At 73.7% G+C, this 57,671-nt stretch carries 44 protein-coding genes (2 of these 44 running past the window's edge); 27 read left to right on the top strand and 17 right to left on the bottom strand.

Annotated elements, in window-relative coordinates:
* The 15 genes from IEZ27_RS13825 to IEZ27_RS13755 form a co-directional block, all read left to right on the top strand.
* Positions 1–1,213, top strand: partial view of a non-ribosomal peptide synthetase gene (locus IEZ27_RS13825; protein WP_189647540.1) — the 3' end only. The gene continues 2,630 nt to the left of window position 1, outside the view; 1,213 of the gene's 3,843 nt are visible here — the last part of the coding sequence; its start codon lies off the left edge, out of view; the stop codon is at positions 1,211–1,213.
* Positions 1,214–1,296: 83 nt separating this feature from the next.
* Positions 1,297–4,293, top strand: coding sequence for a non-ribosomal peptide synthetase (locus tag IEZ27_RS13820; RefSeq protein ID WP_189647539.1), 2,997 nt, complete (start codon positions 1,297–1,299; stop codon positions 4,291–4,293).
* Complete coding sequence (locus IEZ27_RS13815; RefSeq protein WP_189647538.1) at positions 4,290–5,285, top strand: hypothetical protein; 996 nt, start codon at positions 4,290–4,292, stop codon at positions 5,283–5,285. Before IEZ27_RS13820 ends, IEZ27_RS13815 begins: the two co-directional genes overlap by 4 nt.
* Positions 5,282–10,462: a non-ribosomal peptide synthetase gene (locus IEZ27_RS13810; RefSeq protein WP_189647537.1), complete on the top strand. Its 5,181-nt coding sequence runs from the start codon at positions 5,282–5,284 to the stop codon at positions 10,460–10,462. Before IEZ27_RS13815 ends, IEZ27_RS13810 begins: the two co-directional genes overlap by 4 nt.
* Positions 10,459–19,854 carry a non-ribosomal peptide synthetase gene (locus tag IEZ27_RS13805; RefSeq protein ID WP_189647536.1) on the top strand — a complete coding sequence of 3,132 codons (9,396 nt, stop codon included), beginning with the start codon at positions 10,459–10,461 and terminating at the stop codon, positions 19,852–19,854. Before IEZ27_RS13810 ends, IEZ27_RS13805 begins: the two co-directional genes overlap by 4 nt.
* Positions 19,847–21,517, top strand: coding sequence for a condensation domain-containing protein (locus tag IEZ27_RS13800; protein WP_189647535.1), 1,671 nt, complete (start codon positions 19,847–19,849; stop codon positions 21,515–21,517). Before IEZ27_RS13805 ends, IEZ27_RS13800 begins: the two co-directional genes overlap by 8 nt.
* Positions 21,517–24,051 (top strand): penicillin acylase family protein, encoded by a 2,535-nt coding sequence (locus IEZ27_RS13795; protein WP_189647534.1) that lies wholly within the window; start codon positions 21,517–21,519, stop codon positions 24,049–24,051. The genes IEZ27_RS13800 and IEZ27_RS13795 overlap by 1 nt, the downstream gene beginning before the upstream one ends.
* Positions 24,048–24,470 (top strand): hypothetical protein, encoded by a 423-nt coding sequence (locus IEZ27_RS13790; protein ID WP_189647533.1) that lies wholly within the window; start codon positions 24,048–24,050, stop codon positions 24,468–24,470. Before IEZ27_RS13795 ends, IEZ27_RS13790 begins: the two co-directional genes overlap by 4 nt.
* The gene (locus tag IEZ27_RS13785; protein WP_125634140.1) at positions 24,463–24,672 is read left to right on the top strand and encodes an MbtH family protein; all 210 of its coding nucleotides are present in this window, start codon (positions 24,463–24,465) and stop codon (positions 24,670–24,672) included. The genes IEZ27_RS13790 and IEZ27_RS13785 overlap by 8 nt, the downstream gene beginning before the upstream one ends.
* Complete coding sequence (locus IEZ27_RS13780; protein ID WP_189647532.1) at positions 24,669–25,883, top strand: MFS transporter; 1,215 nt, start codon at positions 24,669–24,671, stop codon at positions 25,881–25,883. The genes IEZ27_RS13785 and IEZ27_RS13780 overlap by 4 nt, the downstream gene beginning before the upstream one ends.
* A 9-nt stretch (positions 25,884–25,892) precedes the next feature.
* A complete protein-coding gene (locus IEZ27_RS13775) occupies positions 25,893–26,471 on the top strand; it encodes a GNAT family N-acetyltransferase (protein WP_189647531.1) in 579 nt (192 codons plus the stop codon).
* Positions 26,468–27,871, top strand: coding sequence for a lysine N(6)-hydroxylase/L-ornithine N(5)-oxygenase family protein (locus IEZ27_RS13770; protein ID WP_189647530.1), 1,404 nt, complete (start codon positions 26,468–26,470; stop codon positions 27,869–27,871). The genes IEZ27_RS13775 and IEZ27_RS13770 overlap by 4 nt, the downstream gene beginning before the upstream one ends.
* Positions 27,868–28,884: a 3-oxoacyl-ACP synthase III family protein gene (locus tag IEZ27_RS13765; protein ID WP_189647529.1), complete on the top strand. Its 1,017-nt coding sequence runs from the start codon at positions 27,868–27,870 to the stop codon at positions 28,882–28,884. Before IEZ27_RS13770 ends, IEZ27_RS13765 begins: the two co-directional genes overlap by 4 nt.
* An 11-nt stretch (positions 28,885–28,895) precedes the next feature.
* Positions 28,896–30,746 carry an HAD-IIIC family phosphatase gene (locus IEZ27_RS13760; RefSeq protein ID WP_189647528.1) on the top strand — a complete coding sequence of 617 codons (1,851 nt, stop codon included), beginning with the start codon at positions 28,896–28,898 and terminating at the stop codon, positions 30,744–30,746.
* Positions 30,739–31,008 carry an acyl carrier protein gene (locus tag IEZ27_RS13755; RefSeq protein ID WP_189647527.1) on the top strand — a complete coding sequence of 90 codons (270 nt, stop codon included), beginning with the start codon at positions 30,739–30,741 and terminating at the stop codon, positions 31,006–31,008. The genes IEZ27_RS13760 and IEZ27_RS13755 overlap by 8 nt, the downstream gene beginning before the upstream one ends.
* A 31-nt stretch (positions 31,009–31,039) precedes the next feature.
* Here the strand turns inward: IEZ27_RS13755 and IEZ27_RS13750 are convergent, their stop codons facing one another.
* Positions 31,040–31,591, bottom strand: a complete 552-nt coding sequence (locus IEZ27_RS13750) for an NADPH-dependent FMN reductase (RefSeq protein WP_189647526.1) — start codon at positions 31,589–31,591, stop codon at positions 31,040–31,042.
* Positions 31,592–31,704: 113 nt separating this feature from the next.
* On the opposite strand from IEZ27_RS13750, the gene IEZ27_RS13745 reads away from it, so the two are divergent.
* Positions 31,705–32,628, top strand: coding sequence for an AraC family transcriptional regulator (locus IEZ27_RS13745; protein WP_189647525.1), 924 nt, complete (start codon positions 31,705–31,707; stop codon positions 32,626–32,628).
* A gap of 22 nt (positions 32,629–32,650) precedes the next feature.
* Here IEZ27_RS13745 and IEZ27_RS13740 read toward each other — a convergent pair whose 3' ends face one another.
* The 4 genes from IEZ27_RS13740 to IEZ27_RS13725 all read right to left on the bottom strand — a co-directional run bounded on the left by IEZ27_RS13740 (position 32,651) and on the right by IEZ27_RS13725 (position 35,364).
* Positions 32,651–33,166: an AsnC family protein gene (locus IEZ27_RS13740; RefSeq protein ID WP_189647524.1), complete on the bottom strand. Its 516-nt coding sequence runs from the start codon at positions 33,164–33,166 to the stop codon at positions 32,651–32,653.
* A gap of 147 nt (positions 33,167–33,313) precedes the next feature.
* Positions 33,314–34,126 carry a class I SAM-dependent methyltransferase gene (locus tag IEZ27_RS13735; protein WP_189647523.1) on the bottom strand — a complete coding sequence of 271 codons (813 nt, stop codon included), beginning with the start codon at positions 34,124–34,126 and terminating at the stop codon, positions 33,314–33,316.
* Between the two features lie 9 nt (positions 34,127–34,135).
* The gene (locus tag IEZ27_RS13730) at positions 34,136–34,591 is read right to left on the bottom strand and encodes a GbsR/MarR family transcriptional regulator (protein ID WP_125634119.1); all 456 of its coding nucleotides are present in this window, start codon (positions 34,589–34,591) and stop codon (positions 34,136–34,138) included.
* A 32-nt stretch (positions 34,592–34,623) separates the two neighbouring features.
* Positions 34,624–35,364 carry an alpha/beta hydrolase family protein gene (locus IEZ27_RS13725; protein ID WP_189647522.1) on the bottom strand — a complete coding sequence of 247 codons (741 nt, stop codon included), beginning with the start codon at positions 35,362–35,364 and terminating at the stop codon, positions 34,624–34,626.
* Positions 35,365–35,504: 140 nt separating this feature from the next.
* Between IEZ27_RS13725 and IEZ27_RS13720 the strand changes: the two genes are divergently transcribed.
* Positions 35,505–36,098, top strand: coding sequence for a pyridoxamine 5'-phosphate oxidase family protein (locus tag IEZ27_RS13720; RefSeq protein ID WP_189647521.1), 594 nt, complete (start codon positions 35,505–35,507; stop codon positions 36,096–36,098).
* 52 nt (positions 36,099–36,150) lie between these two features.
* Here IEZ27_RS13720 and IEZ27_RS13715 read toward each other — a convergent pair whose 3' ends face one another.
* Positions 36,151–37,128, bottom strand: a complete 978-nt coding sequence (locus IEZ27_RS13715) for a phosphotransferase family protein (protein ID WP_189647520.1) — start codon at positions 37,126–37,128, stop codon at positions 36,151–36,153.
* A gap of 157 nt (positions 37,129–37,285) precedes the next feature.
* On the opposite strand from IEZ27_RS13715, the gene IEZ27_RS13710 reads away from it, so the two are divergent.
* The 4 genes from IEZ27_RS13710 (at position 37,286) to IEZ27_RS13700 (ending at position 41,251) form a co-directional block, all read left to right on the top strand.
* Entirely contained in the window at positions 37,286–38,779 is a 1,494-nt protein-coding gene (locus IEZ27_RS13710) for a nitrilase-related carbon-nitrogen hydrolase (RefSeq protein WP_189647519.1), read from the top strand.
* Positions 38,780–38,856: 77 nt separating this feature from the next.
* Positions 38,857–40,074: a sensor histidine kinase gene (locus tag IEZ27_RS53850; protein ID WP_229823959.1), complete on the top strand. Its 1,218-nt coding sequence runs from the start codon at positions 38,857–38,859 to the stop codon at positions 40,072–40,074.
* A gap of 44 nt (positions 40,075–40,118) precedes the next feature.
* A complete protein-coding gene (locus tag IEZ27_RS53845; RefSeq protein WP_229824012.1) occupies positions 40,119–40,709 on the top strand; it encodes a LuxR C-terminal-related transcriptional regulator in 591 nt (196 codons plus the stop codon).
* A 101-nt stretch (positions 40,710–40,810) separates the two neighbouring features.
* Positions 40,811–41,251 (top strand): ester cyclase, encoded by a 441-nt coding sequence (locus tag IEZ27_RS13700; protein WP_189647518.1) that lies wholly within the window; start codon positions 40,811–40,813, stop codon positions 41,249–41,251.
* 66 nt (positions 41,252–41,317) lie between these two features.
* Here IEZ27_RS13700 and IEZ27_RS13695 read toward each other — a convergent pair whose 3' ends face one another.
* The 3 genes from IEZ27_RS13695 to IEZ27_RS13685 all read right to left on the bottom strand — a co-directional run bounded on the left by IEZ27_RS13695 (position 41,318) and on the right by IEZ27_RS13685 (position 43,522).
* Positions 41,318–41,887: a hypothetical protein gene (locus IEZ27_RS13695; RefSeq protein ID WP_189647517.1), complete on the bottom strand. Its 570-nt coding sequence runs from the start codon at positions 41,885–41,887 to the stop codon at positions 41,318–41,320.
* An 87-nt stretch (positions 41,888–41,974) separates the two neighbouring features.
* On the bottom strand, positions 41,975–42,937 hold the full coding sequence (locus tag IEZ27_RS13690) for an alpha/beta hydrolase family protein (RefSeq protein WP_229823958.1): 963 nt from the start codon (positions 42,935–42,937) through the stop codon (positions 41,975–41,977).
* Positions 42,938–43,063: 126 nt separating this feature from the next.
* Complete coding sequence (locus tag IEZ27_RS13685; protein ID WP_189647516.1) at positions 43,064–43,522, bottom strand: MarR family winged helix-turn-helix transcriptional regulator; 459 nt, start codon at positions 43,520–43,522, stop codon at positions 43,064–43,066.
* Positions 43,523–43,625: 103 nt separating this feature from the next.
* On the opposite strand from IEZ27_RS13685, the gene IEZ27_RS13680 reads away from it, so the two are divergent.
* The 3 genes from IEZ27_RS13680 to IEZ27_RS13670 all read left to right on the top strand — a co-directional run bounded on the left by IEZ27_RS13680 (position 43,626) and on the right by IEZ27_RS13670 (position 46,357).
* Positions 43,626–45,047, top strand: coding sequence for an FAD-binding oxidoreductase (locus tag IEZ27_RS13680; RefSeq protein WP_189647515.1), 1,422 nt, complete (start codon positions 43,626–43,628; stop codon positions 45,045–45,047).
* A gap of 84 nt (positions 45,048–45,131) precedes the next feature.
* On the top strand, positions 45,132–45,716 hold the full coding sequence (locus IEZ27_RS13675; RefSeq protein ID WP_125634103.1) for a hypothetical protein: 585 nt from the start codon (positions 45,132–45,134) through the stop codon (positions 45,714–45,716).
* A gap of 2 nt (positions 45,717–45,718) precedes the next feature.
* On the top strand, positions 45,719–46,357 hold the full coding sequence (locus IEZ27_RS13670; RefSeq protein ID WP_125634101.1) for a helix-turn-helix transcriptional regulator: 639 nt from the start codon (positions 45,719–45,721) through the stop codon (positions 46,355–46,357).
* Here IEZ27_RS13670 and IEZ27_RS13665 read toward each other — a convergent pair.
* The 8 genes from IEZ27_RS13665 to IEZ27_RS13630 are packed head-to-tail and all read right to left on the bottom strand — an operon-like array spanning position 46,348 to position 55,322.
* Positions 46,348–47,334, bottom strand: a complete 987-nt coding sequence (locus IEZ27_RS13665; protein ID WP_189647514.1) for an acetylxylan esterase — start codon at positions 47,332–47,334, stop codon at positions 46,348–46,350. The genes IEZ27_RS13670 and IEZ27_RS13665 overlap by 10 nt on opposite strands.
* Positions 47,335–47,351: 17 nt before the next feature.
* Positions 47,352–48,194 carry an amidohydrolase family protein gene (locus IEZ27_RS13660; RefSeq protein WP_189647513.1) on the bottom strand — a complete coding sequence of 281 codons (843 nt, stop codon included), beginning with the start codon at positions 48,192–48,194 and terminating at the stop codon, positions 47,352–47,354.
* Positions 48,172–50,418 carry a hypothetical protein gene (locus IEZ27_RS13655; protein ID WP_189647512.1) on the bottom strand — a complete coding sequence of 749 codons (2,247 nt, stop codon included), beginning with the start codon at positions 50,416–50,418 and terminating at the stop codon, positions 48,172–48,174. Before IEZ27_RS13655 ends, IEZ27_RS13660 begins: the two co-directional genes overlap by 23 nt.
* On the bottom strand, positions 50,415–51,329 hold the full coding sequence (locus IEZ27_RS13650; RefSeq protein WP_189647511.1) for an N-acetylglucosamine kinase: 915 nt from the start codon (positions 51,327–51,329) through the stop codon (positions 50,415–50,417). The genes IEZ27_RS13655 and IEZ27_RS13650 overlap by 4 nt, the downstream gene beginning before the upstream one ends.
* Entirely contained in the window at positions 51,326–52,237 is a 912-nt protein-coding gene (locus IEZ27_RS13645) for a carbohydrate ABC transporter permease (protein ID WP_189647510.1), read from the bottom strand. The genes IEZ27_RS13650 and IEZ27_RS13645 overlap by 4 nt, the downstream gene beginning before the upstream one ends.
* A 2-nt stretch (positions 52,238–52,239) precedes the next feature.
* On the bottom strand, positions 52,240–53,142 hold the full coding sequence (locus tag IEZ27_RS13640; RefSeq protein ID WP_189647509.1) for a carbohydrate ABC transporter permease: 903 nt from the start codon (positions 53,140–53,142) through the stop codon (positions 52,240–52,242).
* A 6-nt stretch (positions 53,143–53,148) separates the two neighbouring features.
* Positions 53,149–54,549, bottom strand: a complete 1,401-nt coding sequence (gene ngcE, locus IEZ27_RS13635) for an N-acetylglucosamine/diacetylchitobiose ABC transporter substrate-binding protein (RefSeq protein WP_189647508.1) — start codon at positions 54,547–54,549, stop codon at positions 53,149–53,151.
* Between the two features lie 14 nt (positions 54,550–54,563).
* Positions 54,564–55,322 carry a sugar isomerase domain-containing protein gene (locus IEZ27_RS13630; protein WP_125634085.1) on the bottom strand — a complete coding sequence of 253 codons (759 nt, stop codon included), beginning with the start codon at positions 55,320–55,322 and terminating at the stop codon, positions 54,564–54,566.
* Between the two features lie 158 nt (positions 55,323–55,480).
* Here IEZ27_RS13630 and IEZ27_RS13625 point away from each other — a divergent pair, with 158 nt between their 5' ends.
* The 3 genes in view from IEZ27_RS13625 to IEZ27_RS13615 are tightly spaced (each overlapping or abutting the next) and all read left to right on the top strand, a layout consistent with a single transcriptional unit that may run on beyond the window.
* The gene (locus tag IEZ27_RS13625; protein WP_189647507.1) at positions 55,481–56,359 is read left to right on the top strand and encodes a MurR/RpiR family transcriptional regulator; all 879 of its coding nucleotides are present in this window, start codon (positions 55,481–55,483) and stop codon (positions 56,357–56,359) included.
* On the top strand, positions 56,359–57,540 hold the full coding sequence (gene rhmD / locus IEZ27_RS13620; protein ID WP_189647506.1) for an L-rhamnonate dehydratase: 1,182 nt from the start codon (positions 56,359–56,361) through the stop codon (positions 57,538–57,540). The genes IEZ27_RS13625 and rhmD overlap by 1 nt, the downstream gene beginning before the upstream one ends.
* Positions 57,537–57,671, top strand: partial view of a Gfo/Idh/MocA family protein gene (locus tag IEZ27_RS13615; RefSeq protein WP_189647505.1) — the 5' portion only. Its footprint extends 873 nt past the window's final position; the window shows 135 of its 1,008 coding nt (coding positions 1–135); it begins with the start codon at positions 57,537–57,539; the stop codon falls past the right edge of the window. Before rhmD ends, IEZ27_RS13615 begins: the two co-directional genes overlap by 4 nt.

Below are 57,671 nucleotides of genomic sequence, written 5' to 3'. Positions count from 1 at the left end.
CCCCGCCCTGCCGGGCAGCGGGCCGCAGAGCGGGGCGCCGGGGCGAGCGCTGGCCGTGGCGGGGGCGGAGGACCTGGTCGCCGACGCGGCCGTCGAGGACGACCTCACCCCGGCGGGCCTGCCCGTCGCCGACCTGCTGACCCCCAGGCGGATCTTCATCACCGGGGTCACCGGCTTCCTCGGCGCGTTCCTGGCCGACGAGCTGCTGCGCACCGGCGAGGCCGTCCTGCACTGCCTGGTCCGGGCCGCCGACCCGGACCAGGCCTACCAGCGGGTCGAACGCACGATGCGCGAGTACGGCATCTGGGACGAGTCGTACCGCGACCGCATCGTGGCCGAGCCGGGGACGTTGGAGGAGCCGCGGTTCGGGCTGCCGGAGCGGCGGTTCGACGAGCTGGCCGAGCTGGTCGACGTCATCTACCACTGCGGGGCGAAGGTGAACTTCGTCCATCCCTACCTCTCCCTGCGCAGGGCGAACGTGCTCGGCACCAAGGAGGTGCTCAGGCTGGCGTGCCGTACGCGGGTCAAGGCCGTGCACCACATGTCCACGATCGACGTCTTCGGCCACCACACCGACCGGCTGATCGCGGAGGACGACACCGTGGAGCCCGGGGACGTGACCGGCGGCTACGCCCAGACCAAATGGGTCGCCGAGCGGCTGGTCACGACCCTGGGCGAGCGCGGGCTGCCCGTGGTCGTCTACCGGCCGTGGATCGTCCTCGGGCACAGCCGTACGGGCGCGGCCCACACCACGGACTACACGTGCGTGCTGGTCAAGGGCTGCATCCAGCTCGGCGCGGGACCGGAGCAGGACATGGCGCTGAACTTCATGCCCGTGGACTACGCCGCCCGCGCCGTCGTGCACCTGTCGCGGCGGCCCGAGTCCTTCGGCGGCGTCTTCCACCTCGCCAACCCGGCGACGACGGCGCTCGGCGACGTGTGGGAGTGGGTGAAGGCGTTCGGCTACCGGTTCGAGGTGGTCCCGTTCGAGGAGTGGCGGCTCAGGCTGCGCGACGTCGGCGAGGACAACGCGCTCTACCCGGTGCTGCCGCTCATCGGCGACGAGCCGGGCGAGGACGCGCCCCGTATCGGCACCGCGAACACCGACGCCGCGCTGGCCGGCACCGGCATCGCCTGCCCGCCGATCGACCAGGACATGGGACGGCTGGTCCTGGCCTGGCTGGCCCGCGCGGGGTTCATCGAAGAGCCCTAGAAAACGGCGATATGCGCCGAATGTGCAACCGGGTTGAAGCATCTGTCCCAGATGTCCAGGACAGTCGATGGGGGTGCCCCGCGATGGGTGTGACGTTGCTCCACAGGTTGATCGAGCAGCAGGCCGACAAGAGCCCTACGGCCTGCGCGGTGACCTATCTGGGCGCCGATCTCACGTACGCCGAGCTCGACGCCTGGGCCAATCGGCTCGCCCACCGGCTGCGCCGGCACGGCGTCGGCCCGGAGACCAGCGTGGCGGTGATCGCCGAACGCGACGTCCAGACGGTGGTGGCGCTGCTGGCCGTGCTCAAGGCCGGCGGCGCCTACGTGCCGATCGACCCGGGGAACCCGGCGCGCCGCTTCCACTACCTGATGTCCGACTGCGGCGCCTCCGTGCTGGTGGCGCCGGAGTCGCTGAGCGGGGCCGTGCCGCAAGGCGGGTGGACCACGGTGCTGTCGGACCTCGACCAGCTCCAGGACGAGCCCGCCACCCGGCCCGACAGCCCGGTGCTGCCCGACAACGCCGCGTACGTCATCTACACCTCCGGCTCGACCGGCGAGCCCAAGGGCGTGACCGTCACCCACCGGCAGATCACGCACACCACGCTCGCGCAGTGGGAGCTCGGCCGCCCGGAGCCCGCCTGCTTCCTGCTGCTGGTGTCGTTCTCGTTCGACGCCAGCGCGGTCGGGCTCTACTGGACGCTCACCAGGGGCGGGCAGATCGTGGTGCCCTCGGCGGAGGAGCACCGCGACCCGCGCGCCCTGCGCGACCTGATCGCCCGGCACCGGGTCACCCACCTGGACTGCACGCCGTCGCTCTACTCTCTGATCCACGCCGACGACGCCGCTCCCCTGGCGAGCCTGCACTGCGTGATCGTCGGCGGGGAGGCGTGCCCGCGCTCGCTGGTCGAGCGGCATCACGCCCTGCTGCCCGAGTGCCTGCTCGTCAACAACTACGGCCCGACCGAGACGACCGTGTGGACGACGACGTCCACGCTGAGGCCCGAAGGCCCCGAGGCGGTCGTGCCCATCGGGTTCCCGATCGCCGGCGCGGGCATGCGGCTGCTGGACGAGGACCTGGACCCGGTCGGCGACGGCGAGGTCGGCGAGCTGTTCGTGGGCGGGGCGGGCGTCGCGCGCGGCTACCGCGGCCGGCCGGCCCTGACCGGCGAACGGTTCCTGCCCGACCCGTGGGCGGAGGCGCCGGGCGGCCGGATGTACCGGACCGGCGACCGGGTGCGGCGGCTGCCCGACGGGCAACTGGAGTTCTGCGGGCGGGTCGACCACCAGGTCAAGGTCCGCGGGTACCGGGTGGAGCTGGCCGAGGTCGAGCACGCCCTCGCCACGCACCCCGCGGTCCTGGAGGCCGCCGCCGACGTACGGGTCCTCGGCGAGAGCGCGGGCCTGGTCGCGTGGGTCGCGGGCGAGGCCGACCCCGAGGACGTCAGGGCGCACGCGGCGGGGCTGCTGCCGGCGCACATGGTGCCCGGCCGGGTCGTCGTGCTGGACAAGCTGCCGCGCAACGTGGCCGGCAAGATCGACCGCAGCCAGCTCGCCGACCCGCGGCCCGAGCCCGGGGCGGGCCGCGAGATGACCGCCCTGGAGACCGAGGTCGCCCAGCTCGTCACGGAGATCCTGGGCGTCGGCCGGTTCGGCGTCACCCAGAGCTACTTCGACCTCGGCGCCAACTCCCTGCACCTGGCCAGGCTCGCCCTCGGCCTGTGGAGCCGGTTCGGGGTCAGCGTGTCGATCCACCACCTGTTCGAGGTGCCGCACGTGGCCGGCACCGCCCAGATGATCGAGGCGGCCAGGCGCAGCGAGGCTCCCGCCGACGAGCCCGGCGACCTCGGCGAGGTGCTCGCCGAGACGACGCTGGACGAGTCGATCACCGTGACGCCCGGCCTGCCCGAGGCCGCCTGGGACGTCCCCCGGCACGTGCTGCTGACCGGCGCCACCGGCTACCTGGGCGCGTTCCTGCTCAAGGAGCTGGTCGAACGCACCGACGCGACCGTCTGGTGCCTGGTCCGCGCGTCGTCGTCCACCGAAGGCAAGAACCGCCTGCGCGAGGTCATGCGGCGCTACCTCATCTGGGACGACCGCTACGACGACCGCATCGAGGCCCTGGCGGGCGACCTGGCCGAGCCGCTGCTCGGGCTGGGCGAGGAGGGGTTCGTCCGGCTCGCCGGGGTGATCGACTCGATCTACCACTGCGGCGCCCTGGTCAACTTCGTCTACCCCTACAGCGCGCTCAAGCCCGCCAACGTGGACTCCGTCGCCGACGTCCTGCGCCTGGCCGTCACCGAACGGCTCAAGGCGGTGCACTACATCTCCAGCATCGACGTGTTCCTGCACACCGGGCGGGACCGGCCGTACCTGGAGAACGAGCCGCTGGTGCCGCTGGAGGCGCCCGAGGCGTACGCGCGCAGCAAGTGGGCCGGCGACCACCTGGTCCGGATCGCCCGCGAGCGCGGCGTCCCGGCGGCGATCTACCGGCCCGGCATGATGATGAGCCACAGCGGCACCGGCGCCACCCAGACCAGCGACTACCTGCTGCTGCAGATCAAGGGCCTGCTGGAGTTCGGCGTGGTGCCGGACATGGACTACCTGTTCGACGCCATCCCCATCGACTACGCGGCCCGCGCCGTAGCGCACATCTCGCTCCGGCGGGACGCGGTCGGCCGCAACTTCCACCTGTGGAACCTCAACCCCGTGCCCCTGACCGAGGTGTACGGCTGGGTGCGCTCCTTCGGCTACGAGTTCGAGACCGTCCCGCTGGAGACCGCCGTCCAGCACCTGGTCACGCTCGGCCCGGACAACCCGCTCTTCCCGCTGCTGCCGCTGCTGTTCCAGGAACGGGTGCGGTCGGTCCTGCCCGCGTTCACCCCGGAGGTGCTCGGCCGTACCGATCTGCGCGCGGAGTGCGCCAACACGCTGGCGGCGCTGGAGGGCTCGGGCATCGCCTGCCCGCCCATGACGCCCGACCTGGCGCACAAGTGCTTCTCGTACATGGTGGACGTGGGCTTCATGCCCGACCCGGCCGAGCAGCGGGCCCGCCTCGCCGGCCCGCGGAGCCCGCGATGAGCCTGGTGCTGCTCCAGCCGACCCGGCTCCCGCTGCGCGACCGCGACCTGCCCGTCACCCAGGGATCCCCGGCCCCGCTGCTGCTGGCCAGGCGGATGGCGGCCGGGCCGGCCGCGACCGACCTGCTCGACCGGCTGCGGGCGCTGCCGTCGCCGCCGTCCGGGACCGAGCAGCCGGAGGCCGCCGACAAGGCCCGCTCCTACGTCTACGACGACCGGCTGCGCGAGTACGACGCCTACTTCGGCGTGGTCAGGGCCGGCCGGCACACCGACGGCGTGTTCGCCCGCAGCCTGCTCATCGCCTACCGCTCGCTGCTGGAGGAGGGGCTCGGCGCGGGCACCCGCCTGAGCTGGGCCGACTGGTCGTCCCTGTGCTCGGCGCTGCGGACGATGATCTGCCTGTCCACCGGCGTGGACGCCAGGCCCGCCGCGGTGCCCGAGCCGCCGCTGCTGCGCTGGCACCTGGACCCGCTGCGGCGCTGGCGGGTGGGGCACCACGTGTTCTTCGCGCTGACCCAGTGCGTCATCGTGGCCCTGCAGTCCTTCCAGTCCGCGCTGGAGGAGGCGGACATGGCCGCCGCGCGCCGGAACCTGCGGCTGGCCACGCGCCTGCTGCAGGCCAGCGCGGCGGCGTTCGTGTTCACCGCGGAGTTCAGCGCGAACCAGTACCACGGCGGTGTCCGGCAGTCCATGGAGGCGCCGTTCGTGACCGACGGGTTCAGCGGCCTGCTCTCCCCCGACCACCAGTATCTGGTCAGGCTGTTCGCCCGGCTCCGCCCGGCGCTGCGCGGCCTGCCGGCGGAACTGGCCGCCGACCACCGGGCCTTCGCCCGCGCGCTCGGCACCGTCTACGACTCTCACAAGTACGTGTGCCGCAGGTTCGGCGGCGACACCGGGCCGAGCCTGCGTACCAGTGACACGACCGGGCTGCCCGCCGTGTCCGTGCTGCACGCGCTCAAGCTCGCCAGAACCAGGATCGTGGGGCGTACATGAACCTCGGACCATCCTTCGCGCACGTCCTGTGGCAACGGGCGCAGGAAACTCCGGACCGGGTCGCGATCGGCTTCCGGGACGGATCAGGCGATCTCACCTACGGCGATCTGCACCACCGGGCCGCGGTGCTGGCCGCCCGGCTGCGCCGGCGGGCCAGGCGCGGCGACCGCGCCCTGCTGCTGCTGCCACCCGGGCCCGACTACGTGACCGCCTTCTTCGGCTGCCTGTACGCGGGCGTCATCGCCGTCCCGACCTACCCGCCGCTGGACGAACGGCAACTCCCCCGGCTCGTCTCCGTCATGGCCGACGCCGAACCCGGCGTGGTGATCACCCAGGCCGGCCTGATCGACCTCGGCCGCGACGGTCTGGCCAGGCACGGGCTCACCACCTCGGCGTACTGGCTGGCGACCGACGAGGGAACGGACGAGCCGCCCGCCTCGGCCCCGCCCGCCGGGCGCGCGGACGACGTGGCGTTCCTGCAGTACACGTCGGGCTCGACGAGCACGCCCAAGGGCACGATCGTGACCCACGCCAACCTGCTGGACAACTCGGCCGCGATCCGTACACTGTTCGGCCACACCCGCGACAGCGTGGGCGTCATCTGGCTGCCGCCATATCACGACATGGGGCTCATCGGCGGCATCCTCCAGCCCGTCTACGCCGGTTTCCCCGTCGTCCTCATGTCGCCGCTGGACTTCCTCGCCGACCCGAGGGCGTGGCTGGCCGCGATCACCGAGCACCGGGCCACGACCAGCGGCGGCCCCAACTTCGCCTTCGACCTGTGCGTCAGGAAGATCCCGCCGGAGCGCCGCGAGGGGCTGGACCTGTCGAGCTGGTCGGTGGCGTTCTGCGGCGCCGAGCCGGTACGCCGGGACACCATGGACCGCTTCGCCGAGGCGTTCGGCCCGTACGGGTTCGCCCGCGAGGCCGTCTACCCCTGCTACGGCCTGGCCGAGAGCACGCTCATCGCCACCGGCGGCGTCAAGGGCGCGGGCGTGCGCCTGGACGCGGGCGGCGCGGTCTCGTGCGGCACCGCCATCCCCGGGCACGTCGTCCGTACGCTGCCACCCGGCGGGACGACGCCCCTGCCCGACGGGGAGGTCGGCGAGATCTGCGTGCGCGGGCCGAGCGTGGCCCAGGGCTACTGGAACGATCCCGACGGCACCGCGGCGACCTTCCCTCCGGACGCCGGCGGGCAGCGCCTGCTGCGCACCGGCGACCTGGGCTTCCTGCGCGACGGCGAGCTGTACGTGACCGGCCGGCTCAAGGACGTCGTGATCGTCAGGGGCCGCAACCTCCAGGCCGAGGACGTCGAGCACGCCCTGGCCGGCGGCCTTCCCGCGGTCCAGGCGGGTCGGGTGGCGGCGTTCGAGCTGGAGGTGGAGCGGGAGCCGGCCCTGGCCGTGGTGATCGAGCTGACCTCCGGTGACCCGGCCGTCCTCGACGAGCTCGCGGCGGAGGTGCAGCGTACGCTGGTCGCGACCTTCGGCGTACGGGCCGAGCGGCTGGTGTTCACCCGGCGCGGCGCGATCCCCAAGACACCCAGCGGCAAGATCCGCCGCGCGGAATGCCGCCACCGCTACCTCGCAGGCACCCTCACCACCATCCCGGCCGCCCCCACCCCCCTCGACACCGAACGGGTCGAGCGGGCCGCGCGGGCCGAGCTGGCGGCGGAGCTGGCGGCGCTGGCCGCGGTCGTGGTCGGCGTGTCCGGGCCGATCCCTCCGGACCGCCCGCTCACCTCTGCGGGCCTGGACTCGCTGCGCGCGGTCGAGCTGCGCCACGCAGCGCAGGAACGCCTGAAGCTGGAGCTGCCACTACGCGACCTCCTCGCAGGCGCGACCGCGGACGAGCTGGCCACCGCAGTCGCTCGGGACGCCGCGGGTGCCCTGGCCGAACCCGGGGCCCGGCCGCCCGAGGTGGCGGACGGCGGGGCGCTCAGCGAGGGTGAGCGGGGGCTCTGGCTGGCCGCCCGCCTGTCGCACGACCCCGACCACTACGTGCTCTCCATCGCCCTCGACCTGACCCACCCCGTGGACCCCGCCCTGCTCAAGGAGTCCTTCGACCTGCTCAGTGCCCGGCACCCGGCGTTGCGCACCCACTTCCCCGAGGTGCTGGGCCGTCCCGAGCGCGCCCCGCTCCCGTACGGCCTCACGCTGGACGTCCTCGACCTCGGCGACGTGACGCCCGGCGAACTGGACCGGGTGGTCCAGGAACGCGCCAAGGGCGGCCTCGACCCGCTGGCGGGCCCCTTGTGGCGGGCGACGCTCGTCCGGGGGACGGCGGCGCCCGAGGGCGGGGTCCTCGTGCTCTGCGCCCACCACCTCGTCTGCGACGGCTGGTCCCTGGACCTGCTGGCCCGCGAGCTGGGCGAATGCTACGAACTGCTGGCACGCGGGGAACGGCCCACCTGGCCCCCGGCCGGCGACCCGGCGGACGCGGCGGCCGGGCAGGCGCGCCTGCTGTCCGGCGACCACGGCCGCGACCTGGCCGCCTTCTGGCACGACACCCTGCACGACCTGCCCCCCTCCGCCGCCCTGCCCCAGGCCCACCGGCACCCCACCCCCTCGGCCCTCATCCCCACGGCCCCCGCCGCCCAGCACCGCGTACGCCTGGACGGCGAGCTCGCCGGACAGCTGCTCGGCCTCGCCCGCCAGGAGGGCGTCACGCTCTACACCACGATGCTGGCCGGCCTCGCCTGGACCCTGTACCGGTACACCGGCGAGCGCCGGTTCCTGCTCGGCATGCCCGCCTCGGGCCGGCTGGACCCCGGTACGGCCTCGGCCGTCGGGTACTTCGTCAACCCGCTCCCGCTGGTCTGCGAGATCGACCCGGACGACGACTTCCGCGCCCACCTGCGCCGCCTCGCCGACGCCGTGGCGGCGGGACAGGCCGGGCAGGAGTACCCGTACCAGCGGATCCTGGAGGAGTGTGTGCCCGCGGAGCGCGCCGCGGACCTCATCCGGATCATGGTGACGCAGCAGCAGGCGCCGAACGGGCTCGCGCCGTCCCTCCTCGACGGGAGCCCGGAGGCGCGGCGGATGGGCGGGCTGGAGGCGCGGCTGAGGTTCGCCGCGCAGCTCACCGCGCCGTTCGAGCTGACCGTGGAGATCGTCGCGACGCCGCAGGGGCTGACGTGGTCGTTCGTCCACGACACCGGCACGCTGGACGCCGCCGACGTACGGGCCTTCGCGCGGCACTGGGAACGCGCGCTGGCGGCGGCCGTGGCCGCGCCCCGGCTGCGTCCCGACGAGGTCGACCTCCTGGAGACCGGCGAGCGGGACCTGCTCCTGCGCGAGTGGAACGCGGCCGTGGCGGACGTGGACGGGCCGCCGACGGTGCACGAGGCGGTGCTGGCGGCCGGACGTACCGACGCGGTGGCCGTACGGGACGAGCACGGCACGCTCACCTACGGCGAACTGGACCGGCGCAGCGCCGCGCTGGCTGCGGCCCTCGCCGCGCACGGCGCCGGCGGCGAGCGGCCGGTCGCACTGCTGCTCCCGCGCTCGTCCGGGCTGGTGGTGGCCATGATGGCGGCCATGCGCGCGGGCTCGCCGTACCTGCCGCTGGACGTCGAGCATCCCGACGCCAGGCTCGCGGCCATCCTGGACGACGCCCGGCCCGCCGTCGTGCTGACCAGCCCCGACCTGGCCGCCCGTCCCGCCCTGCGGGACCGTACGGTGCTGGTGGAGGACGCCGCCGCGGGCGGGGAGTGCCCCTCCGCCCCCGGCCACCCCGACGGGCTCGCCTACCTGATCTACACCTCCGGTTCCACCGGCACGCCCAAGGGCGTCGCCTGCGCCCACCGCGGCGTGCTCAACCTGGCCGCCGACTTCCGCGCGCGGGCGGGCGTCGAGGCGCGGGACCGGTGCGCGTGGTGGACCAGCCCGGGGTTCGACGTCTCGGTGCACGAGGTGTTCACCGCGCTCACCTCCGGCGCCACCGTCGAGGTGTGCCCGCCGTACGCCCGGCACGACGCCGGCGCGCTGGCCGATTGGCTCGCCGAACGCGAGATCACCGGCGCCTACCTGCCGCCCCACCTGCTGCCCGACCTCGCCGCCCACCTCGAACGGCAGGGCGCCCGGGTACGCCTGCGCTGGCTGCTGGTCGGCGTGGAGCCGATCCCCGAGCCCCTGCTGCGGCGGCTCGTCCGGCTGGTGCCCGGTCTCACCGTCGTCAACGGGTACGGCCCCACCGAGTGCACCGTCTGCGCGACGTTCCACGTGGTGGACCCGGCGGGCGCCGAGCCGGGCAGCACGCCGCTCGGCGGCCCGGTGCGCAACTGCCCGGTCTACGTCCTGGACGGGTTCCTGCGGCCGGTGCCGATCGGGGCGGTCGGCGAGGTCTACGTCGCCGGGCCGGGACTGGCGCGCGGGTACCACGGCAGCCCTGGGCTGACCGCCGAGCGGTTCGTCCCCTCGCCGTTCGCCCCGGGCGAGCGGCTCTACCGGACCGGCGACCTGGCCCGCCACCGGCGCGACGGCGTCCTGCTGTTCGCCGGGCGGGCCGACCGGCAGGCCAAGATCCGCGGCGTGCGGGTGGAACCGGGGGAGATCGAGGCCGCCATGGCCGGGCATCCCGCCGTGCTCGCCGCCGTGATCGCCGCCGTGGTGGAGACGGGCGGCACACGCCTGATCGGGTACGCCCGGGTCGCTCCCGGCCGGGTCGAGGAGCCCGGCCTCGCCGCCGACGTCACCCGGTACCTGCGGGGCCTGCTGCCCGGCCCGATGGTGCCCGCCCGCGTCGTACTCCTCGACGAGTGGCCGACGACGGTCAACGGCAAGATCGACCGGGCCCGGCTGCCGCGTCCCGCCCCGACCGAGTACGCCGCCCCCGCCGGTACGACGGAGACGGCGATCGCCCGGGTGTGGAGCCGCCTGCTCGGGGTGCCCCGCGTGGGCCGTACGGACGACTTCTTCGAGCTGGGCGGCCACTCGCTGGCCGCCATGCGGATCGCGGCCGAGCTGGCCGGGCTGCTGGCGCGGCCGGTGGACGCCCTGCACGTCCTGGACCACCCGACCGTGGCCGAGCTGGCCGTCGTGCTGGACGGGCTCCCCGAGGACCCGGACACCGGCCCGGACGCCGCCCTGACCGGCTCGGCGCTGCTCGACCACGTCGCCGCGCTGCCCGCGGAGGCGCTGGACCTGCTCCGCCTGGAGATGGAGGAGGACCGGTGACCACGCTCACCGACGCCCAGCGCGTGCTGCTCGCCCGGATGAGCGCGGCCCCGGGAGAGCGCGAGGGCCTGTTCCCGGTGACGGCGGCGCAGCGCGGCCTGTGGTTCCTGGACCAGCTCGCGCCCGGCGGGACCGCGTACCACATGCCGGCCCTGCTGCGGCTGCGCGGGCCGCTGGAGGAGGCGGCGCTGGAGCGCGCGTTCCAGGCGGCCGTGGACCGGCACGAGTCGCTGCGCACGACGTTCGCGGCCGTGGACGGCCGGCCCTTGCAGCGGGTACGCAGCCGCCGCGAGCACCGGCTCACCACGCTGGACGCCGCCGGACGTCCGTTCGCCGAGGTGGTGGCGGAGGCGACGGAGGCCGCGTACGAGCCGTTCGACCTGCGGCGCGGGCCGCTGGTCCGTACGGTGTTGTGGCGGCTCGGCCCCGAGGACCACCTGCTGCTGCTCGCGGTCCACCACATCGTGGCCGACGGCTGGTCGGTCGGCGTCCTGCTGCGGGAGCTGGCGGCCGACCTGGCCGGGCACCCGGCGGCGGCGCGTCCGGACGGCGCCGCCGAGCCCGTGGACCTCGCGCTGCGCGAGGCCGCGACGGCCGTCGACGGCGCGGCGGCGGCGTTCTGGGCCGGCGCCCTGGCGGGGGCGGAACCGTGCGGGCTGCCCGGACGGCTGGACGAGCCGCCGGAGCGGGCGTGCGCGACCGTCAGGGAACCGCTGCCCGCGAGCCTGCCGGAGCGGGTCAGGGCGTACGCGCGCTCGGCCCGCGTCACCGAGCACAGCGTCTACCTGGCGGTGCTGGCCGCCGCCTGCCATCGCATGACCGGCCGCCGGGACGTGGTGATCGGCGTGCCCCATGCCCGCCGGGACAACCCGCGTACGCAGCTCTCCGTGGGCTTCCTCGTCACCTCTCTGCCCGTACGCGTCGCCTGGGCGGGCGAGCCGAGCCTGACCGAGCTGACCGCGCTCGCCGCCAGGGCGCTGCGCGCGGCGGTCGCGCACGCCGACGTGCCGCCGGAGCCGGTGACCGGGCAGGCCGGGACCGGCGGGCGCGGGCCGCTGTTCGACCTCATGCTCACCGTCGATCCGCCGCTGCTGCCCGGCGGGCGGCTCGGCCACCTGGCCGCCGAACGGCTCCCGCTCGATCCGCGGGCGGCCAAGTTCCCGCTGGTGGCCGGGTTCGACCTCGGCGATCCGGCGCTGCGCTGCGAGTACGACACCGGCCGCTTCGACGCGGAGGTCGCCGGGGGGCTGGCGCGTACCGTGCGTACCCTGCTGGAGTCCGGGCTCGCCGCGCCGGACGTTCCGCTGGCCGCGTTCGACCTGATGGACGCCCGGGAGACGGGCGGGCGGCTGGCGCTCGGCCCTGGACCGGCCGCCCCGGACGTGCTGGCCGGGGCCGGGCTCGGCGAGGCGGTGGCGCGCGTCGCCGCCCGCGATCCCGGCCGCGTCGCGCTGGTCGAGGGGGAACGGCGGCTCACCTACGGCGAGCTGCTGGAGGACGCCGGACGGCTGGCCGCGGCCGTACGGGCCCGCCTCGGCGGCGACCCGCCGGTGGGCCGTCCCGTCGCCGTCCTCCTGGAACGCGGGCTCGACCAGGCGGTGGCCTGCCTGGCGACGGTCCTCGCGGGCGGCCACCATCTGGCGCTCGACCCGGCGCACCCCGCCGAGCACCACTGGGACGCCGTCGCCCGGAGCGACGCCTGCCTGCTGCTGACCTCGTCCGGGCATCTGGACGCCCTCGGCGCGGCCGGTGTGCCCGCCCTCTGCCTGGACCGCCTTCCCCCCGCGGGCTCCGATTCGTCTGTGCCGGCGGGGCATCCCGGGTTGCCGGCCGCCGTCGTGGGCACGGGCGCGCTGTTCACCCATGACGCCGTCGCGCGGACCGGCGGCTCATGGGCCCGTGGCGTACGCCTGCACACCGCGCCGGTGTCCTCCCCCGCGGCGCTCGCCGAGTTGTGGGGGACGCTGCTCACGGGGTCGCGCGGTGTGATCCTCGGGCCCGACGACCTCACCCCGGAGGCGGTGCGCGAAGCCGTCCGTACGCACGGGATCACCGACGCGCTGCTCACCACCCGGCTGTCCGGCCGCCTCCGGCACGAAACCCCGGACGCGCTGACGCCGATCACGAACCTCCTGGTCAGCCGCACCGCGCTCACCCCCCACACCCTGCACCCGGCCGGGGGGAGGCCGCGCGCCGTCTATGGCCCGGCCGACGGTCCCGCCGTGGCGACGGCGGCCCCGCCTCCCCCGCCCGGCCGTGCCGCCGCCGGTGATGGGGTTCCGTGTGGCCGGGCCGTCGCCGGGGTCGAGGTGTACGTGCTCGACGACCGGATGCGGCCCGTTCCGCCGGGGGCGGTGGGCGAGATCCACCTCGGCGGTCCCGGTCTCCCGCTCGGGTTCCCCGGCAGGCCGGGCCGGACCGCCGAGCGCCTGGTCCCCTCCCCGTACGGCCACGGGCAGCGGCTGCTGCGCACCGGCGAACGCGCCCGCGTCCGCCCGGACGGGACGCTGGTCCCGCTCGGCGTGACACCGGAACGCCTGCTGGAGGAACGGCTGGCGGCACACCCGGGAGCCCGCGACGTCGTGGCCGTGGAACGCGACGGCCTCCTCGTCGCCTACGTGGTCCCCGCCACCTCCCCGCCCGCGGCCGACGAGCTGCGCGAGCTGGCGGGCGAGGACGCCTCGGTCCTGCTGGTGGACCGCGTCCCGCTCGACGGCGACGGCGAGCCCGACCTCGACCTGCTCCCCGTCCCCGAGGCCCCGGCGCGCGCCCCGGCCGCGCCCGCCACCGAGCTGGAACGGCAGGTCGCCCAGGCGTGGGCCGAAGTCCTCGGCCGCGACGCCGCCGGCATCTCCCGTTCCGACGACTTCTTCCGCCTGGGCGGGCACTCCCTGCTGGCCACCCGCCTGGTCGCCAGGCTCGCGCAGCGGTTGTCCCGGCCGGTCCCGGTGCAGTTCGTCTTCGACCATCCCACCCTCGCCGCGTCGGCGCGGGCGCTCGCCGCCGTCCCCGAGCGGGACGCCGTGCCGCCGATCCGGCGGGTGGCCGACCGGGACCTGATCCCGTTGTCGTTCGCGCAGCGGCGGTTGTGGTTCATGCAGCAGTACGACCCGTCCGACTCGCTGTTCAACATCCCGCTGGCGGTCCGGCTCCGCGGCGAGCTGGACGTCGCCGCCCTGCGTGGCGCGCTCGCGCTGGTCACGGCCAGGCACGAGACGCTGCGCACCACGTACGTCACCGAGGACGACCTGCCGAGGCCCCGGGTGCGGACCGCCCCCGGCCCCGCCCTGGAGGTGGCCGGCGCCCCGGACGAGGCCGCCCTCGCGCGCCTGCTCGACCGTGCCGCGCGCACCCCGTTCGACCTGGCGGAGGACCTTCCGCTGCGGGCTCTGCTGGTCAGGACGGCCCCGGCCGAGCACGTGCTGCTGCTGGTCGTGCACCACATCGCGTGCGACGGCTGGTCGGTCGGCGTGCTGGCGACCGAGGTCTCCCTCGCCTACACGGCCCTGACCGCGGGACGGGAGCCCGAGCTGCCCGGCCTGCCCGTCCAGTACGGCGACTTCGCCCTGTGGCAGCGCGACCGTATGTCGGACCGCGCCCTCGCCCCCGAGCTGGAGCACTGGTCGCGTGTCCTGGACGGCGCCCCGAAGGCGCTGGAGCTGCCCGCCGACCGGCCGCGCCCGCCCGTGTTCGCCCATCGGGGCGCGACCCTGCCGGTCGAGCTCGGGCCGGAGCTGAGCGCGGCCGTACGGCGGACCGCCGCGGCGCACGAGGTCACCCCGTTCATGGTCCTGCTGTCCGCGCTGGCCGTGGTGCTGTCCCGGCTGTCCGGCCAGGACGACCTGGTGATCGGCACGCCGGTCGCCGGGCGTTCCCGTCCCGAGGTCGAGGACCTCGTCGGCTGCTTCATCGACGTGGTGCCGCTGCGCCTGGACGTCTCGGGCGACCCGGCGGCCGGCGAGCTGCTGGCCAGGGCGCGGCGGGTGTGCCTGGAGGCGTACGCCCATCAGGACGTGCCCTTCGAGCGGCTGGTCGAGCACCTGAGGCCGGAGCGCGACCTGTCCAGGACGCCGGTCTTCCAGGTGATGCTCGCCCTGCAGAGCGGCGCGACACCGGGCCTCGACCTGCCCGGCGTCACGGCCTCGCACCACCCGCTGGACACCGGCACGGCCCAGCACGACCTGACGTTCTGGTTGCGCGACGCGCCGTCGGGGATCGGCGGTTTCCTGGAGTTCGACACCGACCTGTTCACCGGGGACACCGCCGCCCGGTACGCGGGCCGCCTGGCCGCCGTACTGGACTGGCTGACCGGCGCGACGCCCGAGCCGGAGGCGCTGACGCCGGACGAGCGCGCGCTGCTGCTGGCCGCCGGAACCGGCCCGAACCGTCCGATCCCCACCGGAACCGTCGCCGACGCGGTACTGGCGTCCGCGCCACCCGACCGGCTCGCCCTGGTCGACGGCGTGGACGGGGACGCGGGGCGTGGGCTGACCCATGGCCGGATGGGTGAGCTGGCCCGCCGGACGGCCGCCGTGCTGGCCGCCCGGGGCGTGCGCCGCGGTGACGCCGTGGGCGTGCTGCTGCCCAGGTCTCCGCTGATGGTGCCGGTGCTGCTGGGTGTGTGGCTGGCGGGGGCGGCGTACGTGCCGCTCGACCCGGAGTTCCCCCGGCGGCGGCTGGAGTTCATGATCGCCGACTCCGGGGTGCGTGTGCTCGTCGCGGAGTCACCGGACGCGGCGCCCGTGCCCGGCCTCGACGTCGTGACGCCGGACGACCCGGCCGCCGGGCTCCCCGTCCCGGCGACGGGCGCCGGCGGGCGGGACCGCGCGTACGTGATGTACACCTCGGGCTCGACCGGCCGTCCCAAGGGGGTGGTGGTGCCGCACGCGGCCGTGCTGAACCTGCTGGCCTCCGTCTGCTCCGACCCCGGGCTCGGCCCGGACGACGTGCTGGTCGCGGTGACGACGTTGTCGTTCGACATCTCGGTGCTGGAGCTGTTCGCGCCGCTGCTGGCCGGGGCCCGCGTCGTGGTCGCCACGGCGGCGCAGGCGGCGGACCCGGTCCTGCTGGGCGGGCTGATCGGGGCGTGCGGCGCGACCGTCGTACAGGCCACGCCGGCGACCTGGCGCATGCTGCTGGAGTCCGGCTGGCGGGCGGAGCGTCCGCTGCGGGTGTGGTCGGGCGGCGAGGCGCTCTCCCCCGAGGTCGCCGGGGCGCTGCTGGCGGCCGGTCACCAGGTGGCCAACCTGTACGGCCCCACCGAGACGACCATCTGGTCGGCCACCGGCCCGGTGGAGGATCCCGCCGCGATCGCGCTCGGCCGTCCGGTGGCCAACACCCGGCTGCACGTCCTGGACCACAACCTGCGGACGTTGCCGGAAGGGGCCGTCGGCGAGCTGTACGTCGGCGGCGCCGGGGTGGCCGACGGCTATCTCGGCCGGCCCGCGCTCACGGCGGAGCGCTTCGTGCCCTCGCCGTTCGCCACGGGTGAGCGGTTGTACCGGACCGGGGACCTGGTGCGGTTCCGCGGCGGGCGGTTGTCGTTCGCCGGGCGGGCCGACCAGCAGGTCAAGCTGCGCGGGCACCGCATCGAGCCGGGCGAGATCGAGGCGCGCCTCGCCGAGCACCCGGACGTCGCCGAGGCCGTGGTCGCCGTGCACGACGACCGCCTGGTGGCCTACCTCGTCGCCACCCCGCCGTCGGACGCTGGGCCGCCGTCGGGTTCCGGGGTGCCGTCGGTCGCCGGGGTGCGGGCCTTTCTGCGCGATCACCTGCCCGAGTACATGATCCCGTCGCTGGTCGTCCCGCTGGACCGCATGCCCCGCACCCTCAACGGCAAGACCGACCGGGGCGCGCTCCCCGCTCCCCCGGACACGGCCGGGACGCCCCGGAGCGCGGACCACGTCGCGCCGCGCACGCCGCTGGAGGCCGTCGTCGTGGAGACCTGGGCGGACGTGCTCGGCCTGGACGCCGCCACGGTCTCGGCCGAGGACGACTTCTTCGACCTCGGCGGCCACTCGATGCTGGCCACCCGCGCGGCCGGGCGGCTGTCACGGGTGCTGGGACGCCCGGTCTCGCTGCGGCGGCTCTTCGAGCACCCCACGCCCGCCGCGCTGGCCGCCTCCCTGGGCTCCGGCGACACGGCCGCCGACCAGCCGGACCGCCCGCCGCTCGCGCCCGCCGCGGACGGCGGCCCGGCCCCCCTCTCGTACGCCCAGGAACGGCTGTGGTTCCTGCACCGGCTGGAGGGACCGAGCCCCACCTACAACCTGCCGGTCGCGCTGCGCCTGTCCGGCCCCCTGGACCGGGCGGCGCTGCGTGCCGCGCTCGGCGACCTGATCGGCAGGCACGAGATCCTGCGCACGATCTTCCCCGACCGCCGGGGCACCGCCTGCCAGATCGTCCTGGACGCGGCCCCCGCCGACCTGGACGTGGTGGACGTGACGGCCGCGGACCTGCCGGCGCGCATGGAGTCGGCGGCCCGGCACGCGTTCGACCTGACCGCCGAGATCCCCCTGCGCGCCTGGTTGTTCGCGACCGGGCCGGGCGAGCACGTGCTGCTGCTGGTGATCCATCACATCGCCGGCGACGAGGGTTCGCTGCGGCCGTTCCTGCGCGACCTGGGTGAGGCGTACCTGGCCCGGCTGGCCGGGCGGGAGCCGGGGTGGCGAGCGCTGCCCGTGCAGTACCGCGACTACGCGATCTGGCAGCGCCGCGTCCTCGGCGACCAGCGCGACCCGGCCGGCGAGCTGCGCCGACAGCTCGACTTCTGGACGGACACGCTGCGCGACCTGCCCGCCGAGCCCCGGCTGCCCACCACCCGGCGGCGGCCCGCCGTGGCCGGTCACCGGGGCGGCTCGGTCGGCTTCACCCTCGACGACGAGCTGCACGAGCGGCTGAAGGACCTGGCCGGGCGGTCCGGCGCCACCATGTTCATGGTGCTGCAGGCCGCGGTCGCCGCGCTGCTCACCAGGCTCGGCGCGGGCACCGACGTCCCGCTCGGCACCGCCGTGGACGCCCGCGGCCAGGAGCAGCTGGACGGCCTGGTCGGGCTGTTCGTCAACACGCTGGTGCTGCGCGCCGACACCTCGGGCGACCCGGCGTTCCGCGACCTGCTGTCCCGGGTCAGGGCCGCCGACCTGGCCGCCTACGAGCACGCCGAGCTGCCGTTCGAGCGGCTGGTCGAGGCGCTCAACCCGGTGCGCTCGTTGTCGGCGCACCCGCTGTTCCAGGTCGCGGTCGCCTACCAGCACGCCGGGCCGCCGCCGCTGGACCTGGCGGGCCTGTCCGTCGAGGTGGCGGAGGTGGGGCCGGTCGCGGCCAAGTTCGACCTCGCCTTCACCGTGACCGCGCTGCCGGACGGCGCGGGGGCGGCGGGCACGCTCGGGTACGCGAGCGACCTGTTCGACCACGACGCGGCGGCGTCCCTGGTGGAACGGCTGCTGCTCCTGCTGCGCGGCGTGGCGGCCGAGCCGGACCGGCCGATCGGCGAGATCGACGTCATGGACGCGGCCGAGCGGCGCAGGCTGCTCCTGGACTGGAACGACACGGCCGCCGACCTGCCCGCCGCCTGCTGGGCGGAGACGTTCGAGGCGCAGGCGGCACGGCGGCCCGGCGACGTGGCGCTGGTGCTGGAGTCGGAGCGGATGACGTACGGGGAGCTCGACGCCGCGGCGAACCGGCTGGCGCACCTGCTGGCCGAGCGCGGCGCGGGACCGGAACGGCTGGTGGCGGTGGCGCTGCCCCGGTCGCTCGGCCTGTTCGTGGCGCTGGTGGCGGTGCTGAAGACGGGCGCCGGCTACCTGCCGCTGGACCTGGACCATCCGGCCGAGCGGGTGTCGTACATGCTGGCCGACGCCCGCCCGGTGGTGCTGCTGGCCACCGCCGACACGGCGGGCCTGCTGCCGCCCGGCGGCCCGCCGGTGCTGCTGGCGGACGACCCGGACATCGCCGGCCGCCCCTCGTCGCCGCCCGTCATCCGGCCTCCGGCCCCGGGCAACACCGCGTACGTGATCTACACCTCGGGCTCGACCGGCCGTCCCAAGGGCGTGGTCGTCACGCACGCGTCGGTGCCGAGCCTGGTGGCGACCGCGGTCGAGCGGTTCGGCGTGGGCGCGGGCAGCAGGGTGCTGCAGTTCGCGTCGGTCAGCTTCGACGTGGCCTTCTGGGAGCTGAGCATGGCGCTGCTGACCGGCGCCCGGCTGGTCGTCGTCCCGGCCGCGCGGCGCGTGGCGGGCGAGCCGCTGACCGGGTACGTCGCCGAGCACGGGATCACCCATCTGGCGTTGTCGCCGTCCCTGCTGGCCGCGTTGCCACCGGGCTGCGACCTGCCGCCGGACGTGACCGTGCTGACCGGGTCGGAGACCGTGCCCGCCGAGGTGGTGACCCGGTTCGCCCCTGGACGGCGGCTGCTGAACGCGTACGGGCCGACCGAGGCCACGGTGAACTCCACGCTCTGGCCCGCCCCCGAGGGCTGGACCGGGGAGAGCGTGCCGATCGGCGGCCCCGACGTCGGCACCCGGGTCCACGTGCTGGACGCGGGCCTGCGGCTGCTCCCGCCCGGCGTGGCGGGCGAGCTGTTCATCGCCGGGGACGGGCTGGCCAGGGGCTACCTGGGCCGGCCGGACCTGACGGCGGCGGCCTTCCTGCCCGACCCGTTCGGGCCGCCGGGGTCGCGCATGTACCGGACCGGCGACCTGGTCAGGTGGAACGGCGACGGCGCGCTGGAGTTCCTCGGCCGGGCCGACGACCAGGTGCAGATCCGGGGGTTCCGGGTCGAGCCCGGCGAGGTCGAGGCCACCCTGATCCGGCATCCCGACGTACGGGAGACCGTGGTCGTCGCGGACCCGGCCCAGGGGCGCCTGGTCGCCTACGTCGGCACCGGGCGCGTGGACGAGGGCCTGCCGGCCGAGCTGAGGGCCTTCACCGGCCGGTCGCTGCCGTCGTACCTGGTGCCGTCGGTGTTCGTACCGCTCGAAGCGCTCCCGAGGGCGGCCAACGGCAAGGTGGACCGCGCCCGGCTGCCCGAGCCGCGCCCGGCGGCGGGCAGGGTGCTGAACCCGCCCGCCACCCCCCTGGAACGGCAGGTCGCCGAGGCGGTGTGCGAGGTGCTCGGCGTGGACGCGGTCGGCCTCGACGACGACCTGTTCGAGCAGGGCGGCCATTCGCTGCAGATACCGCGGATCGCGGCGGGCGTGGCCGAGCGGACCGGGGTGGAGATCGCCCTGCGGGACATCTTCCTGGCGCCGACGGTCGCCGGGATGGTACGGGCCGTCGCCGGCGCCCGGGATTCGGGGGCGGCGCGGAGCACGCCGATCACGCGGGCCGACCGCCGGACGCGACGCCGCGGACCGGACCAGTCACAGAACGGGGAGAAGGAGCAAAATGGGTGAGGAATTCCTGTTCCCGCTGTCCTTCCAGCAGGCCCGGCTGTGGTTCCTCCATCAGCTCGACCCCGGGAACGCCGCCTACCACATGCCGGTCACGCTGCGTCTCGACGGCGAGCTGAGCATGGAGACGCTTCGCGCGGCCTTCCAGCACGTGGTTGACCGGCACGAGGCGCTGCGGACCCGGTTCGAGCCGGACACGCAGGTGCAGGCGGTCCTGGAGTCCTGGGCCGTCACGCCGGAGCTGGTGGACCTGTCCGGGCTCGCCCCCGAGGCGCGGCGGCGGGAGCTGGACCGGGTCCGGCTGGGCGTGCTGCGGGAGCCGTTCGACCTGTGGTCGGCGCCGCCGCTGCGGGTCGTGGTGGTGCGCCTGGAACCGCGCGTCCACGTGCTGCTGATCGTGATCCACCACATCGTCTGCGACGGCTGGTCGCTCGGCGTGCTGGCCGCGGAGCTGTCGGCCGCCTACACGGCGCTGCGCGGGGGACGCGCCCCCGAACTGCCCGACCTGCCCGTCCAGTACGGCGACTTCGCGCTGTGGCAGCGCGAGCGGCTCTCCGGCGACGCGCTGCGCGAGGAGCTGGACCACTGGTCGCGGGTGCTGACCGGCGCGCCCGCCGCCCTGGAGCTGGCCACCGACCGGCCGCGTCCGGACGTGCCCACGTTCGACGGGGCCCGGGTCGTCCGCGCTCTGCCGGAGCCGGTGGCGCTCGGCCTGGAGCGGCTGGCCCACGGGTGCGGCGCGAGCCTGTTCATGGCGGTCCTGGCCGCGTACGCCATGGTCTTGTGCCGCCTGTCGGGCCAGGACGCGGTGATCGTCGGCACGGTGACGGCCGGCCGTTCCCGGCCGGAGCTGGAGGGCCTGGTCGGCTGCTTCATCGACGTGGTGCCGCTGCGCGTGGACGTCCCCGCCGGACTGTCGTGGGCCGGGCTGCTGAGCCGGGTCCGCACGGTGTGCCTGGAGGCGTACGCGCATCAGGAGGTGCCGTTCGAGCGGCTGGTGGAGCATCTGCAACCGGTGCGCGACCTGTCCAGGACGCCGGTCTTCCAGGTGATGCTCAACGGCCAGGACACCCCGAGGCAGGACCTGAGCTGGCCCGGCGTCGAGGTGACCGGCGAGCCGCCCGAGCCCGGCGTGTCCAAGTACGACCTGACCCTCGACCTGCACAGGAACACGAGCGGGATGCTCCTCGACCTGGAGTACAACCGCGACGTGTTCGAGCCGGCGACCGCGTCCGGCCTGCTGGGGCAGGTGGCGGCGGTGCTGGACCTGATGGCCGCCGCCGCGCCGGACACGCCGGTCGAGGCGGCGCTGACCGGGCTCCGGCCCGCCATCGGCCACCGGGACGGGTTCTCCGGCCGCCGCATCGAGCCGCCCGCCACCGGATCACGGCCCGGCGAGGGCTCCCGGGTCCCGCCGGACGACGCCGTCGAGGCGCGGGTGCTGCGGTGCGTCCGGGACGTGCTCGGCAAGGAGTGGCTGGGCGTCACCGACGACTTCTTCGACCATGGCGGCAGTTCCATGCTGGCCATGAAACTCGCGCTCGACATCGAGCAGGCGACCGGTTACCGGCTCGTCCTGCGCGACCTCTTCGACGACACCACCGCCAGGGGCCTGGCCGTCAAGGTGCGGGCCGCCACTGCGACGTACGAGTTAGGGGGCCACTGATGTGGCGACACCTGCGGCGGACCCTGGACGTGGGCGGCGGCGTGATCCTCGCCGCGGCCGTCCTGGTCCCCTCCGCCACCGGCCTGGCGGGCCTGCCCGCTCTGGGGGCGACGCTGAACCCGGGCGGCGGGGTGTGGCGGCCGGCCGCCGACGCCGGACCCGCCCGCGCCGAGACCGTTTCACTGCCGGGCCTGAGCGCGCCGGCCACCGTGGCGTTCGAGGACAACGGCCTCGCGCACGTCACCGCGGGCGCCGACGCCGACCTGTTCAGGACGATCGGGTACGTCCACGCCCGCTTCCGGCTGGCGCAGATGGACCTGACCCGGCGCCAGGCCCAGGGCGAGCTGGCCGAGATCGTCGGCCCGGACGCCCTGGAGTCCGACCGGTTCGAACGCGACCTGGGCCTCCAGCGGGCCGCCCGGCGGGACTGGGCGGCGCTGCCCGCCGGTCCGGCCAGGGAGACGCTGACCGCCTACAGCCGCGGGGTCAACGACGCCATCCGCGAGCTGGTGCGCGACCACCGGCTGCCGACGCTGTTCACCGTGCTGGGCTACGAGCCGCGCGAGTGGACGCCCGTGGACAGCCTGGCCGTGCAGCGCCTGGTCGGCCAGAAGATCAGCTTCGACGAGCAGGCCGTACGGTTCTCCTTCGCGCAGAAGGCGCTCGGCCAGAAGGTGTTCGACCAGTGGTTCCCGGTCGTCCCGGGCAACCGGCAGCAGCCGTTCGACAAGGGGCCGTTCAAGAAGCTGCCCCTGGAGCCCCTGCCGGTGCGGGCCTACCCGGCCGACGGGGTGCCGGCGGACGGGACGCCCGGCGCGCTGGGCACGCCGCCGACGACGGTGCCTGCCGCCGCCGTCCACTCCCTGGGCAACAGCAACTCGTGGGTCGTCTCCGGCAGCAGGACCGCGTCGGGCGCGCCCATCCTGTCCGCCGACCCCCATCTGCCCTACAGCCTGCCCTCCATCTGGTACCAGCTTGAGGGCAGCAGCCCCGGCTACCACTTCAGCGGCGTCACCACCCCGGGCATCCCGGTGCCGCTGCTGGGCAAGACCGGCACGTTCAGCTGGGGCCTGACCGCCTCCCAGCGCCCGACGACCCTCTTCTACGAGGAGCGGACCGACCCAGCGCGGCCGGGACAATACTTCTACCAGGGCAAATGGCAACCGCTGACCTCGGTGCCCGAGCCGATCAAGGTCCGCGGCGGCGCGACCGAGCAGCACCAGGTCCGCCTCACCGCGCACGGCCCGATCATGCGGGTGCAGGCCAGGGACTACGCCGTGTGGTGGGCGGGCACGCTGCCGAGCGACAACATGAGCAGCATGCTCGCCCTGCTGCGGGCCAAGGACCTGGGCGGGTTCCGGGCGAGCCTGCGCGGCTGGACCACCCCGGCGCTCAACTTCTCCTACGCCGACCGGAGCGGGAACATCGCGATGTTCAACGTCGGCGTCGCCCCGCAGGTGGCCTCGGGCAACCCCGCCCTGCCGCTGGCCGGGGACGGCTCGGGCGACGTCACCGGCTCGATCGCGCACGACGCGCTGCCCTCCTCGGTCAACCCGCCCGAGGGCTACATCGTCTCGGCCAACCAGCGCGAGGCGAGCGGCGACTACCCCTACCAGTACTCCACGTCCTACAACTTCGTGGAACGCGGCTGGCGCGACGGCGAGATCGTCGAGCAGCTCTCCCACCAGGACAAACTGACGCTGGCGCAGTCCGCCGCGCTCCAGAGCGACTGGCACGACAACCACGCCCGCCAGCTCGTGCCGCTGCTGCTCGGCGCATTGAAGGGGGTCGAGCTGGACCCGTTCGAGCAGCGGGTCGCCGACCTCCTGACGGCCTGGGACTACACCGCGAGCCCCGACAAGCCGCAGCCGGTGTTCTTCGACTCCTACAAGAACCGGCTCTCCTGGGCGACGTTCCAGCCCTGGTGGACGCACTACAAGGTGCCGCAGGACCCGGACAAGGGGCTGCTCCCCCGCAACGCCGACTCCGGCGCCTGGGCGAACGAGACCCTGCGCGGCACCGTGCTCGGCTGGATCCAGAACGACCCGGACAACGCCTTCTTCTCCCTGCCCGACGGCACCCGGCGCGACGCCACGGACGTGATGCGCGCCGCCTTCCACGAGACGGTCGCCAACGCCCTCAAGAAGTACGGTCCCGACTTCCGCAACTGGACCTACGGCAAGTACGAGTCCGTGTTGTTCCCCAACCTCGCCGGCATGTCCGCGCTGGACCTGGGCCCCTACCCCGGGTGGGGCGGCAACCCGCGCACGCCCAACGTCTCGGTCGGCACCAGGGACGCCGCCGACGGCCGCCCGCTCAGCAACCTGGCGACCGCCGGGGCCACCTGGCGCTTCGGCGTCGACTGGGGGACGGGCCAGATTCAGGCGGTCACCGCGGGCGGCCAGAGCGAGAACCCCATGTCCCCCTGGTACGGCAACGGCATCCCGCTGTGGATGAAGGGCCGCTACTGGCCGGTACTCGAAGGCGCGGCCGTCCTGGGGGCCCGCACCGTGCAGTGGAAGGTGACCTCATGAAGCGCCAGGCTCTCCTCGCGGCGGCCGTGACCGTCGCCGATCTCGCCGGACTCTCGCTCGGCTGGTGGTGGGTGATTCCGCTGGCCGGGCTGGTGGTGGGCGCCGCCGCGCCGGTCAGGCGGCCCGTACCGGCCCTGCTGGCGGCGACGGCCGTCGCGGGCGCCGCGTCGCTGGTGTGGCAGGGCGGCGCCCGCACGCTCGACGCGGCCGACCTGGCCGGCGCGATGGCACTCAACGCCCGGGGGCTCGGCTGGGTGGTCGTCGCCGTCACCCTCGTCTACACCCTGCTGCTGGCGCTGGCCGGCGCGTGGATCGGCGGCGCGGCCAGGCGGCTGGGCGCCGACGTCCGGTCAGGCCGGGCCGCTCGACTCGGGCCGGGAAGCGGCTCGCTGGACACCAAGGAGGACGAACATGTCTGAGACGTTCACCGTCGTCGTCAACCACGAGGAGCAGTACTCCATCTGGCCGGCCGGCCGTCCCTGCCCGGAGGGCTGGCACGAGGTGGGGGTCGTGGGCGAGAAGCAGTCCTGCCTCGACCACATCGAGCGTGTGTGGACCGACATGCGGCCGCTCAGCCTGCGGCGGCACATGGACGGCGTGGCCCCCGCGGAGCCGCAGTGAGCGATGTGCGGCCGCAGGATCTGTCCGCGCCGGGCCTGCTGGCCCCGCTGCGGCACCGCGGCTTCCGCCGGCTGGTCGCCGGCCAGGTCCTGTCCACGCTGGGCGACATGGTGTTCGCGGTGTCGCTGCCGTTCGTCGTGCTGCGCATGGGCGACGCCAAGGACCTGGCCGTCATGCTCACCCTGCTCGGCGTCGGGCGTGTGGCGGGCGCGCCGCTCGGCGGCCTGCTGGCCGACCGGTGGAGCCCCAGGAACGTCATGCTCGTGGCCGACCTGGGGCGGGCCGGGGTGCTGGTCCTGCTGGTCGCGGCGACCGGACCGGCGGGCGGGCTGCCGGCGCTCGGCGCGGGGATCGTGCTGCTCGGGCTGCTGGAGGGGGTGTTCCTGCCGGCGTACTGGGCCATCATGCCCACCCTCCTCGACGAGGAGGAGCTGGCCGGGGGGAACGCGGTCAGCGAGGCGCTGATGGTGACGGCCGCCATGGCCGGGCCGCTGGTCGGGGGGCTGGCCATGGCCTCGCTGAGCACCGCCGCGGTGCTCGCGGTGAACGCCGCGACGTTCCTGGTCTCCGCCGGGACGCTGCTGGCCGTACGCGCCCGCCGGGCCGCGCCGGCCGCCGCCCCGGCCGGTACGGGCTTCTGGGCGTTCGCCCGCCGGTCCAGGCTGCTGGTCGCGGTGTTGTTCATGGCCGCCCTGTCGCAGCTCACCTCGACGGCCATGATGAACGTGGCGCTGCCGATCTACCTCGACCGGCACTTCGACGACGGGCAGCGCGTCTACGGGCTGATGCTCGGGGCGCAGGGCGGCGGCCTGCTGCTCGGCACCCTCGCCGCCGGACTGGTGTGGCGGCTGCCCAGGCGCGGCTACCTGGCCCTCGGCCTGCTCGTGGTCGACGGCCTGGTGCTCACGGCGTTCCCGCGGCTGCCGGGCCTGCTCGCGCCGCTGTCGGCGATGGTCGTGCTCGGGCTGGCGGCCGGCGTGCTGAGCGTCGTCGCGCTGACGCTCGTCCAGCGGATCTCGCCCGCCGAGATCCTCGGCCGCGTCATGGCGGCCTTCACCGCGGTCACGATCGCCGCCTTCCCGATCGCGGCCGTGCTCATCGGAGTGATCGTGGCCCGCCAGGGGCCGGAGTCGGCGTTCCTCGTCGGGGGGATCGGCGTGCTCGCCGTCTCCGTGATCGGGGCCGCCCAGCGTGCCATCAGAAACGCGTGAGGACAACAGATGATGATGCTGACCGTGGGACCGCCTCCGCTGCCGCCGCTCGGGCCGCCGTGGACGATACGGCGTGTCTCGCCCGAGGACGGCGACGCCCGGCTGGTGTGGCGCTGGATGAACGAGCCGCACGTGGCGACCGCCTGGGACCAGGCGTGGACCCTGGACAAATGGACGGCCGAGCTGACGGCCCAGCTCTCCGGCGACCACTCGCTGCCCTGCGTGGCCGCCCACGAGGGCCGGGACGTGGCCTACCTGGAGATCTACCGCGTACGACGCGACCGCCTGGCCGCCCTGTACACCTCCGAGCCCAGTGACCTGGGCGTGCACATCGCCGTCGGGGAGGCCGGCGACACGGGCCGGGGGCTGGGCTCGCTGCTGCTGCGCGCGGTCGCCGACGGCCTGCTCGCCGCCGACCCGGCCTGCGCGCGGGTGGTGGCCGAGCCGAACGTGCTCAACCTGGCCTCGGTCAGGGCGTTCGGCAAGGCCGGGTTCCGGCGGGCCGGCGAGGTGGCGTTCCCGCACAAGACGGCGGCGCTGATGGTCCGGCCGCGCCCCGGACACGGACTGACGGGAGCACAGGGATGAACGACCCCCGCAGCTGCGACGTCGTGGGGATCGGGTTCGGCCCGTCGAACCTGGGCCTCGCCGTGGCGCTGGACGAGCACAACCGCGGCGGCGGGCGGCTGGCCGGCGTCTTCTTCGAACGGCAGGAGGAGTTCACCTGGCACCGGGACATGCTCATCGAGGGCGCGACCGTCCAGGTGTCGTTCCTGAAGGACCTCGTCACCCTGCGCAGGCCCACCAGCGAGTACAGCTTCCTGGCGTACCTGCACGCCAAGGAGCGGCTGATCGACTTCGTCAACCACAAGAACCTGTTCCCCTCGCGCATCGAGTTCAACGACTACCTGCGGTGGGTCGCGGGCCACTTCGCGCACCTGGTGGACTACTCCTGCACGGTCGTCGGCGTCCGGCCGGTCCGGCACGGCGGGCGCGTCGAGGCGATGGACGTGACGGTCCGCAGGGGCGGGCCGCAGGGGCGGCTGGAGGTGCGACGGGCCCGCAACATCGTGCTCGGCACCGGCCTGCGCCCGGCCCTGCCCCCGGGCACGCCGGTCTCGGCGCGCGTCTGGCACAGCGACGAGCTGCTGACCAGGATCTCCCGGCTCCAGGGCCCGCCGCCGCGCCGGATCGTCGTCGTCGGGGCCGGGCAGAGCGCCGCCGAGGTGGTGGAGTACGCCCACCGCACGTTCACCGACGCCGAGGTGTGCGCCGTGTTCGCCCGGTACGGCTACAGCCCGGCCGACGACAGCCCGTTCGCCAACCGCGTCTTCGACCCCGAGGCCGTGGACCTGCACTACGCGGCGGGCGAGGACGTCCGGCGGATGATGTCCGACTACCACCGCAACACCAACTACTCGGTGGTGGACACGGACCTGATCGACGAGCTGTACCGGCGTTTCTACCAGGAGAAGGTCAGCGGCCGGCGGCGGCTGCGCATCCTCAACCTGTCCAGGGTCGTGGAGGTGCTCGACACCGGCGACGGCGTGCGCGTCGTCGTCGAGTCGCTGCCGTCGGCCGAGCTCGACGTGCTGGACGCCGACCTGGTCGTCCTGGCCACCGGCTACCGCGAGAGCGACGTCTTCGGCCTGCTGGGCGAGATGGGCGAGCACTGCCTGCGGGACCAGCGCGGCAGGCCCAGGGTCACCCGCGACTACCGCGTCGAGACGGCCGACGACGTGGAGTGCGGCATCTACCTCCAGGGCCCGACCGAGCACACGCACGGCATCAGCTCGGGGCTGCTGTCCAACATCGCCGTACGCTCCGGCGAGATCCTGCACTCGATCGCCGTACGGTCCGGCCAGAGCCCGCGCCCGGCCCCGGCGAGCCGGAACGGGTCGGCCGCCCAGGCCCCTACGGCCGCGCTGGCCGCCGCCGGGGGCCGCCGGGACGGCGCCGGGCCGTGGGAGCCGGGAGAGGAGGCATGAGCTTCGGGATCGTCGCCTTCGGCCAGGCCCTGGGCGAGCCGGTGCCGGTGTCGGCGCTCATGGACGGGCACCCGGGCGACGCGCGGACGGTCCGCGGCTGGGGGTACCGCGCCTTCCACCGGGCCGCGCCGGACGTCGGCCTGACGGACCTGGCCGTACGGGCGGGCGGCGAGGCGCTGGACCGGGCCGGGGTCGCGCCCGGTGAGCTCGACCTCGTCGTCCTGGCCGCCGCCGACCTGGCCGAGTACCTGTACTGGGACGCGGCCGCGGCGGTGCAGGCCAGGCTGGGCGCGCACCGGGCGGAGGCGCTGCTGGTCAACCAGGCGTGCGGCGGCGGCGTCACGGCGTTCGACACGGTCGCGGGCCGCTTCGCCACCCACGAGTCGCACGCCACCGCGTTGATCATCGGCGCCAACCGGGTGTGCGAGGAGTACTGCGACCGCCTGTCGGTCAACACCTGCGTCAACGGTGACGGCGCCGCCGCCGCGCTGGTCCGCCGCGGAGCCGGGAGCTGCCGGTGGCTGGTCACCGAGACGCTCACCGACGGCCGCTACGCCGACTTCTACCGGCTGGACGCCGGCGGCTCGGCCAGGCCGTTCACCCCGGCCATGGCCGTGCCCGCCAGGATCGCCGCGCCCGCCGACCGGCTGCAGGAGTTCTTCGCCGGCGACATCATGGCCATGTTCGACTTCGCCCGCACGACCCTGGCCCGCAACCGCGAGGTGCTGGAACGGGCGTGCGCGCGGGCGGGCGTGACGACCGGCTCGATCGCCCGGATCGTCCACCTGCACGACAACCTCCCGGCCTTCACGGACCTGGCCGGCGAGCTCGGCGTGCCGATCGGGCGGACGAACGCGGACCTGGCGATGGCGCACGGGCACCTCGGCTGCGCCGACCAGATCTTCGGGCTCGGCCGGCTGGTCGAGACCGGCGAGCTGGCCCCCGGCGACCTGGTGGCGCTGACGAGTGTGAGCAGCGGCATGCACTGGACGTGCACGCTGCTGCGGGTCTGAAGGAGCCCTTCATGGATGCCGACGATCTGCTGGACCGGCTGAGCGCGCTCGCCCTGCCGGGGGCCGCCGCCGACCCCACGCTGCCCGCGGCGCTCGACGACGAGACCCTTGACGTGCCCGTCCTGGTCGAGGCCGGGCTGCGGCTGGCGGACGTGCCGGGCGCCCTGCTGCTGCCGGCCGGGCGGCCGCTGCGGGTCGCGATCGCCGCGACGTTCACCGCCGAGGCCGTCGCGCCGCTGCTGCGCGTGCTGCTGCTGCGCGCGGGCATCGCGCCCGAGCTGTACGTGTGCCCCTTCGGGCAGGCCGAGGCCCAGCTCGCCGATCCCGGCTCCGACCTGGCCGCGTTCGGCCCGGACGTGACGCTGCTCCTGCTGCACGACGAGGCGCTGCTGCCGGACGACCGCGACCCGGCCACCCTGCGCGCGGCCCTCGGCGAACGGCTGGCGGCGCTGCGCCGGGCCGTGGACGGCTTCGCCGGCCGTACGTGGGGCTCGGTGCTGCTGCACACGGTGCCGTTGTCGCGGCCGGAGCAGCGGGCGGTGATCTCCTTCCGGGACAGGGCGGCGCTCGGCCGGATCTGGCGGGAGCTCAACTGCGAGCTGCTGGAGCTGGCCGAACGGCCCGGCCCGGTCCACGTGGTGGACCTGGAGTCGCTGCTCACGGACCATCCCGGCGGGCTGCGCGACGAACGCCTGCACCGGTTCGCGAGCATGGCCTGGTCGGCGGGCGTGGAACTGCTGTACGCGCGGGAGGCCGCGACGTTCTGCCGGGCGGTCGCCGGGTTGTCGCGCAAGGTCCTCGTCCTCGACCTGGACGGCACGTTGTGGGGCGGCGTGGTCGGCGACGACGGCCTGACCGGGATCGAGCTGGGCCCGCTCTACCCCGGCAACGCGTACGTCGAGGTGCAGCGCCGGGTCAAGGACCTGCGGCGGCAGGGGGTGCTGCTCGCGGTGTCGAGCAAGAACGAGCCGGAGATCGTGGACCGGGTGTTCGGCGAGCATCCCGGCATGTTGGTGCGGGCGGAGGACTTCGTGGCGCGCGCGACCGGCTGGCAGCCGAAGAGCGACCAGCTCCGCCACCTCGCCGGGAGCCTCGGGCTGGGGCTGGACTCGTTCGTGTTCGCCGACGACAGCCGGTTCGAGTGCGCGCAGGTGCGGCACGCGCTGCCCGAGGTCGCGGTGGTGCACCTGCGCGGCGACCCGGCCGGTCACGTGCGCGGGCTGCTCGACCCCGACCACTTCGCCGTCCTCGCGACCACCGAGGCCGACCGGGACCGTACCGGGCTGTACCGGGCCCGGTACGACCGGGAGCGCGAGGCGGAGTCGTTCACCTCGGCGGAGGAGTATCTGCGCAGCCTGGGGCTCCGCGTCACCGTGCGGGAGGCCGACGACTACATGGTGCCGCGCCTGGTGCAGCTCGCCTCCCGTACCAACCAGTTCGCGATGGTCAAGGGCGCGCACTCCGAGGCCGAGACCGGGGCGTTCGCCCGTTCGGCCGACCGGGTCCTGCTCGGGTTCGAGGTGGCGGACCGGTTCGGCGCCGAGGGCGTGGTGGGAGGCGTCTGGATCTCCCGGCGGCCGGGGCACTGGCTGATCGAGAACTTCGTGATGAGCTGCCGCGTCTTCTCGCGCGGGGTGGAGCACGCGGTCCTGCAGAGCGTGATCGACCGGGCGCTGGCGGACGGCGCCGCCCGCCTGGACGCCCGTCTCGTGCCCAGCTCCCGCAACCGCCCGGGAGCCGCCTTCTACCCCTCCGCCGGTTTCGCCCCGGCCGCCGGCGACCGGCTCACGCTGCCGCTCGTCCCCCGCCCCGACCTGCGGCCCGACTGGATCGACCTCGACGAGGAGAGTGCCCGTGCCTGAACCGCTGGACGACCTCACGCGGCTCATCGCCCAGACCACCCGCGAGCGGGGCCTGCCCATCACCGGCGAGTCGCGCTTCGAGGGGCTCGGCAACTGGAGCAGCCTGGCCGCGCTCCGGCTGCTCACCCTGATCGAGCAGCGCTGGGGGGTGACGTTCGACCTGCGCGCCTACCTCGCCATCGAGACGGTGGGCGACCTGGCCGAGGCCATCAAGGCGGCCGAGCGGGCGAACCGGCCGGCGCCGGGCGCTCCCGTCCCTTGACGGTGACCGGCGTGGTCGCCGGCGCGTCCGGTCACACCCGCAGCGGGCGCAGCGCGGAGGCCCAGGCGAGGACCTGGTCGAGGACGAGGTTCAGCCGGTCCTCGTGGGCGGCGGCGGGCTTGAAGCCGTCCGCGAAGTCGGCCTGGAGCGAGAACCCGACCTGCTGGGACACGGTGGCCACGCTGAGCAGGCCGAGGACGTGCCGCAGGTGCGAGATCGCCCGGGGCGCGCCGTCCACGCCGTAGCCGACGAACCCGGCCACCTTGTTGGTCCATTCCGCGTACAGGTAGTCGAGGGCGTTCTTGAGCGAGCCGGGGTAGGAGTTGTTGTACTCCGGCGTCACGATGACGAACGCGTCCAGCGACGAGACCGTGGCCGACCAGCGCTTGGTGTGCTCGTGCTGGTAATTGCCCATGGCGGGGTGCTCGGGCTCGTCGAGGTTGCCCAGGTCGTAGTCCTTCAGGTCGACGAGCTCGTACTCGGCGTCGCCCCGCTTGACCGCCAGGTCGCGCACCCAGTGCGCCACCGCCTCGCCGTTGCGCCCCGGACGAGTGCTGCCCAGGATGATGCCAACCTTCAGCATGTCGATCTCCCTCAGTCGGTTACGAGAACCACCGTAGGGAGGCCGGTCGAGATACTGAATGCGCTGCTGTCCACCATTTATGCTTCAGCGTCTAAGGTCTTAGACTGGCCGCCATGGATGTGCTGAGCGACGTGATGGCGTTCATGCGGTGCGGGCGTCCGGTCTCGGTCCGCGTCTCGTTCTGTGCTCCCTGGGGGGTGGCGTTCCGCTCGGCGCCCGGGTCCGCCGGGTTCCAGGTGGTGTTGCGCGGGTCGTGCTGGCTCCTCCCGCCGGATGGGGAGCCCGTTCCGCTGAGCGTGGGCGATCTGGTGTTCCTGCCCCACGGCGACCGCTACGGGCTGGCCGACGACCCCGCGCGGCCGCTGGCCGAGTCGGACTGCGCGCCGCATTCGGAGTTGTTCGCCTCGGCCGGCCACGGCGGCGGCGGGGCCGAGACCGTGATCCTGTCCTGCGGCTACCGGCTCGACCTCGACCGGACGCACCCGATCCTGAGCGCGCTGCCCGGCGTGATCCACCTGCCCGCCACGCTCGGCACCCATCCGGAGCTGCGGGCCGCCGTCGAGCTGCTGGCCGCCGAGATCGACAACCCGCGCCCCGGCACGGACACCGTCGTGTCGGCCCTGCTCGACATGTTGCAGCTCTACGTCCTGCGGGCCTACTTCGAGACCCAGGACGAGCCCTGCACGGTGTCGGGCTGGGCCGCCGCGCTGGCCGATCCCGTCGTCGGCCGTGCGCTCGACGCCATCCACCGCGACCCGGCCCGCCGCTGGACGGTCGAGTCGCTCGGCGTCCACGCGGGCATGTCGCGCGCCGGGTTCGCCCGCCGCTTCACGGGCCTGGTCGGGCAACCACCGCTGGCGTACCTGACCTGGTGGCGGCTGATGAGCGCGGCCCGCCTGCTGCGCGAGTCCGACGCCTCGGTGGCGCAGGTGGCCGAGCGGGTCGGGTACGCCTCGGAGTTCGCCTTCGGCAACGCCTTCAAACGCGAGTTCGGCGTGGCGCCGGGCCGCTACCGCCGCCAGGCCGCGGCCGCCTGAGCCCCGGCGGCGGTTGCGCAGGTCAGGGCCCCCAGCGGTCCTGGGCGGACTGGCGGCGTATCCCGGCGGCTTCGCCGATCTGGGTCCACGAGCGGCCGTCTTCACGAGCCGCGTGCACGGCGGCGTCCAGGTGACCTCGCGCACGGCGTACGGCCTCGGCCGCCTGGCGGACCGCGACGAGGGTGGGCGGGTCGAGGTGGGTCTCCCACTCGGCGCGTATGGCGACGGCGACGTCGTCCGGCGCGTCGCCGAACAGCAGGCCCTCGGTCAGGGCGTAGATGCGCCGGGCCGCGAAGTCGTGGCGGGCCTTGGCGACCCGTTCCCACAGCGGCCCCTGCCAGCCGCAGGCGCAGTGGCCGCGCCAGCCGATCGCGGTCCGGCCGTCCACGACGTCACCGCGGTCGAAGCCGATGCGGCCGTCCGATCCGATCAGGTGCACTCTGACCCCGCCGTCGGCCGGCCCGGTGGAGACCCAACCGTCCGGGAAGACCGTGGCGCCCCAGCCTTCGTGCCGCCCGTCGTCGCCCTCCCACCTCATGGCCCGCCCCCCTCCGGAGATCGCCCGGACTCCCCGGGGACTCCATGGTGGCAGGCGATCCCGGCCCTTGCGAGAGCCCGCGAATTACGGCGTCGACCTGGAGGAATATCGGACTCCTCCGCGATCGTCCGCCCGGGCCGGCGACGCTCAGAAGCGGTAGCGGAGAACGCGTGCTCCCTGCCGCGACACGGCGGTGCTGAGCGCGGTGAGACGGGTCAGCGCGCGCAGCGGCTGCGGGAACCGGGCGACTTCCGGCGCGCGGGTGAGCAGCCGCTCCTCGACCAGTTCGAGCCCCGCGCCCCAGGACTCCGGCTCGCGGGCGTCGTCGAAGCCCTGGGCCGCCCTGATGCCGAGCGCCCTGATCGTCGGGTGGTACTTCATCGCCCAGGCGGCGAAGCGGGTGTAACCGTTGATCGCGAACTCGCCCGAGGGGAAATGCCGGGTCAGCTCGCGGGTCATCGCCTGGAAGGAGTCGCCGGGCATGAACGGGAGCAGCCCTTCTGCGACGATGACGGCCGGCCGGTCGTCGGGGACGCCCGCGAGCCAGCCGGACCCGGTCAGGTCGGCGCCGACCAGGTGCGAACGGCCGGGCAACTGCTCGGACCGCACCTGCACCACGTCGGGGAAGTCGACGTCGTACCAGTCGACGTCCGGCGGCGGGTCGCAGCGCCGCATCCTGGTGTCCAGGCCGCAGCCCAGGTCGAGCACCACGCAGCCGGGATGGGCGGCGACGAAGGCGCGTACGACGTCGTCGAGCATCCTGGCGCGCAGCGCGGTGGAGACGACGAGGCTGGGTTTGACCTTCAACCTGCCGAAGTCGTAGTCGATCCGGCCGGCCAGCTCGGCGGAGAGCCCGTCGCCGAGGATCGGGCCGGGCAGCCCGGCGTCGAGGGCTCTGGCGTACAGGGTGAGCAGCAGTGTCTCCTGGACCAGCCCGAGTCGGGGTCGCCAGCGGTGCATGGGGTTTCCTTAACGGCGTAGCGGATGGCGGGCCGCGAGGTTCTGCAGCCACGTCAGGGAGTCGTGGGCGGCCTTGATGCGTTCGGCGCGGTGTCCCTCGCCGCCGACGATGCCGAGCCCCTCGTCGGCGATCTCGCCGAACGCGCTCAGGCCGTCGAGCTTGCGCTGGATGACCTTCTGCCACGCGTCGTCCTCGATGCGGTAGTAGGAGGTGCGGTCAGCGGGCCTGCGTACCTTCTTGACCAGGCCGATGGCGGTGAGGAAACGCATGTTCGAGGTGAGCGAGGCCCGGCTGGCCGAGATCGCGTCGGCGATCTGGCCGGCGGACTGCTCGGCGGGATCGCAGATCATGAGCCAGCCGAGGATGCGGCCGGTGATGGGCGGCAGCCCCCACTCCTCGACGCAGAAGGCGGTCACCCGCTCCACCCATCGAAGCAACCGGTCCTGCTGTTCCTCGCCGCTCATGTCGCGTGCTCCTTCGTCGATCGTGTGCCGGCTCACTGTGTCATGGCGGCGACCGTTTCGTAGGCGGGGACCGGGGTGACCGCGGCGAGCGGGGTCCTGCGCAGGTGGAGGTCGAACCAGTCGACCGCGAGCGTCATCGCCTCGTCCAGGCCGGGGCCGGTGTAGAGGCCGAGCACGTCGTACGGCAGCACCTCCAGCCGCTTGGGCTCCCCCGCCCGGTCGAAGGCGCTCTGCGCCTCCTCAAGGATGTGGTACGGATCCCAGCCGCCGTTGGCGATCATCAGTAGCGGTGTCGGCGCGAGCCGGTGGATGAGATTCGCCGGCGCGAAGGTGAGCAGGTGCTCGACCGAGTCGAGGGTCTTCTCGTTGCGGTAGGTGGGGAACAGCCGGGTGGACATGTCCGGCGCGTCCTTGACGCTGTCGTGGTCCAGCGTCAGGTGCGGCACGCGCGCGCTCTGCCCGCCCTCGTAACGCCGCTGCCAGTCCTGCCGCAGCTCGTCGCGCAGCGCGTGCACGCCGGCGCGGCCCATGAGGCGTTCCAGGTAGCGCCACCCGTTCCACACGCTGGGGCTCTGGACCACGACGCACGAGATGCGCCGGTCGAGCACGGCGAACCCGGCCCGCACGAAGTACGGCGCGAAGACCGCCAGCGCCTCCTTGACCATCACGCCGCTGTGCCCCAGCACCAGCCCGGGAACGGGTTCCCGGGTCGGCGGCAGGTACAGATCGCCCGCACAGCGCGTGCCGAGGCTGTTGAACGTCACGTGTTCCATGTGTTTCCGCCTCCTTGCAGCTAGTCATTTCAATCATGACTGAAACAACTAGCAACGTCAATCGACGTAAGGCGTTCCGCACCACGGCCGCACGGATCCCGCCGGGCCCGTACGGCCCCTCAAAGGGGATAATCCGGACCATGGGACAGACCTACGACCGGATCGACGGCCGGTTGCGTGCCTTCATCGAGGCTCAGCCCGTCTTCTTCACCGCGACGGCTCCCCTGGCCGGCGACGGCACGGTCAACCTCTCACCGAAGGGGCTGAAGGGCTCGTTCGCCGTCCTGGACGAGCTCACCGTGGCCTACCTCGACTTCGCCGGCAGCAACGCCGAGACGATCGCCCACCTGCGCGAGAACGGCCGCATCACGCTCATGTGGTGCGCCTTCGACGGCCCGCCGAACATCGTGCGCGTGCACGGCCACGGAGAGCCGGTCTTCCGCGACGACCCGCGCCGGCCCGGCCTGATGCGACACTTCCCGGACCTCGACCCGGCCCCCCACGGCCTGCGCGCGATCATCGTCGTGACGGCCACGCTGATCCGCGACACCTGCGGGTACGCCGTCCCGTTCATGACCTACGACGCCGACCGCCCGCTGCACGGCTCGCGCTTCGCCCGGGAGAACGACGAGTCGCTCGACGCCTACTTCCACAAGAAGGAGCACATCGCGACCAGCATCGACGGCCTGCCGGGCCTGCCCCTCCCGCTGCCGCCGCTCCCCCGCGACGCCTGAGCGGGCGGCGGGGTACGGACCAGGCCGCCCGCGCTCCCGCCGCCGGGCGCTGTCAGATGACGGCGAGCGCCTTGGCGATGTTCCACTCGGCCAGGTCCAGCATCCAGCGGCGGCCGGGGAAGTCGGTGTCCGCGATCCGCAGCGGGCCCTCGATCAGCGAGAGCACCTGCGCGTACCGGTAGAGCTCCAACCGGCAGGGGTCGAGATCGACCGGGCGCAGCGCCGGGTACGCGTCCTCGAAACGCATCCGCAGCCAGGCGTGCTCCCATTCGACGTCGAAGTACGTCAGGCCCTCGAAGTCGATCAGTACGGGTTCGCCCGAGGGCGTGACGAGCACGTGGTCAGGTCCGAGTTCGCCGTGCACCAGCCCGTACCGCTCGCGGGGCGCGACCGCGTCGCGGAGGTGGCGTACGTGGGCGGCGATCCGGTCACGCGCCCGGCCCAGCCGGGGGTCGCGGGCCGCCCCGGCGTCGAGGTGGACGAGCGCCCGGTCCATGACGACGTCCTCGGCGCGCCGAGTCCGGGCGACCACGCCGCGGGCGACGTCGGCGACCCTGCCGTGGTCCGGGCCGGACGTGGTGTGCATGCGGCGCAGGGCGTCGCCGAGCGTGGCCAGGGGCAGGGCGGCGGCGGCCGGGTCGCGTTCCATCAGCGCCTCCAGGGTCGTGGCGCCCGCGTCCTCGACCAGCGCGAGGGCGGCGCCGAGGTGGCGGCCGTCGCGGTCGAGCGTCAACAGCCGCGGCACCCGTACGCCCGCCGCGGTCAGGGCCGCGTGCCCGGCGGCGAACAGGTCCGCGCCCGAGGCGTCGGTGAACGGGTCGTCCTCGACGGCCGGGGACGGCGGCCAGTAGTTCTCGGCGGTCGCCCACAGGTAGAGGATCACGCTGGTCGCGTCGTCCAGGCGCAGCCGGTAGACGCCCTTCTTGCTGCCGCCGGTCAGCCGGTCCAGCGCGGTCAGCCGCCGGTCGGCGCCGAACTGCCCGGCCACCAGGTCGTGCACGTCGTCCGGGGTCAGGAACGCCCTCGTCATGATCACCTTTCGTCGAACCGGCCGACCATGTTGCCCCAGCCGCCGATCCACCGCAATCCCGGCGGACCGGCCCCCTCCGGGAGGTGGAGATAACTACAGGGAGAGTGGAGGGTCATCCGCAATGGCGGGCGCCGCGCGGTCGGCGAGGCTCCTGTGCATGGCAAACACATACTTCGTCACGGGTTGGCGGAAATACGGCTGGCTGGCGGCGGGCATCGCGTTCGGGCTCTTCGGCACGAACAGCGAATGGGCGGTCCCGGTCGCCGGTTGGCTGTTCTCCATCGGTCTGATGCGGTTCACCCGGAGCTCAGGGGTGCTGGCCGGGCTCGCGTGCGTCGGCCTGTCGGCGACGGCGACGACAGTCGTCTACGTCGCCGCGGCGGGTCAGCTCGGCGTCCCGCCCATCCTGCTCGGCTGTCTGCTGCTGAGCCTGATCCTGAGCCTCCCGCTGCTGGCCGACCGGCTGCTCTTCCGGCGGCTCGGCCCATTGCTTGGCACGCTGGTCTTCCCGGCGGCGCGGGTGACGGTCGAGTTCCTGGTGGCGGCGATCAGCCCGCTCGGCACGATCTTCGGGCCGCTCGCCGCGACACAGTCGGCGAACCTGCCACTCCTCCAGACGGTGTCCGTCACCGGCATCTACGGGATCAGCTTCCTGATGGCGTGGACCGCCCCCGTCGTCAACCTCGCGCTGGAACACCGGCTGAACCGGCCCCCGATCCGGACCGTCACGCTCGCGTACGCGTCGGTGCTCGTTCTCGTCCTGGCCGGGGGCGGTCTGCGGCTGGCGGTGGCGCCGGCGGCGCCGGAGCTCGTACGCGTCGCCGGGATCAGCGCGTCGCTCGCGGCCGAGAAACGTATGCGGGAGATCGACAACTTCCACACGCCGCGGGTGCTGCCGGAGCAGAAGCCGACGCTGCGCGAGGCGTACGCGGTGCTCAACGACGACCTGTTCGCCCACAGCCGGACCGAGGCGGACGGCGGCGCGAAGATCGTGGCGTGGGCGGAGACCGCGGCGGTCGTGCTCGGCGAGGACCTTCCCGGCTTCCTGCGCGAGGCGCAGAACCTGGCCAAGGAGAAGCGCATATATCTGGACATGGGGATCGCGGTCATCCTCGACGGGGAGCCGCGCTCGCGCGACATCGCCGTACTCGTGACCCCCGCCGGCCAGGTGGCGTCTGTCTTCGACAAGGCGCATCCCGTGCCCGGCATGGAGAGCCTGCGGCCGGGCGACGGGGTCGTGCCGGTGACCGCGACGCCGTACGGCAGGCTGGCCAACGTCATCTGCTTCGACGCCGACTTCCCCGGCACGTTGCGCACCCGGGCCGACGTCATGTTCGTCCCGGCCAACGACTGGAAGGGCATCGAGCGTACGCACGCGGCGAACGCGGTGTTCCGCGCCGTCGAGAACGGCTACACCCTCGTCCGGCCGACCAGCAACGGCCTCGCGATCACCGTCGACCCCTACGGCACGAGCCTGGCCAGGACGGACTACTTCGGCACCGACCGGCAGAGCATGGTCGTCTCCGTGCCGACCCGGGGCGTCCGGACGCTCTACGGCCTGGTCGGCGACCTGTTCGCCTGGCTCTGCCTGGCGGGCGTGGCCGGGCTGGGGGCACTGGCCGTGCTCCGGCGTACCGCACACCGGGGCTGACCATGGGATTTCCGAAGAAAGGTGCGATGATGCCACCGGCCCGGAACGGGAAGACGAGCACGACGGGGAGACGAGGGGTGAAGGCGAGACTCGCCACGCCGCTGCTGGCGCTGGCCATGATCGGCCTGTCCGTCGCCGGCGTCGGCGCGGCGCTGCTGGTGGTGATCAGCGCGGTGCCGATGGTGGCCGGGGTCGGAGGGCGGGTGTTCCCGCCTGCGGTGTCGCTGCTGCGCACGGTCGCGGACGCGGCCAGGCGGCTGGCGGGCCGCGCGGGTGTGGACGTCCCGCGCCCCTACGCCCCCCGGACGGACGCGCGGGCGCTGCTGCGGGAGAGCGCGACCTGGCGGGACGTGCTCTGGGGCTTCCTCGACCCGATCATGGGCACGTGGGCGTCCGCGCTGGCGCTCGGCATGCCCCTCTACGGCCTGTACGGCGTGGCGGTGCAGCCGTTCGTCTGGCAGGCCAACGCGCGGGCCGGCGGCGCCAACGCGTACGGCGTCATCCACGTGACCTCGACGGCCGCCGCGCTGGCGGCGATCCCGGTGGGGCTGGCGCTGATCGTGCTCGGCCTGTTCATCGGGCCCCTGCTGTTGCGCGTACGCGCCCGATGGGCCGGCGCGCTGCTCGGGCCGTCGCGTACGGCCGCGCTGGAGCAGCGGGTCGAGACGCTGGTCGAGACCCGCGCGGGCAGCGTCGACGCGCAGGCCGCCGAGCTGCGCCGGATCGAGCGCGACCTGCACGACGGCGCGCAGGCGCGCCTGGTCGCGCTCGGCATGGGCCTCGGCCACGCCGAGCGGCTGTTCGACGAGGACCCGGACGCGGCCCGCGCCCTGCTGGCCACCGCCCGCGAGTCCTCCTCGAAGGCCCTGGACGAGCTGCGCGACCTGGTACGCGGCGTGCACCCGCCGGTCCTGGCCGACCGTGGCCTCGCCGACGCGATCCGGGCCCTGGCACTGGACTGCCTGCTCGACGTCGAGGTGTCCTCCGACCTAACCGGACGGCCGGCGCCGCCGGTGGAGTCGGCCGTCTACTTCGCCGTCAACGAGCTACTGGCCAACACGAGCAAGCACGCCGGCGCCGCGCTGGTCCGGATCACCCTGCGCTACCGGAACGGCGTGCTGAGCTGCGACGTCGTCGACGACGGCGGCGGTGGCGTCGATCCGGCCGACGGCACCGGGCTGCGCGGCGTCCAGAGCCGGCTGGCCGTCTTCGACGGGACGATCACCGTCGACAGCCCGCCCGGCGGGCCCACCCGGGTGCATCTGGAGGTGCCGTGCGCGATCAGGTCCGAGTAGTCGTCGCCGAGGACCTGTTCCTCATCCGCGACGCGCTCGTCCGCATGCTCACCGAGGCCGGTTTCACGGTCGTGGCCGCCGTCGACAACGGGCCGTCCCTGCGCAAGGTGCTGGCCGAGGAGCGGCCCGACGTGGCGGTCGTCGACGTACGGCTGCCGCCGTCGTTCACGGACGAGGGGTTGCAGGCCGCGATCCAGGCGCGCCGCGACCGGCCCGGCTTCCCGGTGCTGGTCCTGTCGCAGTACGTCGAGCAGCTCTACGCCCGCGAGCTGCTGGCCGACGGCGCCGGGGCGGTCGGCTACCTGCTGAAGGACAGGGTGGCCAACACCAAGCAGTTCATCGACGCGGTCACCTCGGTGGCCCAGGGCGGCACGGCGATGGACGCGCAGGTCATCGCCAAGCTGCTGACCCGTGGGGACGCGCGGGGCCGTACCGCCGAGCTGAGCCCACGCGAGCGGGAGGTGCTGAGCCTGATCGCCGCCGGGCGGTCCAACACGGCGATCGGTCATCAGCTCGCGATCTCCGCCAGCGCGGTCAACAAGCACATCTCCAGCATCTTCGGCAAGCTCCACCTGCCCGAGTCCGAGGACGACAACCGGCGTGTCCTGGCCGTCCTCGCCTACCTCAACCGCTGACGGCCTCACATTCCGGGGGGCTGTCGCGTCGGTATCTGTGGAGGCGCCGGTCCCACGGCCGGGCGCCCCGTCATAACGGTCCAGATGCCAGGAGGGGCGACATGTCCACGACCCAGGAAGACCGCAACAAGGAGACGTACGACCGGTTCCGCGAGGCTGTCAACAGCGGTGATCTGGAGGTCATCACCAAGGCGATCGACGAGTTCATCCACCCGGACGGGCGGTTCCACACGCCCGAGGGGAACGGCATGACGGCCGTGCAGGTGCAGAAACGGGTGTGGGACGTCCTGCTGCGCGCGTTCCCCGACATCCACGTCGCGGTCGAGGACGTGCTCGCCACGGGAGACAAGATCGTCGTCCGGCAGACGGTCACCGGGACCAACACCGGAGAGTACCGGGGCAGGCCCGCGACCGGCAGGTCCGTCACGTACGGCGAGATCTTCATCGCCCGCTTCGCCGACGGCCGGATCACCGACCTGTGGGGGGTCGTCGACCTGTACTCCCAGCTCCAGCAGCTCGGGTTCACGGATCTCGCGGCCTGATCGGCAGGGCCGGGCGGGCGGGCCGGGCGGGGGGCACGGAACCGCCCGGCCCGGCGCGCGGGGCGGTCAGGAGATGCGCGTCGCCTTGTCCGCCGTCCTGCGGAACTTCGTGCCGTCCCACTTGTAGGTCTGGCTGACGTTCAGGTCGGGGCAGCAGCGGGGGGCCTGGTCGCTGAGCGCCTTGCCGGTCAGGTTCACCAGCGGGCCCCGGGTCGTGACCTTCAGGGACTTGAAGTAGCGGTTGCCGCCGAGCTTGCCGAGCAGACGCGGGGCCGAGGGCTTGCCGGCTCCGTCGTAGACGAAGGCGATCAGCGGATTGCTGGAGGTCGGGCTCGGGCACGAGGACACGACGACGGTCTCCCGCTTCCCGTCGCGGGTGACGTCGGCGACGGCCGCGACCCGGGCGCGCACGACGTACCAGGCGGCCTTCGGGCCCGGTTTGGGGCAGTTGAGCGCCGGCTCCACCACGGACGCCCAGTCGACCCGGCCCGCCCGCTCCACGGCCCGGGCCGTGCTCTCCGCGCCGGCGGGGGTGGCGACGACGCCTGCGGCCAGGACGGCCGCCAGGGTCGCGGCGGTCGTCCAGGCCGCGCGGCGGGCGGTCGAGTGGGTCCTGCGCTCGTTGAGTGAGGTCATGTTCTGTCTGACGCGGGAAACCCCGGAGATGTTGCGATCTTTGTTGCGTACGGGAGCGGGGGCGTCGGTGCGCCCGGCCCGCGGACGCTAGGCGCAGGTCTTCTTCTCCGGGTCGCAGAACGTGACCTCGGGCATGCCGGCCGACGGCTTGTCCAGCAGCGGCTGGGGCTTCCCGCGCAGGTGCCGGTCGAAGAAGGCCGACACGTGGGCGCGGGTGACGTCGAGGGCGCGGGGGCCGGGGATGCCGGCGCCGTCCTCAAGGCCGAGCTGGCCGATCAGGACGCCCAGGTCGGTGAAGGAGGTGTGCGCGGCCCCCGTCACCAGCAGCCAGCGTTTCCATCCGGTCAGCCGCGCCCAGACACGCTCCCACGTGGCGGCGGACTCACCCTTGCCCGGCGTGTACGTCGCCGGCTTGCCCAGCAACAGGAACGGCCGGGACAGTCCGGCGTCCGGGAGTATCGTCTCCACGCTCCCGTCGAGGTCGACTCCGGCGCGCAGCCGCCGGTCGGCCGCCATGGCCGCGACGGTCGCGGCGCCGCCCGCGGAGTGGCCCGCCATGGCGATCCTGGACCGGTCGATGAGCCCCGAGTCCTTCCACTTGGGTCGCGCGCCGATCAGCTCGTCGAGCACGAAGGACACGTCGGCCGCCCGGCTCTTCTCCAGCTTCGCCCACCAGTCCGGGCCCTTGCCGTCGATCTCGCAGGTGACGCAGGTGGTGACCCGGCCGTCCGGGAAGCTGGTGGCGACGTTCTCGTAGGTGTGGTCGACGGCGGCCACCACGTACCCCCGGCTGGCCAGCTCTTCGGCCAGGGCCGTGAGCTCGGTGCGGGGCTTGGCGTGTCCCGGTGACAGGACGACGAGGGGCAGGCTGTGGGGGCGTCCGGCGGGGCGGGCGTCGGTGAAGGCGTTGGTCCGCGTCCTGCTCAGCGTGTCGGCCGGGAGGCCGGTGAGCCCGCCGTCCTTCAGGAGCAGTTCGGACGCCTTGGGGGTCATGTACTGGGCCCGGCGGCGGCCCGGCGCGGCGGCCGGGTACATCCCATCAGCGATCAAAGGCCCCTGACCACCGGTGAGGGCACGATCTGACCCTAGGACTCAAGATCCAGGCGGGGAGAGTGCTCACTCACCAGCGGCTACCAGACACCGAGTCTGCCCGAACAGCCGACCCGGTAACTCCCATTAGGCGGGTTTGCCGTCGTGGTGGTCGGCGAGGCGGGTGAGCAGGTCGATCAGGTGCCGCCGGTCGGCGTCGGGCAGCGGGGCCAGGAAGTCGTCCTGGGCGCGGGCCAGCAGCCGGTCGAGGTCGGACAGCAGGCGGCGGCCGTCCGCGGTGATGGTGACGACGTTGCGGCGGCGGTCGCCAGGGTCGGGGGCACGCTCGACGAGCCGCCGCCCGGCCAGGTCGTTGACGGTGGCCACCATGTCGCTGCGGTCGATGCCCGTCCGGCGGCCGAGGGCGGCCTGGCTGGCGGGGCCGTACTCCTCCAGGGCGGAGAGCAGCGCATAGTGGTAGCGCCGCAGCCGGGCCTCGGCGAACGCCTGGTCCACGAGCCGGTTGGCGGCCAGCGCCGCCCGGTTGGCCAGCCTGCTGGGCAGTCCGCGCAGCCGCTTCGGCAGCTCCCCCTCGGTGGTGTCCACAGGGGCAATCTAGCAATCGTTGGCCACACCCACGATCTGGGCTATATTGTTGGCCACGCCAACGTTGGCGTAACCAACTATTTTTCGATTGGCTGGAACCGACATGCGCAACATCCAAACCCCCGACGGTGGGCCGGTGGCCGGGCACGACCTGGCGAGCCTGGCCGCGCGGATCCGGGGACGTACGTTCCTGCCCGGCGACGAGGGCTTCGAGGAGTCCTGCTCCGGCTGGTTGCTGACGGTCGAGCACCGGCCCGCGGCGGTCGTGGTCGCCGCCGACGCCGGTGACGTGGCCGCGGCCGTCCGGTTCGCGGCGGAGACGGGCCGGCCGGTCGCGGTGCAGTCGACCGGGCACGGCGCGTCGGTGCCCGCCGACGGCGCGGTGTTCATCGCCACCGGCGAGCTGCGCGAGCTTTCGGTCGACCCCGCCGCCGCCACCGCGCGGATCGGCGCCGGGCTGCGATGGGACGACGTCGTCGCCGCGGCGGCCGGGCACGGCCTCGCGCCGCTGTGCGGCTCCTCCGGCCAGGTGGGCGTGATGGGCTTCCTGACCGGCGGCGGGCTGCCGCTGGCCTGCCGGACGTACGGCTTCGCCGCCGGCCACGTCCGCTCGCTGGACGTCGTCACCGCCGACGGCCTGCAGCGCACCGTCTCGCCCGACCGGGAGCCCGACCTGTTCTGGGCGGTACGGGGCGGCAAGAGCAACTTCGGCGTCGTGGTCGCGGCCGAGATCGAGCTGCTGCCGCTGCGTACGGTCTATGGCGGCGAGCTGCGCTACCCGGCTGAGGATCCCGCGTACGCCGCCCATGTGCTCCGCTCCTACCTGGCCTGGGCACGGGAGCAGCCCGAGGAGATGTCGTCCTCGGTGACGCTGCTGCGTCTCCCGGACCTGCCGCAACTGCCGGAGGAGTTCCGCGGGCGCGCGTTCGTGCAGGTACGGCTGCTGTGGGCCGGGGACGAGGAGCGCGGCGCGCGGCTGGTGGAGCCGTTGCGCGCGCTCGGCCCGGAGCTGGACACCTGCGGGGCGATGCCGTACACGCGGGTGACGGAAATCCACCAGGACCCCAAAGGCCCGGTGTCGGCGCACCTGCGCAGCGCGTTGCTGCGCGACCTGGACGACGACGCCGTGGCGGAGCTGGTCTCGTTCATCGGCCCCTCGGCGACCGGGGGCCCGTTCCCCGGCATCGAGCTGCGTCACCTGGGCGGGGCGCTGGACCGGCCGCCCGCCCGGCCGCACGCGGTCAGCACGCAGGGCGCGGAGTTCCTGTTGTGGATGCGGCTGCCGGGCCCGTCCGGGCAGGCCGACGCGGCACGCCGGACCGCCGACGGCATCCTGGGACGGCTGCGCCGCTGGGACACCGGCACGATGTTGCCGGGCTTCCTGTTCGACCACGACTCGACCCCCGAACGGGTCCGGCGGGCCTACACCGCGGCCGCTCACCGGCGGCTGGCCACGCTCAAGGCGCGGTACGACCCGGCCCAGGTGTTCCGCGTCAACCACAACATCCCGCCGCTCACGTCCTGAGGCGGAACGGGCGGCCGTCAAGGGGTTTGCGGGAACCCGCAACCGGTTGTGCCCCTCACGGCCGGAGCGTGACAGGATCGGCTCATGCTCAGCAGTGAAGTGGGCGACGACCTGACCAGCGCCTACGTGACCCGCGTGCCGCTGCTGGCCGGAGCCAACCCCTACGTCACCCTGTACGACGGCGACACGCCCACCGGGTACGCGTCGCTGTGGCAGGTCGACTGGTCCACGCACGGCTCGGGCTCGGTCCTGGTGGTCTGGACGCCGGCCGGGCTGCGCGTCGTGAGCGACGACCCGCGGCTGGGCGCGTGGATCGAGGAGCACTTCGTGCGGCACTTCGACGAGGCCAGGGCCCTGCCGTCCTGGCCCGCCGCACGGGTGGAGCGGGCCGCCGTGGAGCTGCGCGTCGATCCGGCCACGGGCGCGTACGCCGCGGCGGCCGGCTTGACGGTCGGCATCACCGGGCCCCTCGACGCCCGGCCCTTCGCGATGGCCGACTTCCCCCTGCGGGGCGCGAGCCACGGGCTGTCCATGCAGATCATCCCGTGCGCGCACGCCTCGATCACGATCGACGGCCGGGCCGTGCCGGGCGTTCCCGCCGTGACCTGGCCCGGCGGGCGGCCCAGCTCCTCGGCCATCACCACCGTCCACGAGGCGTGGAGCATGTGAGAATGAGCCACGTGCTGGTTCCGGCCGTCCCGCTCGGGCCTCAGGTGCGGCGCATCCCCGCCGGCCAGGCGGTCGCGCGCGAGCGCGAGTTGTTGTCCCGCGCCCGCCACGAGCATCTGGCCTTCTACGACGCCATGACCATCGACGACGAGGCGGTCCAGCGGGCCCTGCCCGGAGCCAGGGACCGCTGGGCGCGGGGGGTGCTGCTGCGCACGATGGCGCCGGTCGGGGCCGCCACGCCGGTGGTCACCGCCGACGACCTCATGGTGCTCGACGGCGACCACCGCAGGGCCGAGAGCCTGCCCACCTCGCTCATGGTCCTCGACCGCCGGGTGGCTCTGCTGCCCGCCGACCGGGACGACCCGGAGGCCGGCTGCCTGGAGGTCTGGTCACGTCCGCTGGTGGCCGGGCTGATCGCGCTGTTCGAACGCCACTGGACGGCCGCCCCGCTGCCCGCGCTGACCCGGCGCGAGCGGGAGGTGGTGGCGTTGCTGGCCGACGGCTGCACGGACCCGGTCGTCGCCCGCCGCCTCGGGATCAGCGAGCGGACCGTCGCGGCGACCGTGCGCGCCCTCATGGACCGGTACGACGCCCGCAGCCGCTTCCAGCTCGCACTGAGGCTGCCCGGCGTTCAGGACTGACCGGGCTCCCCCGGGATGCTCACGATCACCTTCTCCGCCCAGGCGAGCTGCCCGCGCAGCCGGGTCGAGGCGCCGCCCTCGTGCCCGTTGAACGGGTGCACGACGATCTCGGCGGGCCCGGCGTAGGCGTTGAAGGCGGCGTACACGGTGGAGGGCGGGCACGTCTGGTCCATGAGGCCGACGGAGAACAGGGCGGGCGCGGTGGCCCTGGCCGCGTGGTTGACGCCGTCGACGTAGGACAGGGTGTCGAAGACGCGGTCGATCACGCTGCGGTTGGCCGCGCAGAACCGGGTGATCTCGGCGTACGGCTCGGTGCCGACCAGTTCCACGCCGCGCCTGAAGTGGCACAGGAACGGCACGTCGACGAGCGCGCCGGCCACGTCCGGCCGCAGGCCCGCGACGGCCAGCGCGAGGCCGCCGCCCTGGCTCACGCCGGCCACCAGGATCCGCGCGGGGTCGACGGCCGGATGGGCGCGGGCCGCCTCGACGGCGAGCACGGCGTCGGTGTAGAGCCTGCGGTAGTAGTAGCCGTCGCGGTCGAGCACGCCGTGGGTCAGCATGCCCTGGGTCGCGCCGAGGGGGTCGGGGGTGGCCCCGAGGTGTTCGGCGGAGACCATGCCCTGTCCCCTGCTGTCCATGACGAGCGTGGCGTACCCGGCGGCGGGCCAGGTCAGCCACGAGTACGGCTCTCCCCTGCCCCGGCCGTAACCGAGGTACTGCACGACGCAGGGCACAGGCGCGGACGCGGGCGCGGCGGGCAGCACCAGCCAGCAGCGGATGGGGGCGCCGCCGTAGCCGGAGAAGGTGACGTCGTACACCTCGACCAGGGGCAGGCCGGCGTCCACGGGGGTGAAGACGGGGGCGGCCGGGCCCTGCGCGTCGAGGGTGGTCTTCCAGAAGTCGTCGAAGTCGTCGGGGCGGTGGACGGCGGGCCGGTAGCCGGCGAGCTCGTCGAGCGGCAGGTCGAACAGTGGCATGGGATCTCCCTCGGGTCTCAGGTGAGGTGGTAGACGGCCGTCGCCGTCCGGTGGAGCACGGCGGCGCGCTCGTCCGGCGACAGCGTGGCGATGAGAGCGTCGACCGTCCCGGCCCAGGCCGCGTACGAGCCGCCGAGCAGGCAGAGCGGCCAGTCGGAGCCGTACATGAGCCGGTCGGGGCCGAAGGCGTCGAGCGCCACCTCGGTGTAGGGGCGCAGCAGGGCGGCGTCGCGGCCGGGACGGGCCAGGCCGGACAGCTTGCAGGTGACGTTGGGCAGCCGGGCCAGTTCCCTGAGGCCGTCCGCCCAGGGACGCGGGTCCCCGTTCCCGACGGGCGGGTTGCCCAGGTGGTCCAGTACGAAGGCGACGCCGGGCAGCGCCCTGGCCGTCGCGGCGGCCAGGGGGAGCTGGTGCGGCCCGATCACCAGGTCGTAGGCGAGGCCGCGGCGGCCGAGCAGGGCCAGGCCGCGCCGTACGTCGTCGCGGCCGAGCCAGCGCGGATCCGGGTCGGCGAAGGCCAGGTGCCGCAGGCCGGCCAGCCTGCCGCCGCCGGGCGCGGCGGCGAGGGCGTCCAGCTCGCCTGCCAGGTCTGGCGCGGCGAGGTCGGCCCAGCCGACGACGCCCGCCACCAGCGGCCAGGCGGCGGCCACGGCGAGGAACTCCCTGGTCTCGGCCGGGTCGTGCAGCACCTGGACCAGGACCGCGCCGCTCACCCCGGCCGCCGCCGCCTCGACGGCGTAGGCGGCCGGGGTGAAGTCGGCCCGGACGGGAGCCAGCGCGGGGTCCTCCAGCCACCGGTGCGGCCGTCGTGCCGGCTCCCACACGTGGTGGTGGGCGTCAATCCTTGACCGTGACCGCAACGCCGTACCTCTCCTGGGTGTCCCAGGTGCGGGGGATCATGTAGGGGTGGGTCGCCGGGTTGCTGGAGGTGACCACCCACACGCCGAAGTTCATGATCGCGATCATGCTCGGGTGTTTCCTGGCCATGCTGTAGTAGATCTGCTGGACCGCCTCGATCTTCTCGTTGGTGTCGTACCGGCCGGTGTAGGGGGCGACTTCGGTCGGCGGGAACAGGTAGGTGCGCTTGGTGCCGCCGGTCATCCGTTCGATGGTGGTGAGCAGGCTGTCGAGCCTGGCCTCGTCGGCGGTGTACTCGTCCACGCCGACCCAGTCGACCTCGGCGGGGACGAGGGTGTTGGGCTTCACGTCCCCGCCGGCCAGGGTCAGCATGATCGGGTACGGCCCGAAGCCCTTGCCCGGCCCCATCGACTCCTTGACCGCCGTGGCCATGGTCTGCAGGTCGGCGTTGGTGACGCCGTAGCCCTGCGGCTCGTCCTTGAGGTAGATCGCCCCGATCCGGTCCTTGTACGGCTTGACCATCTCGACGAACGCCTTCCAGCGCCTGAGCGAGGCGTCGATGGGGCAGGGGCCGCTCCACTTGCAGTTCTCCGCCGGGAAGAACTCCTCGCCGACGTACAGGGCGCAGGAGCGGGGCGGGCAGCCGACCAGGTCGGCGATCCGGTAGCCGCTGCCGGGGGTGTCCCAGTCCGGGGAGACGCTCACCCAGTGCAGGTTGGCGAAGCCGGTGACCTCGGGCAGGTGGTTGCCCCATTTCGTCAGGGCGTCGGTGGCGAAGTAGCCGAAGTACTCCAGGTTCGGGTAGAGGTCGACGCGGCTGACGGCCAGGTCGTCGGCGGTGCTGACCTGCTTGTCGTTGCTGACGTACGCGCCGAGGTAGAGGTAGGGCTTGGGGACCGGCGTGCCCAGGCCGGTCGTGCGGCCAACACCGTTCACGGTGACCGTGACGGACGGGTCGGCCTTGGACGCACCGGTCACGGCGAGGGTGACGCGGAAACCGTCGGCGGCCCTGGTGGTCTTCAGGGGGCTGCTCCACAGCGCGTTGCCGGCGCGGAAGAGCTGCACCTCGCCGTTGCGCGCCACCGTCAGGCCCAGCCGTACGTCGCCGTTGGTCACGTAGCCGCTGGAGTCCCGGTTCTGGGACAACATGACCGAGCTCCAGTCGCCTTCGGTGCCGCGCAGCTTGGGGTCGGGGTCCACGGTCACCGACACCGTGAAGGCGTCGTCCTTGCCGGGCGCGACGGGTGCGTCCAGGCGGACGGCCGAGCGGCGCAGCGCGAACGACAGCTTGCCCGGATACTCGGGATGGTTGACCTGCGAGTAGTACGGCGGGGGCGAGTCGAAGGACTGCCAGTCGCCGGAGACCCTGGTGTAGGTCGAGGTGCCGAGCGGCGGCTGCCTCTTGGCCAGGGCGTCGTTCAGGCCGTAGCCGGGGTCGGTGTCCTGGGCCTCGTCGAAGGTGTCGGCGAAGCGGGAGACGCGGCTGACGGCCAGGTCGTCGGCGGTGCTGACCTGCTTGTCGTTGCTGACGTACGCGCCGAGGTAGAGGTAGGGCTTGGGGACCGGGGTGCCCAGGCCGGTGGTTCGGCCAACACCGTTCACGGTGACGGCGACGGACGGGTCGGCCTTGGAGGCACCGGTCACGGCGAGGGTGACGCGGAACCCGTCGGCGGCGCGGGTGGTCTTCAGGGGGCTGCTCCACAGCGCGTTGCCGGCGCGGAAGAGCTGCACCTCGCCGTTGCGCGCCACGGTGAGGCCGAGCTGGACGTCCCCGCTGGTGACGTAGCCGACCGAGGCCGGGCTGCGCGACAACATGACCGAGCTCCAGTCGCCTTCGGTGCCGCGCAGCTTGGGGTCGGGGTCCACGGTCACCGACACCGTGTAGGCGTCGTCCTGGTCCTGGTCGAGTGGGGCGTCCAGGCGGACGGCCGAACGGGCCAGCGCGAACGACAACTTGCCCGGGTAGTCGGGATGGTTGACCTGCGAGTAGTACGGCTCGGGCGGCGTGGTCGTGGTCCACGAGCCCGACACGCGGCTGTACGTGACGCCGCGCGCCTTGCCGCTCTGCCGCGCGGCGAGGGAGTCGTTGAGCCCGTAGGTGGGGTGGGTGTCGTGGGCCCGCTCGAAGGTGTCGGTGAGCTGCGGGGTCACCGCGGCGGTGGCCGGGGCGGGCAGGGCCGTCAGGCAGGCGGCCACCAGGGCCAGGGGTAACAGGGTGCGTTTCATCGGAGCGCCTTTCGCAGGTCGTGGCGGGCGAGGCGGGCCGCGGCGACGGCGCCGTCGCCCGCGTGGGTGATGGTGGCCGCGGGCCAGCGGGCGGCGGCCTGCCGCCGTACGGCCGTGGCGAGCGGGGTTCCGGCGGCCAGCAGGCCGCCGCCGAGGACGAGCGGCGTGCGTTCCTCCGGGTCGCGGACGACGCCGAGCGTGACCAGCAGGTGCCCGGCGGCGCGCGCGAGCACGCCACGGGCGTCGGGATCGTCCTGGAGCGCCAGGCGGACCACCACGGGGGCCAGCGCCGCCATGGTGGGGACCGGGGCGGCGTGCACCGTCTCGATCACCGTCCCGGCGGCGGCCCGGTCCGCGGCGAGGCCGCCGGTGAGCTGCTTGAGCACGGCCGCGGCCAGCGGCGAGGCGGTGCCGAGGTCGATGGCGCGCAGCGCGTGGCGGATCGCCTGGCGGCCGATCCACACCCCGGAGCCGACGTCGCCGAGCAGCCAGCCGTGCCCGTCGGCGCAGCGGGCCGTCATACCGCCGGTGATGCGGCAGGCGGCGGCGCCGGTCCCGCAGACCAGGACGGTGCCGGAGTCGTGCTCGGTGCCCGCGGCGAAGGCCAGCTCGACGTCACTGACCAGCCGGGGCGCGCCCCCGAGCCCGAGCCCGGCCCAGAGGCGGTCGAACCCGGCCGCGTACGGGCCCGTGCCGCCGGCCAGCCCGATCACCCCGGCGCGCACCCGGGCCGGGTCGAGCCCGGTCAGCGCCTCGCGTACGGTCGCCCCGACCCGGTCCACGGCCGCCGCGCCGTGGGCGACCGGGTTGCCGCCCTCGCCCGACGCCCTGGCCAGCACCGTGCCGTCCAGGTCGGTCACCAGCGCGCGGGTGGTGGTGCCGCCGACGTCCAGGCCGAGGACGAGGCTCATTTGACCGCCCCTTCGGTCATGCCGGCCTGGATGTGCCGGTGGAAGGCGACGTAGACGGCCAGCATCGGCAGGATCGACATGCTGAGCGCGGCGAACAGGGCACCCCAGTCGGCGCTGTAGCCGGTGGCGGTGGAGATGTCGGCGATGCCCTGCGTGAGCACCCATTTGTCCCGGGCGTTGCCGCTGAGCAGGATCAGCGGCAACTGGTACTGGTTCCACTGGCCCAGCACGTTGAAGACGGTGATGCCGGTCAGGGCGGGCCGCGCCATGGGCAACATCACCTGGAAGAACACCCGCGTGTGGGAGGCACCGTCCATGAACGCCGCCTCGGCCACCGAGCCGGGCAGCGTACGGAAGAAGGCCGTCAGGAAGAACACGGTGAACGGCAGCGAGTAGGCGATGTAGACCAGCACCAGGCCGCCGCGCGTGTCCAGGCCGATGAGCGGGCCGATCAGCGGGAGCGAACCGCTGTTCCTGACCACGAAGAACAGCGGGGTCAGCGCCAGGTAGACCGGGAAGGCCATCCCGGAGACGAACAGCAGGTACACCGCGCCGCTGCCGCGGAAGGGGTAGCGGGCCAGCACGTACGCGGCCATCGACCCCAGCATCATGGTGCCCGCCGTGGACAACACCACGACGATCACCGTGTTGACCAGGTACGTACCGATGTGGGCCTGTTCGAAGGCCCGGACCCAGTTGTCGAACCGGAGCCGGGCGGGCAGCGTCCAGGCGGGGCCGAAGATCTCGGCGGTGTCCTTGAAGGAGGCCAGCAGGGTCCAGGCCATCGGGACGACCACCAGGACCGCCCAGAGGCCGAGCACCAGGTGCATCGACCGCCGGAGCCGCGGTTCGCGGCGGACCGGGCTCGCGGCGCGCCGCCGCACCGCGGGACGCACGTCGACTGCCATCGTCAGTACTCCAGTCCGTCGCGCCGGGTCAGCCGGAGGGTGAGCGCGGCGAAGGTGATCGTGCAGAAGAACAGGGCCACCCCGATGGCCGAGGCGTAGCCGAACTTGGCGTAGCCGAAGGCGTTGCGGTAGACCTCGTTGGCCAGCACCGTGGTGCTGTAGTCGGGGCCGCCGCGCTCGGCCGACAACACGAACACGATCGAGAACGCGTCGAAGGCGGCCACACCGAGGTAGACCCAGCCGACCTGCACGGTGTGCCGCAACAGCGGAAGGGTCACCTGGAAGAAGGACGCCGCCCGCCCGGCCCCGTCGATCTGCGCCGCCTCGTGCAGCTCCCGCGGGATGGCGGCCATGCCGGCCGAGAACAGCACGACGTAGAAGCCGACCGCCTGCCAGACCAGCACGCCCAGGATCGACCACAGGGCCAGGCCCGGGTCGGTGAGGAAGCCGACCGGTTCCAGGCCGAGCTGCATGAGCAGCCCGTTGATCACGCCGCTGCGGTCGGGCCGGAGCACCGACTGGAACATCACCGCGACGATCGTGACCGACAACACCTGCGGGAAGAAGAACACCACCCGGTAGAAGCCCGACCCGGCGATGCCGGTTCCCGGCCGCACGCCGCCCGCGTTCAGCAGGTACGCGAACAACAACGCCAGCCCGAGCGTGATGACCGGCAGCGCGGCCAGCAGGATCGCGTTGTGGCTGATCGCCTTCCAGAAGACGGGGTCGGCCAGCAGGCGCCGGAAGTTGTCCAGCCCGACGAACGCGGGCCTGGCGTCGATCCCGCGCCAGTCGGTCATCGAGATCTGGAACGCCTGCGCGTAGGGGGAGATCACGTAGACGACGTAGAGCAGGACGGGTAACGCCAGGAAGGTGGCGGCGAAGCGCCGCCGTCCGTGCCGCACGGCGGGTTACCTCGAGAACTTCTTGATCGAGGAGTCCTTCTTGACGGCGTCGGCCTGGCGCTGCAGCCGTTCGGCCCACTGGACGGCGGTGATGCCGCCGGTCATGAGCTGCCCGGTGGCGGCGTCCAGCTCGGTGGCGATCTCCTTGTACCACTCGTGCACCCGCCAGTTGACCAGGCTGGTCCCGGCGGCTTCGAGCGCGGCGGCGGCGCTCTTGAGCCCAGGGCCGGCCTGCGTCGGCAGCGCCGCGCCGCGGACCGTGGTCAGCGTGCTGACCAGGCCGCTGTACTTGCCCGCGCCCTCGCGGGACGCCATCGCGCGCAGGTACTCCATGCCCGCCGCCGGGTTGCGGCTCTTGGCGGCGACGACGAAGCCGGAGCCGGGCATGGCGTGCAGGGCGGCGCCCGGCATCGCCTCGGCGGCCTCCAGCGCGGGGACGGGGAACATGGCGTAGCCGAAGTCGGCGGGGGCGACCTTCTTCTGCTCGTTCTCCAGCCAGGAGCCGTTGGGGATGACGGCGACCTCGCCGCCGTTCTGCCTGGCCTGCGACTCGGTGTGGTTGAGCCCTTCGGTGCCCTGGAGCAGGAATCCCCTCGCGTGCAGCTCGCCGAACGCGGCGGCCGCCTTCGTCAGCGCGTCGGCCTTCCAGGCGCCGTCCTCCAGGTTGTCGACCCGCTGCATCACCTCGGGGCCGCCGTGCTTGACGGCCATGGTGAGGATGGCCTCCCACACGTATCCGGGGTACTTGCCGGCGTAGGCGAACGGCGCGATGCCGTCCTTCTTCATGGCGGCGCACAGGGTGAGGAACTCGTCCCAGGTGGCGGGGGCCTTCCAGCCCTTCTGGGCGAACAACTTGGCCGAGTGCCAGAAGCCGAAGAGCATGAACACGTACGGCATGCTGTAGGGCTTGCCGTCGAAGGAACCGGCCTCGACGGCGGCCGGCAGCAGGACGTCGCGCACCTTCGTGCCCGGGTCGTCCCAGGAGGGGGCGTCCAGGAGCGGTGTCAGGTCCTGGAGCTGGCCGCCCTGCACCAGCGCGGCCAGGTCGAGCGACTGGGCGCCGTCGTTGTTGATGACCTCGGGCGGGTTGCCGCCGACGAAGCGCGGCTGGAGGGTCCCGGAGATCTCCTTGGTGCTGGAGTGCTTGAGCCGTACCTTGGGGTGCCTGCTGAGGAAGAGCGGCTCGTGGATGGTGGTGGCGTAGGCGTCGCCGAGGCCGCCGTCGAAGATGACGACCTCCAGGGGGCCGCTCTCGTCGAGGCCGAGCGGGTTGGCGGCGCTGACGGCGCCGGTGGCGGCCGGCTTCTGGGCGGCGGGGTCGCCGGGGGTGGCGCAGGCCGCGGCCAGCAGGCCGGCCCCGGTCAGGGCGGCTCCGCGCAGGAGCTGCCGCCGGGAGAGGTGGTTCATGGTGGTACTCCTGGTTACCTGGTGGTACGGCGGATGCGCCCGTCGTACCGCTCTTCGAGGCGGCGGTTGTGCTCGTCGCCGCCCTGGACGTTCGCCGACAGGTACACCGGCGGCCGGGCCCCCGACTCCTCCATCCGGCGGGCCACCTCGGCCACGATCTGCTGGGCCAGCAGGGCGCCGGTGATGGAGGAGACGCCGCAGACGCGCCCGCCGTCGCGCAGCGGCAGGATCGCGTCCCCGTACGGCGCGCCGTTGTCGAGCACAATGTCGGCGTGATCGCGCAGACGCAGTCCCGAGGGGTGCCGGGAGGACATGCGGCCGGAGTGCTCGGCCGAGGTGACCGCGATCAGCGGATGGCCGTGCTCCTTGACCAGGGCGGCGAACTCGACGATCGAGCCGTTGACCCCGGAGTTGGAGGCGATGACGAACACGTCGCGCGGGTGTGGCGCGGCCAGCTCGTACAGGCGGGACGCGACGGTCGGGTCGCGTTCCAGCAGCGGGTCGGACAGCACGCCGGGGTCCGCGCCGCCGAGCAGCACGAGGTCGCGCAGTTCGATGCGGTTGGCCGCGACGAGCCCGCCGGCCCGGCCGCTCAGCTCAAGCGCGAAGGCCTCGGAGTGGCCGCTGCCGAAGGCCTGCAGCACTCCTCCGGCCTCGACCGCGTCGGTGATCAACGCCGCCGCCTGGTCCACCAGCGGCGCCTGGGACGTGTTCACCTTGGTCAGGACGTCCTGGAGCGCGCTGAAATAGCCGGACGCGGAGAGGAAGGACATCGGCATCCTGTTCTGGTAGCGATGAATTTTTCTCTGTGGCCGCTAAGGTGCGGGACGCTCAGCCCTGTCGTCAAGGGGGTTCTGGTAACGAATTCGGTGTTGACTGAAGAAATGAAGACAAATTATTCTCCGTTGCGATGATGAGAGGTAGAACACCCATGCAGAGCCCGTTGGAGGGCGTCGTCGACCGGATCGCCGCCATGGCCCCGTCGATGCCGGAGGCGCAGCGTACGATCGCCGACCTGGTGCTGGCCGACCCCGGCGCGGTGGCCCGGCTGACGATCCTCGACCTGGCCGACCGGTGCGGCGTGTCGACCGGCAGCGTCACCCGGCTGTGCCGCTCGCTCGGCCTGAACGGCTACGCCGAGCTGCGCCTGGCGCTGGCCTCCGACAGCGGCCGGTCCAAGTCCGAGCCGTGGAGCGTCAGCATCGGCGCCGACGTGACCGAGGACGACGCGCTGCCGCGCATCACCGAGGTGGTCTCGGCCGCGATCGCGCAGGCGACCACCGAGACCCTGTCCGGGCTCGACCTGGAGGCGGCCGAACGCGCCTGCGCGCTGATCGCCACGGCCCGCAGGGTGTGGGTGTTCGGCGCGGGAGGCAGCTCCACCGTGGCCTCCGAGCTGCAGCAACGGCTCTACCACGTCGGCGTGCCGGCCTGGACCTCGACCGACACGCACATCGCGCTCAGCGGCACCGCGCTGCTCGGTCCCGGCGACGTGGTGGTGGCCATCTCCCACAGCGGCCGCACCAAGGAGGCCGTCGACCTGCTCACCGAGGCGATGTCGCACGGCGCGGCGACCATCGCGATCTGCAACGATCCCGGCTCGCCGCTGGCCGCCCGCGCCGAGCTCACGCTGCTGACCAAGGTGGCCCAGACCGGGTTCCGCACCGAGGCGATGGCCGCCAGGCACGGCCAGCTCGCGGTGATCGACGTGGTGTTCATCACCGTCGCCCAGCGCACCTTCGACCAGGCCGGCGAGACCATGGCCGCGGCCCAGCAGGCCGTCCAGCCGTACAAGAACCAGGGGAGCTGATGGACCGGATCACCGACGTCCGCGTCTACGTCGCCGACTACGTCAACCTGCCGCCCGCGACGCCCGACCCGAGCGACGGCGAGGCGTTACGCCAGTGGAAACGCCGCAAGGTCGCCAGTCCCATGACCCAGCACGCCGACTTCCGCGACGACCGCATGGCCGCCATCGGGCCCAACTCCCAGCAGACCGTGGTCGTCCAGGTCGAGAGCGCCTCGGGGCACGTGGGCTTCGGCACCACCAACGGCGGCCTGGTCGTCGCCACGCTCGCCGCCCTCCACCTGGCCTACCTCGTGGAGGGCCAGAGCCCCTTCGACCACGAGCGGCTGTGGGACCGGATGTTCAACAGCACCCTGCACTACGGGCGCAAGGGCCTGGCCCTGCACGCCATCTCCGCCGTCGACCTGGCGATCTGGGACCTGCACGGCCGCATCACCCAGACCCCCGTGCACACCCTGCTCGGCGGCGCGGTGCACGACGGCGTCGACCTGTACGCGACCGGCCCGCGCCCCGAGGCCGCCCGCAAGCTCGGCTTCCGGGGCGCGAAGATCCCGCTGACCTACGCCCCCGTCGAGGGCGAGGACGGCTTCCGCGCCAACGTCTCGATCGCCGAGCAGGCCCGCCAGGCCGCCGGCCCGGACTTCCCGCTCATGTACGACTGCTGGATGTCGCTCGACATCGACTACGCCGCCCGCCTCGGCCACGCCGTCGCCCCGCTCGGCTTCGACTGGATCGAGGAGCCGCTGCGCCCCGACGACTACGCCGCCCACCGGCGCCTGCGCGACCGCCTGCCGGCGCGAATGGCACTGGCCTCGGGCGAGCACGAGTACACCGCGGCCGGCTTCGGGCTGCTGTGCGAGTCGGGGGTGGACGTCATCCAGCCCGACCCCAACTGGTGCGGCGGCCTCACCGAGCTGCGCCGGATCTCGACGGTGGCCCGCGCGCACGGCGTACGGCTCGTCCCGCACACCGGCGGCCACTACGCCTACCACTTCATCGCCACCCGGCCCGAGACACCGCTGGCCGAGTTCGGCATGTTCGTCGGCGACTGCGACTGGCTCGTCCCGCAACATCCCGTCTGCACCGGCGAGATCTTCCCCGTCGACGGCCGGGTGCGGCTCGGCGACGCGCCCGGTTTCGGGCTGGAGCTCGACCCGTCCGTACCGTTGCGGCGGGTTTCGTGACCGTCCGGCTGGGGGTGATCGGCCTGGGGTGGTGGGCCCGGTTCGCCCATCTTCCGGCCATCGCGGCGGCTCCCGGCCTGCGCCTGACCGCCGTGTGCGACGCCGACCCGGGACGCGCCGACCCCGTACGC

This window comes from Nonomuraea spiralis (assembly GCF_014648435.1).
Taxonomy (GTDB): Bacteria; Actinomycetota; Actinomycetes; order Streptosporangiales; family Streptosporangiaceae; genus Nonomuraea; species Nonomuraea spiralis.
Note: the sequence above shows the minus strand (reverse complement) of the source record. Positions and strands in the feature narration are given on the sequence as shown.

Coding starts and splice junctions, on each gene's coding strand:
- IEZ27_RS13700 (WP_189647518.1), top strand. CDS start 40,811: ATGTCCACGACCCAGGAAGACCGCAACAAGGAGACGTACGACCGGTTC.
- rhmD (WP_189647506.1), top strand. CDS start 56,359: ATGGACCGGATCACCGACGTCCGCGTCTACGTCGCCGACTACGTCAAC.
- IEZ27_RS13645 (WP_189647510.1), bottom strand. CDS start 52,237: ATGGCAGTCGACGTGCGTCCCGCGGTGCGGCGGCGCGCCGCGAGCCCG.
- IEZ27_RS13630 (WP_125634085.1), bottom strand. CDS start 55,322: ATGTCCTTCCTCTCCGCGTCCGGCTATTTCAGCGCGCTCCAGGACGTC.
- IEZ27_RS13800 (WP_189647535.1), top strand. CDS start 19,847: ATGGGTGAGGAATTCCTGTTCCCGCTGTCCTTCCAGCAGGCCCGGCTG.
- IEZ27_RS13760 (WP_189647528.1), top strand. CDS start 28,896: ATGGATGCCGACGATCTGCTGGACCGGCTGAGCGCGCTCGCCCTGCCG.
- IEZ27_RS13730 (WP_125634119.1), bottom strand. CDS start 34,591: ATGAGCGGCGAGGAACAGCAGGACCGGTTGCTTCGATGGGTGGAGCGG.
- IEZ27_RS13815 (WP_189647538.1), top strand. CDS start 4,290: ATGAGCCTGGTGCTGCTCCAGCCGACCCGGCTCCCGCTGCGCGACCGC.
- IEZ27_RS13655 (WP_189647512.1), bottom strand. CDS start 50,418: ATGAAACGCACCCTGTTACCCCTGGCCCTGGTGGCCGCCTGCCTGACG.
- IEZ27_RS13775 (WP_189647531.1), top strand. CDS start 25,893: ATGATGATGCTGACCGTGGGACCGCCTCCGCTGCCGCCGCTCGGGCCG.
- IEZ27_RS13735 (WP_189647523.1), bottom strand. CDS start 34,126: ATGCACCGCTGGCGACCCCGACTCGGGCTGGTCCAGGAGACACTGCTG.
- IEZ27_RS13650 (WP_189647511.1), bottom strand. CDS start 51,329: ATGAGCCTCGTCCTCGGCCTGGACGTCGGCGGCACCACCACCCGCGCG.
- IEZ27_RS13750 (WP_189647526.1), bottom strand. CDS start 31,591: ATGCTGAAGGTTGGCATCATCCTGGGCAGCACTCGTCCGGGGCGCAAC.
- IEZ27_RS13810 (WP_189647537.1), top strand. CDS start 5,282: ATGAACCTCGGACCATCCTTCGCGCACGTCCTGTGGCAACGGGCGCAG.
- IEZ27_RS13720 (WP_189647521.1), top strand. CDS start 35,505: ATGGGACAGACCTACGACCGGATCGACGGCCGGTTGCGTGCCTTCATC.
- IEZ27_RS13675 (WP_125634103.1), top strand. CDS start 45,132: ATGCTCAGCAGTGAAGTGGGCGACGACCTGACCAGCGCCTACGTGACC.
- IEZ27_RS13785 (WP_125634140.1), top strand. CDS start 24,463: ATGTCTGAGACGTTCACCGTCGTCGTCAACCACGAGGAGCAGTACTCC.
- IEZ27_RS13740 (WP_189647524.1), bottom strand. CDS start 33,166: ATGAGGTGGGAGGGCGACGACGGGCGGCACGAAGGCTGGGGCGCCACG.
- IEZ27_RS13725 (WP_189647522.1), bottom strand. CDS start 35,364: ATGGAACACGTGACGTTCAACAGCCTCGGCACGCGCTGTGCGGGCGAT.
- IEZ27_RS13710 (WP_189647519.1), top strand. CDS start 37,286: ATGGCAAACACATACTTCGTCACGGGTTGGCGGAAATACGGCTGGCTG.
- IEZ27_RS13745 (WP_189647525.1), top strand. CDS start 31,705: ATGGATGTGCTGAGCGACGTGATGGCGTTCATGCGGTGCGGGCGTCCG.
- IEZ27_RS13665 (WP_189647514.1), bottom strand. CDS start 47,334: ATGCCACTGTTCGACCTGCCGCTCGACGAGCTCGCCGGCTACCGGCCC.
- ngcE (WP_189647508.1), bottom strand. CDS start 54,549: ATGAACCACCTCTCCCGGCGGCAGCTCCTGCGCGGAGCCGCCCTGACC.
- IEZ27_RS13790 (WP_189647533.1), top strand. CDS start 24,048: ATGAAGCGCCAGGCTCTCCTCGCGGCGGCCGTGACCGTCGCCGATCTC.
- IEZ27_RS13670 (WP_125634101.1), top strand. CDS start 45,719: ATGAGCCACGTGCTGGTTCCGGCCGTCCCGCTCGGGCCTCAGGTGCGG.
- IEZ27_RS13770 (WP_189647530.1), top strand. CDS start 26,468: ATGAACGACCCCCGCAGCTGCGACGTCGTGGGGATCGGGTTCGGCCCG.
- IEZ27_RS13795 (WP_189647534.1), top strand. CDS start 21,517: ATGTGGCGACACCTGCGGCGGACCCTGGACGTGGGCGGCGGCGTGATC.
- IEZ27_RS13625 (WP_189647507.1), top strand. CDS start 55,481: ATGCAGAGCCCGTTGGAGGGCGTCGTCGACCGGATCGCCGCCATGGCC.
- IEZ27_RS13695 (WP_189647517.1), bottom strand. CDS start 41,887: ATGACCTCACTCAACGAGCGCAGGACCCACTCGACCGCCCGCCGCGCG.
- IEZ27_RS13715 (WP_189647520.1), bottom strand. CDS start 37,128: ATGACGAGGGCGTTCCTGACCCCGGACGACGTGCACGACCTGGTGGCC.
- IEZ27_RS13820 (WP_189647539.1), top strand. CDS start 1,297: ATGGGTGTGACGTTGCTCCACAGGTTGATCGAGCAGCAGGCCGACAAG.
- IEZ27_RS53845 (WP_229824012.1), top strand. CDS start 40,119: ATGCTCACCGAGGCCGGTTTCACGGTCGTGGCCGCCGTCGACAACGGG.
- IEZ27_RS13680 (WP_189647515.1), top strand. CDS start 43,626: ATGCGCAACATCCAAACCCCCGACGGTGGGCCGGTGGCCGGGCACGAC.
- IEZ27_RS13765 (WP_189647529.1), top strand. CDS start 27,868: ATGAGCTTCGGGATCGTCGCCTTCGGCCAGGCCCTGGGCGAGCCGGTG.